Raw genomic sequence first — 57671 nt, forward strand, 5'->3', positions numbered from 1 at the left:
GTTAACAGAGTGCTTGATGATCTGTGGTGGTGAGTCAAGCATGACGAGTTGAGAGACTTGTCTCAGACAGTTGAGGTGGCCAGCCTCTCTGTCAGCCCTCTTCAGGGGCATGTTTTGATCAATGTTAGCTGTTAGATCGCCCCGAGGATTAGCTACCCTCGGGGCGATTTTTTTCGTGCTCGCGTTTCTAATAGTTCTCTTCGCGGTTGTACATGCTCAACATCAGGCGGCGATGGGCTTCGCGCCAGAATGGGCCGTCGATGAACTCTGCTGACCCGGCGCCCCCACAAGTGTGAGGTTTTCGTAGAGTACGTCCTGTCCCCCCAGGTCCGTGGGCGTGATCGAAAGCTTGAATCCGAACTCGGTAGCTAATTCCCGCATCTTGGCCCTGAACTGCGTCGATCCAACAGGCTTGGCAGACCCCGGCCCGACGCAGAAGGACCAATATGTCTGATAAAGCCTCGTTTCCTGCACTGATGTGTGGGCTGAACTCTTCGACCCAGCGGATTCCTGCTGCTGGAGAGCGTTGATCCGCACCTTCCCGCTCTCCGTGAGAAAAAAACGTACTGAGTTGTTAAGGTTCGCTACTTCACGAATGACCTGATTGTGTGAGTCAGGCAGGGTGAACTCGTTGTGCTCCTTCAACCGCCCCATCGACTGCACCGCCCACGCGACGATCGCTTCACGCTCCTCGACCACAATCACATCCCCGAGATCCAGGCGACGCTCAGAAGCCTTCACGGGCCGGTTGAACTGAAGCACGAGCCAGCGACGGTTAAAGCCCTCCGACGTGTCCTCTGTACGCGGATAGTGGTTAGACGCGAACCAGTGGGTACAGATAGGCCGAAATCGGAAGATCTGCCCTCCCTTTAGCTGCCCAGACATCTCCGCGCCGTCGATAATGTCCTTGAAGCGCTGGCCATCGACCAGCTTCTTCTCGCTCAGTTCGCCCGCGACATTGATAATCTTCTCGAACATCTGTGTCGGTAGGAACTTGTCCGACCATTCGTTCGGCGGCACCGCAGCACGTGCGTTATCGGGAACAAGCGACTGCGCGATCTTCAGTAACTGGCTCTTGCCGGACTTCGGCGCACCTTGAAGCAGCACGGCGCGCTGGAAACGCGGGCCGAGACCGAACAACGTAACGGCCAGCGCCTCTTGAATGGCGTCAAGCTTCTGCTGGTAGTCCTCGTCCTCGCCCCAGCTCTTCTTCAGAAACTCGAAGAACATTGGGCAGTTGCCCGAGATCTCGGGCAGGTAACGAAACGGCAACGTGTAAATCATGCCGTAGCCGGGGTCGTGATTCAGCAGCTTCAGGTCTTCCGTGAGGAAACCGTTCGCGAAGTTCACGCCACGCACGTCGAGCGTACGGATACCCTGCGGCAAGATGGTCTTCATCAGGTTGTGAATGCCGCGGATGTCGTTGAACTTCTTGCATGCGGTCAGATGGCCATAATCGGCCGAGATCTTTGACAGCACGTAGTTGTCGTCGAGCTTTTCCCAGTGCGAACCGGCCCACTTCCAGAGGAAGCCGTTGTGCGCCCGCACGGGGAACATCTGTTCGAGGTCCTTGATGACTGCGCGTGCCACTTCCGACTGGTCTTGACCCTTGATCTCACCCATGCGCAGCTCTTTGATGCGCGCCTTGAGCGAGGAAAGCTTCAGACCCATGCCTCCTGACGTCGAAATGAAGTCGAGGATGCGGTCCTCTTCGAGCTTATTGAGGCTCGACGTCGTGGCCACCTTGTGCAACGCCTTGTCGATCGACTGGCTGCGCTGCGGCGAATCCTTCGGAAAACGCTCGAATTCGTCCAGGAGGAACTGCTTGAGGTCGTCGAAACCCCACTCTTCCTGCTCCTTCGTGAATTCGAGGCTGTACGCCTGCTTCTCTTCATCGGTTAGACCATCGTCCCAGCCGCTTGGAAGCACCTTCTGCTTGTCGTAGACATCACGGTGCAGGAACTTGATCATGTTCTTGACGTGCTTGTCGACGTCGATCGGATCTCCGGCAACGTTCTCAACGAAATCGGCCGCATACGCCTGAAGCATGCCGATGGCTTCCTTCAACGAGCGGTCGCCACGCATAACTGCATACGCGAAGAGGCCTGCGCGCTCTGTCAGCGACGTGTCGCGTGAGCCGGCCGACGCAAAGTCGACCACGCGCGTCCATCCTGAGTGTGACAACTCGACGCCGGCTTCCTGCAACGCAGCGCGCAACATCGACTCGATCTGCTGGTCGAGCGCAGGCAGCATATGGACGACCTCGACCAGTTCGCAGTTCGCCTCGTACGGGCGCTTCGTATCCGGATGGATCGACGGAGGCAGCACGGACTGCGTGCGAGCCGACAGCATTTCGCAAATCGTCTCACCCGACGTGTTCTTGATACGGAACGTCTTCAGGCCTGTGTACTTGAACGCGAGCATCATCCCCTTCTTGCCGATACGGCACCACGGCGATGTCGGCAGAAGGCTCTGGATGATCGACGTCAACCGCTGGTCGACCGTGTCGATGTCCATCATGACGATGCCAGACTGTGGGCCGAGCACGATACCGATGTTCGATGTCGGGCACTGCTCGATCCACGCCTGCTGTTGCTCAGGCTCCACTGGATGATCGAAGTAACGCGACCAGTCGTTTGGGATCGGCTTCTTCTCTTCGGGGTAAAGAGGGATGACGGGCAGGCCCTTCGCGTAGTACCTCGGTGCGGTCTGCGCGAAGATCGGTTGTCGTTCAGTTCTCATTCGAAGACTCTTGTGTGGTGGTGGACGCAGCGTCATCGTCGGAGCGACGAGTGGTGACTACGCTGCGCAGGCGTTCCATGACCTCGGTGCGCTGATCCGGCGACATGCACTCTTCCATGATGCTCAGGACGGTGTCTTGGAAGTCGCGGATCTGCTTGATCCCCAACGCGCGCTCACGAGCTGTCACCAGACGTTCGAGGAGGCTGGTCGCCGTGCGGAAGTACGCCATGCGCTCCGTCTGATCGGATTGAGGGATGGTCTTGCCGTAGTTCTTCAGGTCGGTGAAGACTCGATACAGGTCGATGTCGAGACTCGAATCGATCTGGTCCTCGGTGATCTCGAAATCCGCTATGTCGACCTTCTTTTGTTCAGGTTGAACCTGACGATGAATCAGGTTCGAGATCACTTTCTTGAAATCGACACCGTAGGGGCATGCTTCATCGGCGAGGTAGGCCGCGTTCTCCGTGGCCAAGGTAAGGATCATCTTGATCGACCACTCGACATGATCAGTAATGACCGGATAATGAAAGTCGTTGCTCATAGGGTTCTCGCTGAAGAGGAGTGCAAGGATACCGGCCTGCCTCTCCGCGAAGAATGGAAATCACGACGTCTATCTGCTAAATGCTCGCCTCTATCATCTGATACCCGCTCAAGGGACAACAACAGCTCAATTCATCAGATTTTCTTTGTGCTCCGATGACTGGCCGCGTAAGAATAACGCCTGCTTAGATGGCCGAATCATCTCCATGCCAAACCAGTATCTCCAACAGCTCTACGAACGCGCAGCGAACCGCTGGTCGAAAGACCGCGCGTCGATGACGTATGGCGACTGGATCTGCGAGAACACCACGCACAACGACAGAGCCTTCTCGTTCAAGCGTTACCCCTTCCAGAAGCAGATCGCGGACGACATGCACGACAACCTCGACTGCATCAAGCCGTCGCAGGTTGGTCTGACCGAAGTGCAGATCCGCAAGGTGCTCGCGTTCATAGCTCGCAACCGTGGCGTAAACGTCATCTACACGCTGCCCGACGAGACTATGATGGAGCGTATCTCGGTCGGCCGCGTTCGACCGCTCGTCGACGAGGAACACGCATTCAACCTTGAATCCCTCGGTGGCAAGAAGCCGACGCGCACTAAAGAAATCATTCAGGTCGGCAAGAGCTTCCTCTACCTCACCGCTGCCGGCGAAGGGGCCGCGACATCCATCTCCGCAGACATGGTCGTGAACGACGAAGTGGACTTGACCGACCAGTCGATGCTTGCCCTCTTCAACTCGCGACTTCAAGGCTCGGACTGGAAACTGAACCACCGATTTTCGACGCCGACCTTCCAGGACTACGGCATCGACCAGACATTCAAGGTCAGCGACCAGCACGAGTACATGCTCAAGTGTGCTTGCTGCAACCACTGGCAGGTGCCCGACTTCGAGCGCCCGTTCGTCCGAATCCCTGGCCTTCCTGACAGTCTCGACTTCGAGGAAATCGACGAAGCGATGATCGACGCCGGCGCGATCGACCTCGACGCCGCCTCGATCCACTGCGAGCACTGCGGTGCGCCCCTGAACCTTGGTAACCATGAGCGCCGTGCATGGGTGCCAAAGTACCCGCAACGCAAGCATGCGCGCGGCTACCGCGTGCGCGCCTTCTCTACCGAGCGCCTACCGCCCAAGTACATCCTGCGGCAGCTCTTCATCTACAAGCGCAAGGACTTCATCCGAGGCTGGTACAACACCGTGCTTGGGCGCTCCCACACCGGGGGCGACCAACGCCTGAACGACGCGGATATCAACGCAGCCTTCACCGAGTTCCAGCTGGTCCGTCCGTCGAGCAACACGATGCCGGCGTGGCTCGGCATCGACATCGGCCAGACCTGCCACATCGTCGTCGGCGAGGGCTACGACGTGTCGTCGATCCACGTGGTCGAGTTCCTGACCGTGCCAGTCGGCCGCTTGCTGGAGGAGATCGCACGCATCCTGACCGCGTATCGCCTCGTTGCCGGTGGCTGTGACCGTCACCCGTACACACCGACCGCCGAGGCGGTGCGTGACGTGTCACATCGCCGCGTCCTGCCGAACGAGTACCGTGGCTCCAAGGAAATCAATCTCGTCAAGGACCCTGCCGGCGAGATCACGCACATGCAGTCCAACCGGACGCTGCTCCTCGACGAAGTGGCCCGAGCCATCCGGCTGCGCAAGATCAAGTTCTCCGGTTACGGGACGCACCGCTCGGCGATCGTTGAGCACCTGAAAGACATGGTTCGCAATGAAGAACCAGAGAAAGAAGCGGAATGGAAGAAACTGAACGGCAACGATCACTTCTTCCATGCGTTGGGTTTCATGTTGTCTGCCGTGAAGCTGCACACCACCAACGCATCCGCCCTTTTCAACACGGAAACGCGCAGCGTCATCCAGATCGTCGGCGCGACCGTGGGCATGAACGAGACCAGTCAACTCATGCTGGCCAATACCAAACACACCACTGGCAACTTGATCTATGGCAACGACCACCACCCCCAACTCTTCTTCTAAGGGAATCGGCGGGGCGCTCGGCGCGGCGCTCTCCATTATCCTGCCGCGTCGCTCTGCGAAGGGCGGCATGTCGATGCCTGGCACTTATAACCCGAGCGCGCCGACTCAGCTGCTCACGATGCCGACGTATCGTGAGCACTTGACCGACATCTTTAGCTCGCGCACAGCGAACGATTCGCGCACGCTGATCAAGACCCTGCTCGTCCAGGACCCGGACGTGTCGGCTGCAGCCAACGCCTATCTGACCGTGGCCAATACCGACCTGATGGCAGTCGTCTACGACGTGAACGGGATGATCGACCGCGACGGCCAGAAGATCCTCAACGCAGTGATGCAGGGCTACGAGGTCCGAAACGACTACTCCAAGGGCTTTGACTTCAGGCCGTCGTTCAAGGAACTGGCCGAGAACTTCCGGTACATGATCCTCGCGGGCGGATCGTTGCCGTGCGAAATGGTGCTTGACAAGACCTTCGTGCCGACCGAATTTCGCATGCTCGATCCCAAGACCCTCTGGTGGATCGAACCTCAACCGGGTGTCTTCACGCCTGAGCAACGCACGTCGGCGGGTGACACCATCGACCTGACCATTCCGACGTTCTTCTGTAAGTTCTTCCGGCGTGACCCGACGACGATCTACACCTACTCGCCGTTTGTTTCCGCGATCAACACGATCGCCGGCCGGCAGCAGGTGATCAACGACCTGTACCGGATCATGCAGTTGACCGGATACCCGCGTCTCGAAGTGAAGGTGCTGGAAGACGTCATCACGCGCAATGCGCCTCTCGACACGAAAGCCAACCCCGTCAAGTTGCAGCAATACGTCGCAAGTGTGCTAAACGGGATCAGTGGCCAGATCGCGAACATCAGACCGGATCAGGCGTTCATCCATACGGACTCGTCAGAGGTAAAGATGATCAACGACAAGGCGCCGGGGATGGGTATCGACATCTCGTCGATCATAGAGACGCTGAACGCACAGAATCAAGCCGGCCTGCGCACGATGGGGACTATTCTCGGTCGAGGCAACGCTGGCGTGAACACAGCCTCGGTCGAAGCGCGTCTCTTCAGCATGACGGCCGAAGAGATCAACCAGCCGATCGCTGACCTGTTCTCGGACATGTTGACGCTTGCGATCCGCCTGCAAGGATCGCAGTCCCGCGTAGTGTGCAAGTTCCGCCCTGCCGAGATGCGCCCGCTTACCGAACTGGAACCACAGCTCACGATGCGTGCGTCGCGCCTGAAGGCCGACCTGTCGCTGGGCATCATCGACGATGACGAGTACCACCTTGAGATGTACGGACGCATTCGACCCGACTCAGCCCCAATCCTCAGTGGTACGAACTTCATGCCTGGAACGAACGCCCAGGCCATGACCGCTCAAGACAGTCTTGACCAGCCGAACGCTGGTGGTTCTGGAGGAGCGTCTGGAAAGACGAACGGCCCGCACGGCCCTGACGTCAGCAAGGTCAGCCCCAACTCCGACCCGCTCGGCCGGTCGCTTTCTTCAAAAGGCTCAAAGTCTGCCGCGAGTAACGCGGTGAAGCCCTAAAAACTCTTTGACTCTCATTTAGCTGGTCGAAATAATACGGGCTACATTCACCGGGCAGCATTAAAAGCACCAAACTGGCATGGCTAAGAGCGTTCCGATCACACAAAGAATTCAGAATCTGATCACCCGCAATAGCGGGGGTGATCAGGTCGACTTCAGCGCGATCGTCGTGTTCGAGGCCTCGGTCACTAACACGCGCCCGTTGACGAAGCCCGGTTCGATTTTCGACAAAGGCCAGATCCAGGTCGACACGCTCAACCAGATGGCCAGCTACCTCAACAGTGGCGGCTTCGTCCCCCTTCAGACCCTTCACCCGAACGGAGACGAACTCCCCCTCGGTCGTTTTTTCTACGGTGAAGTCCTCCCGTCGACGCTCGGTGACGGATCGAGCGAACTGGTCTGTCTTTTCTACTTGCCGAAAGACGACTCGAATGTCCCTAAGCTCGAAAACGGAATTATCGACGAAGTCAGCGTCGGTTTTGTCGGTCAACAACTGCTCTGTTCGAAATGCAGCTGGGACTGGCGCGGTCCGGAAGCCAGCTTCTCAAACTTCTACGACCGCGTGTGCGGGAATGATCACGTGCTCGGCGAAGACGGCGCGTATCTGAAGATCAACGGGCTGGATCGCTGGACTGAAACATCGCTCGTGTCGAAAGGCGCGGCGAACAACGCGAAGATCTTGGGCCGCACGAAGCAGCGGCTCGGCCAAGAGCAGTACGACCGCTTGGCAGCTTCGGGCGTCGCACCCGAGCATTTGATGCTGATTGCCACCACCACCACATCCCCTCGGAGTCCGAAGACGATGGATAAGGAACTGATCGAAGAACTGGCCAACCTGAAGGCTGGCCAAAAGATCCACGAACACACGATTTCGCTGAAAGACGCAGAAATCACGGCGCTCAAGACGACCAACGAGGCGTTGAGCACCGAGAACAAGACGCTGAAGGAAGGCACCGAGCTGAAGGCTGCGCAAACCTCGCTGGCCGAGTCGCAAGCGAAGGTGACGGAGCTGGAAGCTTCGGCAAAGACTGCTGAAACCGAGGTCGCCGATCTGAAGGCGAAGCTCGCGACCGCAGAAGCGCAGGTTGAAGTCCTGAAGGCGGGCGCTGGCAACGGCGGCCGCTCACAAGGTTCCGACACCGGCACTGGTGCAACGAAGGGGACGACGCTTCACGCGTCGAGCGCGTTCAAGTCCGCGCCGCGTTAAGCGAACCCGCAACACGAGAGGTAATTCATGAGCAACGCTATCGGTAACGGCGTCTCCCTTCGTGGTCTCTACGATGAGGATTCGCAGTATCCGTTCAACTTGGCCGCAGGCATCAAGAAAGGCCAGGACGAAGGCAAGGCCGTCTCGATCGACCCGACCGCGCCGAACACGGTGAAGCTGGCCGGCGACGGCGACCTGCTGGCCGGCCGACTTGAAACGATCGAAAACCGCGTGGCCGAAGGCCTGAACGTGGGCACGGTCTCGCTGGAAGGTGGCCTCGACTTCTTGGTCAAAGCGGGCTACGCCGCGACGCCGGGTGACCGCCTCGTCGGCGGTGGCGGCGGCACGGTTCGCAAGGCAGACCCTGCGAAGGACGCATTCGCTGGCTACTCGCCCTGGTGCGTCGTCGAAGTGCTGGCCAGCGGCAACGTGGTCGCCATCGAGCTGTAAAGAACGGCGGCAGATGACCTCGCCCACCACCGGGGTCATCTGCTGGAAAAGCTGCAAAACCCTCGTCAGTTCCGACCACCACCGGGCTGACGAGGGTTCAAAAACAACTGACAACGGATCAAAACATGGCAGATCTGATCGACATCGAACGCAAGGCCCCTGCGGAGGTACTTGCGAACCTCAAGCCGAGCGACGCGCTCGACACCCAGCGCTCGGTCGACGCTGGCAAGCGCCTCGTCCGCCTCTCCGCCGACGCTGGCCTGAACCTGCGTGACTACCTCACGCTCGCGATCGACCCGCGCAAGGCAGAGGACTCCGCACGCTACGAAGGTCTGAACGGCTACGAAGCCGCCCTCGCCTACCTGAACCTGCCAGTTCGCCAGGATCTGTCGCAAGGCGTCCTGCTGCAAGCCGCTTCGGAAACGTTCCAGACGTATCCCGGCACCCGCGCGATGTTCCCGGAAGTCATGGACGATATCCTGCGCTGGAAGAACCGCCAGGACCAGATCGAGCAAGTCGCCCCGCTCGTCGCGCAGTCGCGCACGATCAACGGCACCGAGATGATCTCGACGTTCGTCGAAGACGATTCGAACGAGCGCACGACGCACACGATCCCGGAACTGGGCCGCATCCCGGTTCGCACGATCCGCACGTCACAACAGACGGTCGGCATCTTCAAACACGGCTCGGGCTATCGTACCTCGTACGAATTCAACCGCCGTGCATCGCTCGACATCATGACGCCGTTTGCAGCCCGCGTCGGCCGCGAACTGGAGATCTCGAAGGTGCGTGCCGCGACGGCCATCCTGATCAACGGCGACGGCGTCAACGGTGCAGCCAGCGCGGTCAAGGTGTCGGATTTCGGTGGCGACGCCAGCAAGGCGTTCTCGTCGAACTACAAGGCGCTCGCGAAGTGGCTCATGGCCCGCGCCAAGGCCGGTTACCCGATCGACACGATCATCGGCAACTACGACATGTTCGTGGAACTGCTGTTCATGTTCCAGCCGGTGACGGGCATCTCGGGCGCGCACGCGACCGACATCGAAGCGCTGGTCGCACAAGGCACGCCGAAGATCAACACGCAGGTGCCGATCCTCAACCAGTCGGTGAACTTCCACCTGTCGTCGGCAGTGCCGGAAGGCAAGCTGGTCGGCTTCACGAAGGCTGAAACGCTGGAAGAGCTGATCGAAGCCGGCTCGAACATCTCGGAAAACGAGCGTTCGATCCTCAACCAGTCGATCACCTACGTTCGTACGGAAAACACCGGCTACAAGCTGGCGTTCCCGGACACGCGCCAAGTCCTCGACGTGACGGCGTAAGCCTCCGGTTGAGAGCCTGAAAGCCCGCCCCTCTCGGGCGGGCTTTTTTATGCCCTTTCATAGATAGATGATGAAGATGAAGAAGATCCTCGCACACACCACTGGCAAGTTCATGTTGCTCGACGGCATGAGCGGCGACGAACTGGACGCGTTCCGCCCTTCGGTCGTTCGTCAAACCCCGTTCATCAACACTCGTGTCGGTCTGAATCAGGTTGAGATCGTCGCGGAACTGAAGCCCGAGGCCACCGACGCCGAATACGTCCGCTTCTTGAAGGAAGCGGACGGCGACTTCGACGTCGCCAACGAATCCTTCCTCGCGGTGTATGGCATCGACGCAGAGCCGACCGAGGCGGGTGAAGACGCCGAAGCCGCACCGGCAACGTCCCGTCGTCGTCGCTCGTAAGGAGACGCGCCATGCAGTGGTTCCAGGCTGGTGAAGACCTCACCTTCGAAGTTGAGCTAATGGCCAGTGGCGTTCAGGCCCAGCCTGACGCCGGCTCCGTGACGTACACCGTGCGTGATCAGAGCGGCGCTGTCCTGGCCGGCCTGGACCACGCTGTGCTCGACGTACCGGGCACGACCGCCCATATCCTGCTACCGGCGAGCGCGAACGGTATCGCCGCGGGAAACGACACCGAGACCCGCTTCGTCTCCCTCGCCTTCAAGACCTCGGGACAGAGCCGTCAGCAGCAGGTGGCCTATGGCCTGCACCCCTTCATCCCGATGAGCGCCGATGCGGACGCTGTACGCGGTCTGATGGGGGTTTCCGTCGACGAGCTACCCGACGAGGCGATCGAGTTGATCCCGGCGTATTACTCGCTGCGCGCCGACTATGGTGCTGACTTCACGAACGCCCTGGTCGTCGGCGACAGCCGCACGCGCTCGGCCGCAAACCGCGCCCTCGCCGCGCGCACTGCGATTGATGCGCTGCCCTCCTTCCAGCTTCGGCTCGTGCAGTCGAAACAGGTTGAGAACTCGAACTTCTCCCGCTGGGACTGGGTCGACCTCGACAAGCTGAAGGAAGACCTCACAACTCAACTCGGCGCGAGCCTTGCGCAACTGAGCGACACACTGGCCCGAACCGTCGCCGTGACGCCGACGATCTTCGTGGTCTCCGCCCCTACTGACCCGGTGACAGGCTAGTCATGACCACTCTACCGCAGCTCACCCGAATCCTCGTGAACGTATCGCGGGGCAACGCCAAGGTGTACGGGATCGTCTCTTCACCGTCCGCGAAGTCCTCGTCGGAGCAGTTCACGACGCCGCAGCGCATGCTTCATGTGCGCCGTGGCTCTGTAGCCAACCCAGGCGACACGGTCAACGACCTCGGCTTCTACTACGTCCTCGGGGATTTCAGCCGAACGGCCAACGATGCGATCTTGCGCATGTTTCATCTCCCGTTCAACGGAGATGTCCAACGAATTTCACACCAGACTGACCCCGTTTCCGGCTTCGCGCGCAACGAAACGATATCGACGATCGGAAAGACGTGGTACGACGTTCGCCCCCTCGGCCAGACCACTGACGTCAGCAACTCCAAGCGTCAGCGCTATCGCATCATCACCGGGTTCCCGTTGCAAGAGGGCGACCTGATCGGGCCGAGCAACTATCGCATCTCGAATGTGAAGTTCGAGCTGGGAGTTACCGTCGCCGAGGCGGAGTAATGGCAGACGTCAAGGCTGTTCAAGACAGCGTGATGCAGTTCGTCCAGAACTTCATCTTCCAAAACGTCACGAACATCCTTGCTGACTACGCCGACAAGGTCTCGCTGAAGATCAAGGACGAGATCACGAAAAAGCTGAACTCGTTCTTCACCGATCTCGTCGGGACAGGTTCGATCGGCTCGTCCGAGCCACCTATGTGGCTCGATCAAGTCGGGGCACACTGGAACGAGCTGACTTACTTCTATCTCCATTACGAGAAGAATGATCACGTCAACTATTTCCAGTACAGCGTCCTCCCGCGCCGGGTGAAGAACAGCCCCGAGTCGCGTCGTATGCGCCGCAAGCACATCGGTGACGCCAAGCAGATGAAGAACTCCCTGCGTAACGAGCTGATGCGTCTGGGCAACCCATCCCAGTATTTTGGCGAAGTCAAGGTGACGATCGACGCGACGCGCATACAGAGTCTCGGCCGCTACCCCGCCGGGACGATGCGCAATGGGGTCAAGGTGGGTGGACGATACTACAGCCGCCCGTCCGACACTGTCCGCATCGTAGTCGACTGGCTCCCGAGGCTTAACAACATGAACGTGTTGATCGCGAACATGGTCGAGCAGTACCTGCCTGAGACAAACAACCTCGCCGCGAAGCTGACAAACAACCGGCGAGGCGCATACCGCCCGCTGGTGAGCGCCTACATCCTCTGGTATCAGCAGAACATGATCTTTCCGATCATCAACCGAGCAGTTGAACCATACCTATGAAAAGCGAAAACCTCTATGGCGATCACCTGTCGAGTCTCCTGAGATTCTGCGCAGACCAAGCGACCAACTTTCAGGCCTCGACGGGCATATCGCTTCAACCCGTCTTCTTCGACTCGTACAACGACTACGACAAGCTACCATCCGGCAACCTGATCGGAGTCGCGCAGTATTCACTCGACTTTGACGAACACCTGACGACGGTATCGGCTGTCGTCGGAGTCGCGACCGAGAACGATACGAACGACTTTAATCTCACGCGAGTGATGAGCGCACTGGTTCAGCGGCTGCTACCGACGAAGTCGATCGACGTGCTCGATGCGTTGAAGGGGGACAAACTGGGGACGATGGTGGTGCAAAACGGCGTTCGTGTCTTGCCCGTAGGTGGTGGGTTGGGACGATCCATGAAGTGGGTGGCGTTCATGGCATCGTCCACGGTTACTGCGGATCTTTCTTCGTAATGCTGCTGATGAGCTTCCGATCGGCGCTCGTAGCATTGTCGATCGCGGTTTCAAGCAGATGGATGATCTCTGCATTCCGCGTTCGACGGTTAACTCTCGCACGCTGCTTGATCTGAACATCGAGCGTGATGGGGATGCGTACCGTAAAGGCCTCGCGCTCTTCCAACTCCATTGCGTGGTTCCTCCATATACCAATAAAAACCTTTGATTCGCGAAGGTATCACACGTAGGATCGCTCCACCAGAATTTTAAACCGGAGAACTAACGATGGCTGGTGAAGCAAAGTCCGAGAAGTTCATGCTGGGGTCGGCCACCGTGATGATCGGCCCCCAAACTGACCTGTTCAACCTCAATCCCGACGAGCACTCGATCGGTCTCGTGAAGAACTTCACAATCAGTGGCCAGCCGGCATACACCGAGCTGACGCAGGGCGTGAAGAACAGCGTTGTGTACTCGGTGATGACCGGCAACCCCGTCACCGCCACGATGGAAGTATTCGAGCACACGTCGAAGAACCTCGCGTACGGCTTGGGTCTCGACGGTTCGGCGCTGACGCCGTCCACGGTCAAGACCACGCTGAACGCAGACGTGCCTGCGAACGCCGCCGGCGCGGACACGCTGCCGGTCGCATCAGCCACCGGCTTCGCGGTCGGCGACTGGATTCAAGCGATCGTGCCTGGTTACAGCGACCGTATGCTCGTCGCCAAGGTCAAGACTATCGATTCGACGGCGAAAACGCTGCAAGTCGTCAGCTCGCAGAAGTTCGACTACCAGTTGCCGAACGGTACGGTAGTCCAGAAGGTCAACGTGGTGGGTATCGGCTCGAAGGCTAACCAGCCGTTCCTTGCCGCGAAGGTGGTCGGCAACCTCGCCGACAACACGCCGGTTGCGCTGCTGATTCCCAAGATCCGCATCACGGGTGGCTTCACGCTGGCGTTCAAGACCGACGCGTTCGGCAACCTGCCGTACAAGTTCCAGCCGTACGATCTGGTCTCGACGGACCCGTTCTACGACGACTTCCTGCCGTTCGGGCAAGCGATGCTGGCGTCGGCAAACTAAGGTTCACGCCGGTACGGAGAAAAACCTTGAAGCACCAATCCCCACGACACATAATCGTGGGGATTTTTCATTCGGAAACCAAAACATGTCGACCACCACCACGCGACAAGCCCCGCCCGCAAAACTCGACGTCACTCTGGCCGGCGAGAAGAAGAGCTTGTTCATGTCTTTTGGCTTGCTCAACGAACTGTGCCGGGGCATTGGCGATGCTCAAGGCGCATTGCAAGTCACGGCAAACTCTCAACTTCGTGATTTCGCCTTGATGGTTGTGCTTTCCGATCGAGACGAAGAAGGCAACGTCGTCAAGCCGATCAACGTCAATCGAATCGAAATGTCCATCGAAGACGGTGAACGTTTGCTCGACTGGGTGGCGCAGCACGCAACTGATTTTTTCGTGCGGACGATGGAGAGAATCGTCACGGGACACAAGGACAAGGAAACCCGGTTGAAGGCCCTGAAAGAGTTGGCCGAAAACCCGGCAAGCTAACCGCATACACGGACTGGTTCCGCGACCTCACTTTCAGCGAGGCAGTGTGCTGGGCATTCGAAACTGTTCCTTCTGCATTGCCAATTATTTTCTGGAAGTACAGTCGCGAGGACATTAAAATCCGCACACGGTTGAAGCTCGGCGAATGCCAAGCAAACCACGTGCAACAGTTCCAGACGTTGGCGATCCTTCTCTCCGAAGCCCTCGGCACAGGGACTGCTTCGAGCACGTCCGAATCCTCCCAAGAAAACGTGCCCAAAGACTTCGCGGACGCCCAACGCCGGTTGGCAGCAGTCTTCGGGAAACGATAAATGGCGGGCGAGAATCAAGTACAACAGGGGCAACTGGACCTATCCCTTGGTCCGAAGATCTTTCAGGATGCGCAGTCCCTCTCGACCCTCCTCACTGAGATCTTCAAGCGCCTCAATGACATCAGCGGGATCGCGAAGCAAATCTCGATCCCCGGCGTTTCTTCCACCGATCCGAGTCAGTCCAACATCCTGGCTGCGATTGGTGGTCTTCAGCGCGACATGCGAACCATGCTCGCGACCGTACGATCGGGCGGACCGCAGGCGCAGATCAACCAAGCTCTCGTGCAAGGCACGCGCTCGCAGGCACTTTTCGGCTCGGACAATCGCGCTCAGCTCGAACAGCTGACCGCGCTCAATGCCGCCGCCGAGCGTCGTGTGCTCCTTGAGCGACAACTTCAAGTCGCCCAGGAAGCGAACCGTGAATACTCGACGTCGCAGATGAGCGCGGCGACGCGGATCTACGAGATCACGGCGCGGATCACTGAAGCCCAGCAGCGCTACAAGCAAGCGATCATCGACAGTGACACCGCGACGCAGGCCTCGGCCAAGCGCGACATGCGCGATGGCCAACAGCGTCTCGACCAGCTGAAGCAGGAAATCGATCTGCGCGAGCGTGGGGCGCGCGTACGCCTCGGCCGCGCCCTAGACAGCGGCAAGAACGTTGATGTCGCGCAGGCCCAACTCGCGATAGTGAACGCTGACAAGGCGGATCTCTCGACGTCACTGCGCACCACGGTCGGTGCTCAGCAACGCGCCGAACGCGACGCGGCGAAAGCCCTGAGCAACGAGCGCAAGCAACTCGAAAAGGACTGGACCGCAGCGCTCACTGAGGAGCGCAGTCGGCAAGCCGCGATCGAGAAGGCATGGAATCAAGCCATTGTCGAAGACCGTCAGCGCACGCAACGTGCCGATGCCACATTCGAGCGGCAACTGCGCTCCGCGCAGGTTGAAGACCACAAGCGAGCACGCGACGCCGAGGCATCGTTCGACAAGACATGGAATTCAGCTCATCTCGAAAACCTCAAGCGCGACAAGGCCACTGAGCGGAAGTTCCTGGCTGACTGGGATGCCGCAATCCTTGAGGACCACCGGCGCTCAAAGACAACGCAGAAGAAGCTCGAAGATGACTGGGATAACGCCATTCGAGAGAATCGTCGCCGCCAGCAGCAGGCAGACGAGGCAGCGGCTCGCGCCGCTGCTCAGTTCGGTCCCGATCGAGCGACGCTTATGCGCCTGCGTGATGCACAAGCCGAGAGCAACCGTCGCAACAGTCCCGATTTTCAGGATCAACAGGACTCAGCTACGCGTGCTCGTCGCTATCGCCAAACATTTGGCGACGGCGGAGCGTCAATCGCGCTGACGCAGACCGCCCTCCTCGCCAATTACAGCGTGACCCGTGGGGTGCAGACTGCGTTCACGTCCGCGTTGCAGAACACGATTCAGTACGAAGAAGCACTGGCCCACCTCAAGACGATCACGTCCGCGACCGATCTTCAGCTCGCCTCTCTCGCGTCAACTATCGAGACTGTCTCGAATGCGACACGTTACAGCGCGACGGATCTGACCAAGGCAGCTGCCGCCTTGTCGGAGACGGGTGTGACTACCAACCAGCTCGGTGTAGCACTCCGCGGCGTGGCTGACCTCGCCACCGCCACGGGCGAAGACTTCAACAAGACGGTTAACACCGTCACCGGTTCGCTCGGCGCGTTCAAGATGTCCGCGAGTGATACGGTTCAGGTAACGAACATGATCGCCCAGGCGGTCAACTCGTCGCGCCTGACAATGGACAAATTGAAAACGTCGATCGAAACCGCAGGCGAGACCGCGAGTGAGGCTGGTGTCTCGTTCAAGGAAATGCTGTCAGCGACCGTGGCCATCACGAATACTGGTACGGCCTCTGGTGCGACGCTCGGCGGTGGACTGCGTCAACTGCTGATCGACCTCGAAAAGCCGAGCCAGAAGTTCAAGGCAACGCTGGATCAACTGGGTCTCACGCAGCAAGACATCAACGTCAAGTCGCAAGGCCTGTACGGTGCGCTGAAGAACCTGAAGGATGCGGGCTTTACCGCAGCCGACGCCATGCAGGCGTTCGAGGCGCGCAGTGCGTCGGCGTTCACAGCACTCTCGGGCAACCTAGCCGAGATGAACGACTTTTCGTCCACATTGAATCACACGGATGCAGCAGCGCGTGCCAACGCTGAGCAGATGGAAACGCTCGGCGCTCAGTACGATCGCTTCAAGAACCAGACGTCGCTTCTGGTCGGTGACGGCTTCAAGCCGTTGCTCGACGGACTGAAGAACATCCTGGATATGACGTCAAGCGCCGAAGCCGCGTTGAAGAGCTACGGTGGGGTCACCGAGACGGTCGGCACGCTGATCGGCACGGGCGCACTCGCGGTGGGCTTGAAGTATGTCGGCGGGCTGCTCGGCGGCATCGCCGGCATGACATTCGGTGGCTTCGAAGCCGCTGCTGGTGTCGCTGCAATGGGCGGCCAGATCGGCCTCGTGATCGGCGCCATCGCAGGACTTACGGCCGGCGTCGTCTACCTTGTCAGTAAGCTGAATGACTCCGGGAAGGCGTTTGAGGAGCAGCGTACAGCTGTCAACGCTGCGAAAGATGCTGTGACATCGTCAAAGCAATCGTACGACAGCATCGGCCGTCAGATCGACACGCTACGCTACAAGATGACGGCGCTCAACGAGCACCCGGAACAGCTCAAGCGTGAAGTCGACGATCTCAGCGTCCAGTTCGAGAAATACGGCGTCACGCTTGACAAAGACGCCATCGGGAAAACCGAAAACCTGATCATTGCATTGCAGCGCTTGCAAGGCGAGCTTGGCAAGCGATATGAGTTGAATACGTCCGTCCTCAGCGCGCAGCTTGACGTCATGGTCGAGCGCGCCAAAGAGTCTACCGGGCAAGAGGCCGGCAAGTTCCAGGCAAATGCCTTTTCTGGCCCACGCGACAAGATCGAACAGTCCAGCGGTGTGACCCTGGTGACCTCTGAACCGTACTACGACGCCGCCGGTGTCGGCGTCGCTCAGGGGCAAGTTCGATTCAACGCCGTGCCTGGTGGGCGTCGATCCGCAGGCTATCTGCCAGTCGACGAGGGCGTGAACAAGGACAACATCCCCGCAATCATCCAGTACCTGAAGGATGCGGGCGCTGACGTGTCTGGCAAGGTCCAGGCGGGCTTGGTGGACGCAGCTGGCATCAACGGACAGCCGCATGATCTGGATGCTCAACGGGCCTTCTCGACGGCCGTGAATAATGCGATTGCGAAAGCAATTCAGGCGCGCAGTGGGCAAAATGCCTCGGATGCCGAGAAGGCGAATTCGTATGGCGAGGAGCAAGCACTGTCCAACTTGCTCGCCAATCTCCAGAAGGTCACGAACGGCCTGCAAACGGCACAAGGCTATCAGCATGATCTGGACCGTGCCAACAAGACCCTCGCCAGCCAGCGCTACGCCGAGACGAACCCGGCCGCGCAGGAGATCGTCAGAGCGGTCTCGGCGGCGGTCACTCGTACAACAGGCGTACTCGGCTCCCCTGAATCGCGCCTTGACTCACTCTGGACGGCTCTGAAAACGCAGGAGAGCGGAAATCGGCAGTTCGACAGCAATGGGCGACCAGTCACGTCGAACAAAGGGGCTATCGGTATCGCCCAGGTGATGCCCGACACAGCCCCCGAAGCTGCACGGCTGGCAGGCCTACCGTGGGACGACAACCGCTACCGAAACGACCCGACGTATAACGAGGCGATCGGCCGTGCGTACCTCAACGCTCAGTTAAAGAAGTATGGCAACAACTCGACACTCGCGCTCGCGGCCTACAACGGTGGCCCCAGCTACGTCGACAGGCTGCTGGCTACTACGAGCGGGGACGGCCGTTCGATGGATTTCCGCAACCCAACCGGCGTCACCGAAACCGAGTTCGTCAACGCGCTCAAGCCCGAGACACGCAACTACGTGCAGCGCATCGGCAGCGGCGCTGGTGCGTTCGGCCGCTACCAGAATCTCTTGAACAACTCGGGTCTTGCGAGCCAAGGCGCGGCCAACAGCCAGCTCATGCGTCAGCTCCAGTCACAGCTAGACGCATCCAGTGACGACATCCAGAAAGCATTTCTGCTCGCGCAGATCGACCAGCTAAAAGTCGCGCAGAACCACATCCAGCGCGAAATCGAGAATGCGCGTGCCGAGGCCGCCCCTTCCCTGAAAGCGACCAATTCCGCGGCTCAGCGCGCGCTTCAAGCTCAGCTGGCCGAAGTTGATACGCAGGCTGGTATCACCCGTGACCCGGAGAAGGCACGGCAGCTCGGCGACGTCGCCGTCGAGTTGATCAAGAATCAGTACAACCGTACGATCGACACGCTGAAGAAGACCAGCCCAACCCTTCAGATCGGCGATCACCGTGACTACGCAGATGACGTGAAGCAACAGCTTCAGTCGTTGCAGGACGAGATGGACGCGAAGGTTCGCTCGCAGATCGACAAGAACACGGAACGCGTGCGCAAGCTCAACGAGCAAATCAAGGCCGCGCAGTTTAAGGAGGACGAAGATCGGGCGCGAATGGCGTTCAACGCTTTCATGACCACGCTCAAGGGCGACGAGAAGACACGAACAAGCAATCAGGCAATCGAGCTGAAACGCAACTCGTACCCGGTCGTTGCCGATCAGGCAGCGTCGACATACATGAGTGATCCACGCTACTCGGCCCAGTTCAGCCAGGTTCAGCGTCAGTCGCTCAGCATCAAGGCAGCGGCCGATCAGGACGTCGTAGACGCGCGCAATCTCGTCACGTATCAAGCGAACATCACCGAATTGCGCGGCGAAATCGAGCAATTGCGGAAACAAGTCAACGCCCGTACGGCAATGCTTGGCGAGGAAGGTGATGGCGCTGGTTCTCCCGCGACCGGCCTGTACTCGCAGCTCGCTGCGGCAAAGGCCGACCCCGCGAAACGGGAGGAACAGGCACGCCTCGAAGCGACGATCGTGCGCCTCACCACGGAACGCACTGCGCAGCAGGGAGAACTCAACGCGCTGCAAGACAAGTCGAACGCACTGGTGGAGAGTCAGGAACGTCTGCAGGAGAAGCTGGCAGCGAAGACCACCACCGGCTCCTTCTCACTGATGCAGGGCATCAACGAGGCGAACAAAAACTTTCTCGACACACACAATGCGACTTCGATGGCAATCGACGGGTATGCCAACATGCTGAACGGGACCGACAACGCGTTGATCCAGTTCTTCGACGACCTGACCACCCACTCTAAAACCGCTGGTCAGGCCGTCAAGGATTTCGGCGTGTCATTCCTGAAGATGGTCATGCAGATCCTCGAACAACAAGCCGCGCTCATGCTTATCAAGGGCTTCCTGAGCATGTTCGGGACAGCTGCGTCCGCTTCCGCAGCGCCCACGGCCACAGGTGGCTTTGATATGCCCGCCACCGGCACCGCACTCGCGGTCCAAGGCGGCTCCGTCAGCAACGGCCTCGTCTCCCGCTCGGCAGGTGTGAAGCGCTTCGTGTCCGGCGGCAGCGTGACGGGCGGGATGCCCGGTCGTGACTCCGTACATGCTCTTTTGAAAGAGGGAGAGTATGTGCTAAACGATGGCGCCGTGTCGACGGTCGGCACCGACTTCCTCGACAACCTCAACGCACACAGCAACCGAGTCGTCTCGAAGAGCACGCCAGCACCGAAGCCCGAACGCGAGAAGCAGCCGCAGCACGTCAATGTATGGGTCGTTGCCCCGGATCAAAAGCCACAGATGGGTCCGAATGACGTCGTCGCCGCGATTAGCAACGACATCGTCACGGGCGGCTCTACGAAGAAACTGATCAAGCAAGTCGCACTAGGTCAAATGTAAATGGCAACGTCACTCACTTTCGACTTTCCGAATCATCTGGTCGAGGAGAAGTACCCCGAGTCTGGAACACGCATCCAGCTCGGGAACTCCTATGTCTTCGCTACGCCGCCGACCGCTCCGGAACAACGTACTTTCATTCTCTCATTCGAGACGATGTGGCGCGGGCTTAATGCGGACGGCACAGTGGACATCGCAACAAATCCGCTCAACAACATGGGGCTACTGAAAGACTTCTACGAAACGTACAGACTCTATAAGACATTCCAGTATAAGCACCCGTGGCTGGGGGCCATGAACGTCCGCTTCAACAAGCCTCTCGAAATGCCGAAGGGTAAGAAGGGAGCCGACGGATGGTCTGAGTCCTTCAGCGTCGAGTTCGTGGAGATGCCGTGAGATCCGATCTTCCCGACACCCACGTTTCCCAGTCCTTCGAGCTGTCGGCCGATGGACTGGTCGACCTGTTCAAGTTGGAACTCAATAGCATCTCAGGTGGCACGGTTCTTTGCATGACGGCTAAAAATCAAGTCGTTTGGCAAGGCATGGTATTCGAGTCCATTCCCATCACCCTCGCCGGCGAAGGCGTTCGCACGGATGGCCAATGGAATCGACCGAAGCTGACGGTTGCCAACCCTGACGGCATCTTCTCGGCATTCATTGCACAGGGCAAGACCGACAGCGCAACGGTCACTCGCTACCGCTGCCATCTTGAGGATGTGAAAAACAATGTTGGCCGCTATCAAATCAACATCTGGCGCATATCGAAGACTCTAAGCATGAGCAATTCGATGGCGACATTCGAACTGCGTACCCCGCTCGACGGACAGATGTTCTATCTGCCGGCACGTGCCTTCTACCCACCGGAGTTCCCGCATGTCTCTCTATGAAAAATACATCGAAGGGTTCGAGGGAATCCCTTATATCGAAGGCCGCGATGATTGCTATGGCCTCGTGCGCAGATGGCTGGACAAGACCTACGGAATGAAGCTGACGAACTACGCTCGTCCGTGTGCCTGGGAGAACGACGGTTTCAATCTACTTGGTGACTACTTCAACCGCGAGGGGTTTGTACTCGTCAATACGCCATTGAATCGCTTGCAGATCGGCGACCTATTGATGATGCACGTCGCCAGCAGGACGGGCATCTCGAACCACATCGGCGTCTACGTCGGCAACCAGTACGTATTGCATCATCTGTATGGCCAGGCGTCGAAAGCCGACCCACTGAACGACCGATGGAAGAACCGCATCCTTGATGTCATCCGGCATCCGGACATCGCGGAGAAGAATCACGAGCAAACGGAGTCTGTCGACTTCATGACCCTGCTGCCACCCCACTTGAGAGAGAAGTATGAACGACGACTTGTTGAAACTCTGGACTCCCCTGACCGAACGGTGCGGCTTCCTCCTAAATGACGGGTCGATTGTCGAGTGCCAAAACGTCCACGAGCAGCCTGAAATAGGCTTTGAAATTACCCCCGCGTCTATCCGACAATATGAGGATCAGATTGCTGCCACATGGCACACGCATCCGCACACGGGGCCTAACCTATCTGCTCAGGACTACCGTGCATTTCAGGCGTGGCCGCGGTGGTTCCACTACATCATTGGCGAGCACGATGTCTGGTGCTACTACGTCAGAAACAACGCGGTGATTTTGCTCGATGAAGATGATCTATCTGCATGGCTCCCTGAAGGAACTGCACCCGGAGCCGATTAACGTCCATTCCACCACGGCTGCTGAAGCGCTGACGGTGCTGAAGCAGTTCCCTGGATTTGACGCTGAGAACCCCGTCGATGTGCGCGTCGACGGCTTCGATTGCCGCGACGCGCTGTTCGTGCAGACCGACAAGACCGAGTTGCATGTCTACCCCGCCCTGCGTGGTGCGGGTGGAAACGGCGGCTTCCTACAGATCCTGATCGGGGCCGTAATGGTCGTGGTCGGTACGGTCCTATGGTGGAACGGCCCGATAGGGGGCACGATGGCCCAGGTGGGCATCGGCATGATGATGGGAGGCGCGATGATGATGCTCGGCGGGGTCATTTCAATGCTTGCCCCACAACCTAAGCTGGGAACGGGTTCAGCGACGAACTCTAGCTTGATAATCCCTGCCAGCCAGAACACCGTGAAAATCGGCACTCGACTACCGCTCCTGTTCGGCCGAGTGAAGCATTTCGGGCACTACCTGTCGTTCAACGTCGATGCAAAGCGGTACGATGATTCCAACATGGTCCTCGGTGGCTACTGCAACCAGAACGGGGACGGTCAAGCACTCCACTGCGTACTCGCATAACAAAAATACATGATGATTGTCGAAGAAGAATGCCCCCTCCAGAGCATCCGCGGTGCGAGCGGCGGTGGCTCCAGCTCGCCCACGCGAACGGACGACAACCTGTTTTCGAGAGACGTCGTCGAGATCGTCCTTGGTCTTTCTCAAGGCCCGATTCGAGGACTGGTCGACGGCATGAAGTCCTTCTCTGTCGGCGGGACGCCGCTCATGTCGCAGGACGGATCGCTGAACTTCAGTTCGTTCAACCTCGGCGTCAAGCTCGGCACCACGCATGACTCCGCAGTCAACTACGTCCTGGGCGGCGAAAGCTCGAACACCCAGGTCGGCACGCGTCTATTTCAAGGGACGTGGGTCAACCGCCAGACTGACCAAGCGCTGAAGGGAGTGATCGACCAACTGCAAGTACGGATGCAGTTCAATGTCCTCTACGTCCAAAACAACGACGGCTCTTTCAACAACACGGCACGCTTCCGAATCCAGTATCGTCCGGCATCCAGCTACGCTGCGTGGTCAGAGGTTCAAGGTGGATTAATCAAGGTGACGGGTAAAACCACGAGCGGCTACATGGTCGACTACTCGTGGGACGTGCCTCGCATCAGCGACAACTGGGTGATTCGGGTACTGAAGGAGAACCCGGACGCCAGTACGACCGAATTTTGTGACCTCACCTGGGAAAGCTTCCAGATGGTCACGAAAGGGAACCGCTCGTACAACCAAGTCGCGCTCCTCCATCTGGTCGCCAAGGCGACGAGCCAGTTCAGCTCGATCCCGGACTTCTCAGGCATCTACGACGGGCTGGAGATCCTGGTTCCTACAAACTACAACGGTGACATGCACTCGTACGACGCGAGCGGCCCGTGGAATGGAACGTTCAAGCTCGCGTGGACGAACAACCCGGCGTGGATTCTGTACAACCTCATCATGAATCCCACATGGGGTCTCGCGAAGTATTACCCCTGGATCACCTGCAACCGATTCGACTTCTACGACGCGGGGCGCTGGTGTGATGAGATGGTCCCCGACGGCATCGGGGGCTGGCAACCGCGCTACACCTTCAACCTCGTCCTGACCGACCAGCAGACTGGCCTCGACATGTTGAAGTATGTCGCCGGCAGCTTTGGCGCGGTCATCTTCGACGACGCCACCGGCATGGTTCACCTGCGTGTCGACAAGTGGGAAGAACCTACCTTGATGTTCACGCCCGAGAACGTGACGCCCGAAGGCTTCAGCTATACGTTCACGGATATGTCGACGCGCTACAACGACTACGAGGTTCAGTTTGTCAACCCTGACATCGACTGGAACGTCGACCATCGGCGCGTCCCGTACGAAGAGCACATCGCGCTCAACGGCAGCATTCCGTACCAGTTTCAGGCGATCGGCTGCACGAACGAGCACGAAGCTGTTCGTCGCGCCACCTATCAGCTGATCACGTCGACCACCGAGTGTGCCACGGTGTCATTCATGACCGCGCGCCTCGGCCGCGTCATCGACCCGTACAAGCCGATCTACGTCGCAGACCCGATCACCGGCTGGTCGTCCGGTGGTCGCATCAAGTCCATCTTCAACAACAAGATCTATCTGCGAGATCCGATCTACTTCACGATCAACCAGAACTACAACCTGCGACTTCAGTCCGTCGATGGATTGTGGAACCTCGTTGTGAACCCTGGCAAGACCGGAGCCGCAACCGAGCTGACGATCGTGAGTGGCGTCACTCCGCCGAACATTCCGGATCGCACCGTCTTCACGATTGAAGACAACGGCGGATTCGGCATCGCGAAGCCATTCCGTCCGATCGCGATCGAGCCAGTTGACAATCAACCTGACACCTACAAGGTTACAGCTGTCGAAGTCAACGTCAACAAGCAGGCCGCAGCGGACAACTGCGTGCCGATCGGCAGCAAGCAATATTCGTTTAAGAACCCGCTGATCCCTCCTCCGCCGACGAACATGGTCATGGCTTCCGGGACGGAGCAACTGATCATCGGTCAGGACGGTTCGATTCAGGCGCGCATCCTCGTGTCTTGGGACCCACCTGCAAACGCGATCGTCAAGCGCTACGACGTGCAGTGGAAGGAAAGTTCACAGTCGACATGGCTCACCGCAAGCACGACGGGTGAAAGCCTATTCCTTGGTCCTTGTAAGAGCGGCGTTGATTACGACATCACCGTGTGGGCAATCAGCACGTTCGACTACCGCAGTTCGCAGCTTTCTGCATGGAACTACCGATGCGTCGGCAAGGATGACCCGCCGAGCAACGTGACGAACTTTAACGTCATACGCCGTCAGAACGACATTCTGCTGAAGTGGGACCCGATCCCCGATCTCGACCGCGCCGGTTACGAGATTCGCCTTGGCACGTCGTGGGAAACTGGAACGGTTCTCGTGACTGACTACGCAGCGACGCAGTTCGCATGGACGACGGATACCGGAGGGGCATACTCGTTCATGATCCGCGGGATCGATACGAGCCATAACTTCTCGCCGATCCCGACGATCCAGACTATCGCGTTATATGGCCCGTCCTCAGTACGTGGCGTCATTGCTGTTCAGTCGTCGAACCGGATCGAGATGAGCTGGAAACCGAACCCGGAAGACAATATTCTCGACTACGAGATCCGTGAGGGTGACTCGTGGGCGACCGCAGTGTTCGTTGCGAAGACGAAATCTACAAGCTTCGGTTTTACGGCCGGCGCAGGTGGTACGCGCAAGTTTTGGCTGAAGTCAATTGCCGCCCCTGGCATCTACTCGGACAAGGCAACCTTCGTCACTACCGACGTCGCTCAACTCGACAACACCAACATCGTGTACGAGTCGGACGAACTGTCGAAAGGCTTCACCGGCATGCGGTACAACATGGTTGTCTACGGCGACTCTTTGCGAATGGACGATGGAAAGGCGAAGGCAGAGTACATCTTCAGCGTGTCGCTCCCGACGAGCTTCCGTGCGCAGAATACGCTCTTCATCGGTCTCGACGCGATCGTCGACTTCACCATGCGGTGGAACGACGCAACCTTCCCGTGGGACGACGCCAGAGCGCAGATGCCGTGGGCCGCAGCGGGTGACATCTCGTCGATCAACTACCGTGCCGAGATTGCCACGCTCACTGCATTACCGCCTGACGTGCTTTATGCGATCAAACTCGACAATACGCTCGGATTCTCCGGCCCCGGTGAGGACGGATCGGTCACCGAGCAGCAGACGGTTAGCTACCGCGCTGGCAAGTATGGCTCGGGGCTTTTCGTGCAGACTGCGCCGCTTCAACCGGTGCCGACTCGCGTGACGTTCGACGCTAATATTCCGAACGTGTTCTCGACTAGCTTTTGGGTCATTCCATACGACGACAACGACGATACCTGGTCCAGCTTCTGCGGACGGAACGGCGCGCAAATCACGATCGGCTATCAAGCGTCCACGATGAGTGTCTATGCGATCGACAACAACGGTAAGAAGATCTCCGTCCCGATCGATCTGGAAGTAGGCGAACGCTACTTCGTCGCTATTTCTCAGGATACAAACAAGCGCACGTTGTACGTCGGCCGAGAAGGCGGATCGGTATTCCGAGGGACCCTCGATGTCCAGGGTATCGGACAAACCATCAACTACAGTTTGTACTGATATGGCACACGTAATTTCCGATATCACCATCTCGAAGAAGGTGCTCGACGACAACGGTTTCCTCGCACTGCTCACGTCAGACAGCCCGACTGGCTATGCGCCATTTCAACCGTTCGTGCAGGGTGACTACGAGTATCAGACTGCCCTCTTTCGCATCTCTATGAACTCAACTTCCGGCGACCGTGGGGTGATCAACAAATTGAGCGTTGTCGTCGACGTTCCCGATATGTTCGACAGCGGCGACAACATCATCGACGGGACGACACCGACGCGAATCTTCTTCACGCGTCCATTCCACGTCGCACCGAAGGTGACCCTGACCGTGCAAAGCGCGAGCGACCCATGCACCGCGAAACTTGTCGCTGGCTCGGTCACGCGCACGTATTTCGACTGCTTCCTTGAAAGGGCTTCCGATAAGGCGAAGATCGACGGCGCTTTGACATGGGCCGCTCACGCATACTGAAATCCCTTGGGTGCTCTGGCCAGCGCTCGTAAAATTCGTCTTGCTAACGGACACCACCACGATGCAGAACTACACACAGATTCCCGACAGCCAGCGGGTCTCCGACTCGCTCGCGCCGCTGCTCAACAACGACCTCACGGCGATCTCGCGTAACTCTGGCGACTCCTTTCCGATCACTGGACTCCAGATCGGTATGCCGTACCTCAGCACGTCGCAGAACAAGCTCTTCCGGCTTACGAGCCTGACGCCGGTCACATGGGTGGTCGAAATCGACTACAACCGCTCGATCGCATATCAGGACAACCTCGATCAGGTTGCGGCTTCCGCAAACAGCCGCGTCCTCAAAAGCGGCGACAATATGACCGGCCCGCTCACGCTCTCGGGAGATCCGTCTCAAGCACTGCACGCCACGCCGAAGCGGTACGTTGACGCTCAGGCGCAGGCTGCAACCACCGCAGCGAACAACCGCGTGTTGCGCTCGGGCGACCAGATGACCGGCCCGCTCACGCTCTCGGGCGACCCGTCACAGCCCTACCACGCCGCGACGAAGAACTACGCCGACTACCTCTACAACTCACTGAACAACGCCAAGCTCGGTCGCAACGGCGACACCGTGTCCGAGCTGTACAACAACGGCTGGTTCCGTTCGAACGGACAGGTCGGCTGGTACAACCAGACGTACGGTGGCGGCATCCACATGACCGACACCAGCTATGTCCGCGTATATGGCGGCAAGGGCTTTGCGACCGACACGCATACGCTCGAACAGGGCACGGGCGGGATCTGGACATCGCGCTATGGCTGGTTGGAGAACTACTTCGCCGGAAAGGGTGCGGAAGACCGTCTCAATTCGGTTGGCACGACCGATGGCGGCGACGGATGGCACCCCGGAGGCTGGCCGTGGATCCCAAACGGCGTGATTGCACCACAGTCCTTCTACCTCCAGCGCTCGGGAAATCAAGTCCAGCTCGTGCGCGTTTGGGGCAACTGCAACTGCAACTGCGCATGCACGTGCTTCCCGGCCGGCACTCGAATCATGATGGCTGACGGGAGCTGGAAGTACGTCGAGCAGATCCAGATTGGCGACATCGTCATGACACCGCTTGGGCCGGAAGCCGTGCTCGACGTCGAGACCCCACTGCTGGGCGATCGGAAGATGATTTCGTTCGAAGATCGTTCATTCTTCTGGACCGATGATCACGCATTCTGGACGCGTCGCGACGGCGTGCAGTCGTTCGGCGTAGTAGACAAACAGTCGTGGTTGCGTGGCGTCGAACTGGGTGTAGTAAAAGGCCTGCCGAACAATGATGACGTTCGCGTTCTGGACGACCGCTGGGATGAATTCGCCCACATCGACGGCTGGCAACGCAAGCGCGTGATGAAACACGACATGAACCGCAATACGAAGGTCTATCTGCCGATCGTCGGTGGATGCCACATGATCATCGCCGAAGGTTATGTTGTCTCGGCCGGCGCGAATGGGTATGACTTCGATTACAACACCTTCGAATGGAAAGGACTCAGCCATGCTGGTGCATAAAGCCCTCATCCCCGACGACTTGACTGAAGACCAGCGCGCTCAAGCTTACGGCATCGCCACGGTCATCCCTACCCCAACTGGCTTCACGATGCAGTCGACGGACCTGAGCCTGTACTGGCAGTTCGACTTGACCAAGGTCGATCATGGCAATGACGTCCTGCATCTCGTCCGTACCCGAAATGGGCAGTACACCATCGTGTGGGGCAGCGACATCCACGAGTCGAAGGACAGCATGTCGTCTGCCCTGCTCCGCAAGAACATCGACTCGTTCATGCCGATCGTGCTCATCGGCATCAACGAGGCGAAGGACGACTACACTGCGGTCTTCTTCTGCTTCACCATCGAGCCAGCCAACCCGACCCCGTACATCGACACGACGGATGAAGGCGGTGACATGGTCCTCAAGCGGCTCATGCCAACGATTGCACCGATCATCGACCGCTGGCATGCGAAGCACAAGCTGCTGAAGAACATCAAGACGAATGACGCACTCGCCGCGCTCGAAGCACAGGTAGACCTGCTCACGGAGTTGCTGTTCACCATCCTGCCGGCCGGCGCGTTTCCATCTGATAAACGGCAGAAACTCCTTGACGCTGGTGTGCTGAAAATGAAGGATGGGGACCTCGCCTTCAACGACATGGTCGCCTTCAAGACGGCGCTCCGCGCGCTTCAGGCGACGTATCTAGCCACCAGATGACCACCTTTCGCCTGAAGACGGTCGACGCCTCTGGCGTCGGCCGCGACTTTTTTTACAACAACCAGCGCAGCACCCTCACCGACGACCGCGGACTCGACGTGGTGACCGAACGTCCGAGCGAGCCACGCGCGCCGGCCGCGCACCCTGGCCACAAAGACCGCGTCATTCGCACGCTGAAGGTCCAGCTGGGCCTCTCGTGCAACTACAGCTGCGACTACTGCTCGCAACGATTCGTACCGCACGCGGACCAGACCAACCCCGGCGACGTCGACGTGTTCATGTCCCGCCTCATGGCGAACTGCTATCTCACCGAGGACGCGACGGTCGAGTTTTGGGGTGGCGAACCGATGGTGTACTGGAAGACGCTCAAACCGCTCGCAGAGAGGCTGCGGATGCGTTACCCCGGCATCACCCTTCGGATGATCACGAACGGCTCCCTGATCGACCACATGAAGGCCGGATGGCTCATTTCGATGGGGTTCACGATCGGCATCTCGCACGACGGACCAGGGCAGAAGGCACGCGGTCAAGACCCCCTCGATAACCCCTTGACGCGCGAAGCGATCCTCATGCTGTACCAGCGGCTGCGTCCACTGAACCGGATCTCTTTCAACGCGATGCTGCATAGGGACAGCACGTCGCGGCGCGCGGTGCGCGACTACTTCATCAAGCTGACGGGCGACACCGACGTGCCGATCGGCGAAGGCATGTTCGTCGACGCGTACGACGAAGGTGGCCGCTCGATGTCGTTTCACGACGCGCACGAGCATGTCCGCTACCGCGCTCGCGCCTTCGACGAGCTGAAGAGCGGTAATGCGCTCAACTTCGACAGCGTCACGCAGAAGATCGTGGACTTCGGCGAGTCTGTGGTCACTCGGCGTGAAGCACGCACGCTCGGTCAGAAGTGCGGCAGCGACCGCGCTGACACGCTGACGATGGATCTGAAAGGCAACGTGCTGACGTGTCAGAACGTGTCGGCAGTAGCGGTAGCGCCGAACGGCCAGCCCCATCTCGCCGGCAACGTGCAAGACATGAACGCAGTTCAGCTCAAGTCCTCGCGCCACTGGTCGACGCGAGAGCACTGCAACGCGTGCCCCGTACTTCAGCTCTGCAAGGGCAGCTGCATGTTTCTCGAAGGAGACTTGTGGGATGTCACCTGCGAGAGTGCATACAGCGACAACGTCGTATTCCTTGCCACGGCGCTCTATGAGCTGACTGGCTGCACCCTTCAGCGTATCGAGCCGTTGACCGGCACGCTGCCTGAGCATCGCCAGATCGTCTTCGGACCTCTGGCCAACAAGCGGACCACCACCCGCAAAATCATTCAGATCAAAACGGAAACGCCATGAACGATCAACAAACCACTCCCCTGATGAACGAAGGCCAGATGATGCACCACGTGCTGACGCTACAGCGCAACGAGCTGGCCGATCGCCTCGCTCACGCAAGCGTCGCAGCTGGTCAAGCTGAGCAACAAGTGCAAGCACTGGCCACGGCGAATGCAACCATGCAATCTGCGCTCGACGAGGCGAACGCTGCACTCGAAGCGACGAAGAGTGCGCTGGTCGCGAGCCAGTCGCGCGCTGACCAGCTTCAGAAGAACCTCGACGACGCCAACCGGAAGCTTGCTGCGCAGCAGCGACCGATTGAAGGCGCGCCCACGTCGGTTGATCCGATACCCGCATAAGCACGCGAATAGGTGCTAAGTGAACCAATTAGGTTCACTTATCATTTCCTGTGCAAAACTCTTTGTGTCTGCGTAAACCCCAACCTTAAAATTCTCGGCACTCACCACCACCACACGAGTCCGAGATGTCTATTACGTCCGACCAGCTTCGGAAGATCTGGACGCACGCACCGATTGACAGATGCGCTACGTACGCACCCCTGCTCTCGGACGCGATGGCGAAGTTCGAGATCGATACGCCGGAAGAGATCGTCGAGTTCCTGGCTCAGATCTCGCACGAGTCAGCCGAGGGGCGCTACACGCTGGAGATCGCCAGCGGACAGGCATACGAGGGACGCAAGGACCTCGGCAACACGCAACCGGGCGACGGCGTCCGCTACAAGGGCCGTGGCCTCATCCAATGCACCGGTCGGACCAACTACCTGCTGATGGGTGTGCTGCTTGATCTTGACCTGATCGCGCACCCGGAGCTGCTTGAGCAACCGCAGTACGCGTGCCTCAGCGCCGCCGCCTTCTGGTGGAACCACAAGCTCGACAACCTCGCGCTGAAGAAAGACTTCATTGCGGTCACGAAGGTCATCAACGGCGGCACGAACGGTCTCGCGGATCGTCAGGCGTATCTCGTGCTCGCACGAAAGGTAATTCCGGGAGCCGCCTAATGACGACGCGCAACGGAGACTTCTTCGCGCGCCTCGGCTTCACGACATGGGCGCTTGCGGTCGTCGTGCTTTCGATGTGCCACGGAAGCTCGATCCCAGCCGCGACGATGCAACACGGCGGCTGGTTCTTCACTCTCCTTCTGCTGGTTGCCGGCGCGCTCCTGCTGGTCGACATCGTGGTCAATGACTTGATGCCGGACCGATACGTTTTCACGTGGGGATTGAAGTGGCGTCATTGGGTCTACCCGATGGCGTCCTTCTCGTTTGCGTCTCATCTGTTCGTTGCTGAGCAGGCTTACAAGAGTGTGCAGATCAGCACACTCGTTCTCTATGGCTCGATGGCTGTGTTTGGCCTGACGCTGAGTTTTCGAAATCTTTTTCACGTACGGGGTCGAGCGTGCAGCGAACGATAAAGGTATGGGCGATGTTTCTCGCCCTCACGTGGTCTCTCGTCACCTACGCGGCTACGCGTAGTGACGTGTCTTTCGGGCGCGATCTGACCAGCATCCCGATCATCGCGTACGTGATCACGGTCATCCTCAGCAGCATCGGTGGAGCAGCGTCGACGCTGCAAAAGCTGTCGAACGCCGAGGATCTGTCGCGCTGGAAGCTGCACGTCGCGCGCGACATGGTCTCCTCGATCGCAGCCGGCCTGCTGATGTTCTTCATCGCCGAATCGTTCCGCTGGGATTCCGCTCAAGAGGCCGCGGCCATCACTGTCGCCGGCTATGGCAGCTCGAAGCTGTTCGACGCGGTCATGACTCGCATTCTGCAAAAGGTGGACACCGCATGAAGCTGACCGCCATTGCCGCGCTCTGCGCCGCTCTCGTGAGCGGCGCTGGCGCGTTCTACTTCACCCGCGACCACTACGTCGCGCTCATAGCCGAGAACGACGATCGACAGCAGAAGGCCCTGCGTGCCGCTCAAGAGCGAGCGGACGCAGCAGCGGCCTTCGCTACCACGACGTCGAACCTGCTGGTCACGCAGATCTCGACCGACTACGAAAGGAAGCTCAACGATGCGAAGTCTCAAGCTGACCGCGATATTGCTGCTGCCCGCGCTGGTGCTCTGCGCCTGCGCGACCGAGCCGCAACCTGTGGCAATCAACCGTCCGAAAGTGCAACTGGCCCCGGTGCCGGCGTATCTGCTGACACCGGAGGAGCCGAACTTTCGCTGCCGGCTACTGAATTTCTTCTCGGCGAAGCCGGTCGAGCTGACGAAATCGTGCTCAGACTCAACGCCTGCGAAGCCGTCGTCCGGAGCGACCGAGACGTTCTCGCTCGTCTGAACGTGGGTGAGCAATGATTGCGGCTTCTCTCCCCCTCGCCCCGACCAATCCGGACGGCCAACCGCTCATCCTGATGATGAGTCCGGTCTATAACAACCTCGGACAGTTGACCCCGATGAAACTGCTTTACGGCCGTGGAGCGCCGGCCAACAACGTCGGCAACGACGGCGACTCGTACATCAACCTGGACAACAGCTTCATGTTCGGCCCGAAGACGGGCGGCGTCTGGCCGAGCGGCTACAGCATCAAGGGCGACAAGGGCGACAAAGGCGATACGGGTGACGTCAACAAGACGCCGATTGCGCGCATGAACGTGACCGGCAACGGTCTTGACCTGGACCTGTCGACCGGAATCGGCTGCTTCAACGCGACGATCAACTCCCCGCAGACGGCAATCACGATCAGCAACCCGGCAACGGATGCGAACTTCGTGCGCTCGTTCTCGCTCGTGCTCAAGCAAGGCACCGGCTCGAACAAGGTCAGCACCTGGCCGGCAATCATCAAATGGAACGGTGGCGTCCCGCCCGTCCTGTCGTACGCGCAAGGCGTGAGCGACGCGTTCATGTTCGAAACCTATGACGGCGGCAAGTCGTACGTAGGCTACTTCGTCGGCAACAACATTCCTGCGTAAATGAACCGGCTCTACCTGTCCCGTCAGTCCCTCAACCAGCTCGCCGCGAATGCGAACTCGATGCTGGACGGCCTCATGCAGTTCGTCGATCGCCACACGAAAGACGACCCGGACACGGGTCAGGACTACATGATCGTCAACAGCAAGAGCGTGCTCTGCAACAACATGCACTATGAGACGGGGAGCGTCTGGTACACCCCGAACGGCACGGCCACGACCGAAGGTCAGGCTCTGTACATCCTTGGCCTCTACTACGCATGGAAAGGCACCGGCAAGCGCTCCTACCTCGACCGCGCCGTGCGCGCGATCGACGCCTACCTGGACCTGTTCTACGCCGGCCAGCCGACGCCGACCACGCCACAGATCTACCGCGCGAACTGGATCATCAACGGCAAGCGCCCATTTCAGGCGTTTGGTCCTCTGGACCCGAACAACCCGGACAGCCCTGGCGGCAAGGGTATCAAGGTGCAGTTCACGAATGGGGTGGGCCAGATCCCGACCGGTGATCCGTACAACGGCCAGCTCGTTACGCGCCTGTATTCGGTCTACAACGGGAAGCTCTCGTACGACTCCGTGCGCTCGGGCGTCAACGCAGGCGGCACGGTCTACCCGTTCGCTTCGTATGTGACTTACGACGGCGTGCGCCACAACGCAGATCAGGACGCGATCGACCCGAACGGCGACACACCGGGAACGATCCGCCTCGTCGACACGACGTTCACCGGCACGGCGCTGGTGAACTACGCGAACATGACCGGCCCGATGATCGGCCGCAACCAGCCGTTCGATGTCTGGCCGATCTGGATGGCGTTGTCTCCCGACCAGTGGGGCAACTCGATCGACTCGGAGCAGTGGTTCGCCGAGGCCTGCTACTTGATGTTCCAGGAGACTGGCAACCCGCGCTACTTCAACGCGTTCAATGCCTCAATCTACACCATCAACGACGCGACCGACCTTCAAGCCGACGGCTTCTATTTTCGGCAGGACACGAAGGCTGCTGACCCTTTCAACGTGGGCATCGCGTACGACTGGGAATACCTCGGCGACGCGAAGGCGACGCTTAACCGCGACAGCAGCGGCTACATCCACGTGTCGAAGACCGCTGAATCGAACGTCAACAAGGAGAGCACGGTCGCGCTCGAACAAATCGCGGTCTACACTCGCATCGACTCCAGCAAGACAGCGATGGTCAACACCATCGGCATCAACACGCCGAAGGCGCGCATCGAGTTCCTGACGCGGATGAAGACCGACCTCCTGAGCGACGGCCGGCAGTATCGCTATGCCCTGCCCTCGAACGGTAGCGTGACGCCGACGCCGATGGTGGTCCCGTTCGGCCAGATGGTCACGGCCACGCAATCGGACGGCCAGCAGCACGCCATGCTCGACGGTTCGAGCTTCGTGCCGTACGGCAACGCCGGCTACACCACCACGTACGAGGGCGGCATCCTCGGCGACCCTGGCCGCGCTGACTGGATCGGCACGGCCAACATCAATGACGGCACTTCTGGTGTCGTCGCCGGTTTCTGGCTCGCAACACCGACCACCCGCGCCCTCACGTCATTGACATACCGCGTGAACAACGGCGAGATCTGGTTGAAGGTCACGGACGCGCTTGGCAACAAGTATCAGCGCGTGCTGCCCTCCGGTGGCTGGACCACGCTGCCGCTGAGCTGGTCCGACTTCACGCTCGTGCCGAATCAGGCGGCAGGCACGCCGGCCGCACCGACGCCGAATGGCGCGATGACGCAGATCGAATTCATCACGAACAACGGCCAAGGTGGTTCGATCTCGACGTACTGCTGGGGCGAGATCCCGCAGAAACTCGTGTCGGTCAACGACTACTCGACCGAGTGGTTCATCCATGTCAAATGCCAGCCGGCAATGGAGATGGCCGTGGGGGACGTGTATGCGTCCAACCCTGCTCCGCTCGCGTTGAAATACACACCTGGAGTGCTTCCCTTCACGACGAAGTATTCGGTCTCGCGCGCACGGAAGGATTACTGGCGGGGAACACCGTACACCGGCTACCAGTATGGGCCGATGTGGGTACTCTCGGGCAAAACCCAGTATTACACCAACTGCATCGCCTTCTACCACGACGCGCAAGAAGCATACGCGAAGAAGATCGGTGTCATGGGTCCGGTTGCGCCGCTCTATGTGTGGCCGCGCTACGACCAGCTCGATCAAGGCCCCATCGACACGTTCGCTTGGGGAACGGACAAACCGTACCCGTGGGCGGGATACAACGCGCGCGCTTTCTTCGCAGGTTGCCGGATGTGGCAGTTGCTCGTGCAGCAAGGCTTCCCTGTCGATACCCGGCTCATCACGTTTTGCGAGCGCTACGCGAAGTATCTGGCTGACTTCCAGGATGCAAACGACAACCTGACACCGACCGAATTTCCACCCGACAAGCCGGCGTTCAACGATGACTACGACCACACTGGCCATATGACGGCGCTGTATATGGCAGGTGCCGTCTGTATGAAGTTTGCCGGTTCGAAGTCCACCTACGTCGATCGCGTGATCAACGGCTGCATGGTCGAATTCACGCGCACGCAGGTGATCGAAGACCCGGCTGGTCCCTACTCCGACATGAGCGGTGCGTATTCAAGCTGGTCGCACGGCCACTACTTCTACGGATTTTGGGCGGGCGAGATCATGCGCGCGCTAGGACTCTTGATGATGTGGAATCTGCGCAATCAGCAAGGTGCAGGCATTCAAATCGAGGAATCCAACATCCTGCTTGAAAACGCATCCGGACATATCGCCGCAGAAGACGGCACCTTGATCAAAACAGAGACCTCCCTATGAGCGACATGAAAATCTCGGAGTTCAACGAACTCCAGAATCCAGTTGATGATGCAATGCTCGCGGGAGCATATGGCGGCAACAACTTCAAGTTGAAGCTTTCGACACTGCGCGCGTGGTTCGGCATCGTGACGCAAAAAGCAGCTGGCTTCATGGGTGCCGACGATAAGACCAAGCTCGACGGCATTGCATCACAAGCAACAAAGAACAGTGCGGACGCGACTCTGCTCAACCGTCAGAACCATACTGGCCAACAAGACGCGAGCACAGTGACAGGCCTCGCAAAAGTGGCAACGAGCGGCAGCTACAAGGACCTGAAAGACGCCCCGTCCAGTGGCATCCCTGTCGCAACGAGCACGCAGCTTGGTGGCGTGAAGCTCGGCCCCGGCCAGACCACGGATGGCGATGGCACTCTGCGGATCTCGCGCTTCGCCGAGCGTGCAGCATTCGATCCGGTGATGAAGGCCGGTACTGTCGCGCTCTCGAACAACAACCTGACCGCTACCATCCCTGGCGGTAAGCAAGTCGTAGCGCTTGGAACGACCGGCATGAAAGCTGGAAAGTGGTACTTCGAAACCACGTTCGTCTCCGGCACGTCCAGCGGGAACGCCGCGGTCGGGGTATGCCCGCGTAACGAAGCGATGGACGCTCAGGTCGGATATAACGACGGCCAGGGGACGATTGGGAAATTCCAGTCGAGCGGCAACGTGTATCGAGACGGCGGCACGAACTCTGGCTCGGGTGCGGCATTCAATGTTGCCGGCGACACGGTTGGCCTAGCGATCGACGCGACATCGCGCACGGCATGGTTCCGCGTCAACGGTGGCGTCTGGAACGGTAGCGCTTCGAACGACCCGGCGACTGGTGTGGGTGGTTACCCCATCGGCGGCACGTTCCCGCTCTTCCCCGCCATCTGTTCCGATGTTGCGTCGGTCTGGACCGTGAATTTCACCGGACCATTTGCAGCAGCTTCCCCGACTGGATTCATCCCGTGGTCGCAAGGCAGCTTGCAGCTCTCACTCGGGGATTGCGCAGACGTCGACCTGACCGGTGCGAAGGCTGGCGACACTCTGAAGCTCTCAACTACCGGTGTCTGGAAGCCATCCTCGGTTGCGTGAGATTCCCTGGCCCCGCCACAAGATCAACCGATTCTCGAAAAGGATGATATAGCGCCCCTCGGTAATATTGAGATAAATTACGCAGCCACGCGAATAAGATTGGGTTTTCTGAGAGGGCCAAACAATGAAAAGAAGAATCGCGTCTGTGGGCGATACTCTATCCAGTGGCGGCACCGTTCTACCAGCGGGCGGGCCGCCTATGACCTTCATGGGCCACCAAGTTGCCCTGATTGGAGGTCAGGCGTTTTGTACAGCATGTAAGAGCAACGGCGTCATTGCTAAGTCCGGGGGACCCTACCGCATACAGTTCATAGCGGAGATTGCCTTGGACGGCGACATTGTGATGTGCAAATGTCCGCGCCCTCCGCGCATTATTGCAGCGCTCAGTGGCGAGTCATGGTGCGACGATGACTTAGGCGGTAGCGGCCAGCAAAGCTCGTCTGGTTTCGCCGCTGCCGGCGTTGCCGCTGCCGGGGCTGTCGCGTCAACTTTGACCAAGGCCTACGACGAGCAAGTGAAGGTGACCGCTGATGGTCCGGAGGGATACCCGTACTACGTCGAAACAACGGATGGTCGGGTGTTCCAGGGAAAACTCGACGCAAGCGGCATGCTACCGCGCATCCATACCGGCCATAACCCCGATGACTACACGGTCTATTGGGGAGACGACGCAATCGCTAAGCAAAACGAGGCTTAACAATGCCGAACAAACCGCTCAAGGTTCGCTCGAACAATACGCGTGATTCAGTCAAACCGGTTCAGCTGAAATCGATCACGTTTCAAGAGCTTTGGAACGCCTATCCAAGCAAGGACCCGTACGACGATAAGACAGGTCAATACGAGAACCAGTGTGCGATCCGCATGAGCGTAACCTTTCACAACATCGGAAGCGATATGAAGTCGTTTTCACAGAAGGTCGTGAAACCCATGCCTGGAAAGAGAGAACTGGGCCGTCTCATGCTAAACAACAAGCCTACGGCAACTCGTGCTTATGAGCTTGCAGAGTGGTTGAAACTGCAACCGTTCTTGGGACTCGGAAAACCAGAGAACATCACTGGCGCGGATTGGCAGAGCAAGGTAAAAGGTCGGACGGGCATCATCTACTTTTTCGGATACTGGCGACAAGAAGGTGATTCCTCGGACAGCACCCTTACAGGCGGGCACATCGACCTGTGGAACAAGGACACGTTGACCCCCAACTGGGCATCGTTTCTGCGGTTCCGCGTTGGCATGTCCTCATTGCCGAACCCGTTGTCATGGTTTCGAGGTCGAACAGACAACGCGTTCTCCGATCTCGCCAATTCGAAAGAAATCCTATTTTGGGAAGTGAAATGAAGCGTACAGGGTTTGCGTTGTTGGGGTTCGTGTGGGGTTTGCTGGTCACATGGGCATCAGGCTACACATTCAGCCATATGCACTGGCCCACGCCTCCCTCACATTCCACGGGCTGCAACGATCTTGAGCATTGCGGCTCTCATGCAGCCTTTTTCTTGGTAACACTGGGACTGCTGATTTGGCCCGCCATCGTATTCTGCGTTCTGAATACGGTTGCATATAAGCGGTGGTCGAATCGGAAATGGGGCACCGTCTTTGCCGTTGTGACGCTTCTCGTCGTGTTGTTCTATTTGGCCACGTACGCTGTACCTGCGTTGGGCCTCTTCGGCTGACGCCGCGGACTATACGATAGTCACCTAGATTGTGTTGCGACGTGCCAGAGCGCTCCATAACATACGCGCTCTGGCCACCACCACACCAGGTCGAAACATGGAAACCACCACGACTCCGAAGAAGCTGTATCGCATCAAGGCGGTCATGGATATGCTCAGCATCTCCCGAACCACCGTCTACCGCCTCGTCGACAAGGGGAAGCTGAAACTGGTCAAGATCGGCGAGCGCTCCAGCGGCATCACCGCCGAAAGCGTCGAAGCGATCATGGCCGGCCCGGACGCCGCCTAACCCTCCCTCTGGCGCTCGGCCCCGAGCGCCGCCCCTCCCGTCTCATCTCCCTCCTTTGTTCCCTCATTGGTCGTTTTGCGCTTGACAACCCGCCTCGCCCAAAATACTGTATGGATAACCAGCTGTACAACCAACCAGTATTCCGGCAGCGGCAGAAGCTCGGCGCTCCCGTCGACAGCACCGGTTGGCGGCTCCAGGTCCAGCGCAGCCTTTCATGGTAGCTAGAGTGGTAGCCAGACCTGATTTATCGACGAAAACACCCCGGAGAGCCTTATGCAACAAGGGTCCCTGTTTAAAGTGGAACATCTGGTCCGTATCGTCAACGAAACCGACCGCCAGGTACTGGCGTGGCTTCGCGCCCAGGTCGGCGATACCCGCGTCGAGCGCGCGGCTCGCCAGCTCGGGCATACGCGCAAGCCCTTTCCGTCCGCGGTATGCCGGTATCTGGGCATGAGCGCGCCGGCCACGCTGCTGCGCCAGGCCGAGCGGCCGCGCGCCGCACGCGATTTCTCGGTCGGCGATCGCTACCTGTCGCTGATCCGTCAGCACCTCGCCACACACTCGGCCAGTCGCTGAAGGCGTGGCGGCCGGCCGCCGCAAGGGTGCGGCGAGCCGGCGCCGCTCGCCAGTGCGCGTACCCGGCGGGCAGGTGTCGCCGCTATGCGGCCGCCGCGGCGTCGCGGATCAGGCGGCCGAGCGTCTCGAACGCCGCCTCGTGCCCGGCATCGAACACGCGCGTGCAGGCGAGCCGGATATAGCCGTCGAAGCGGTCGGAATTCGAGAAGATCGAACCGGGCGCGATCTTGATCCCGTGCGCCAGCGCGGCGTCGAACAGCGCATCGGAGCGCACGCCGTCCGGCAACGCGATCCAGAGCAGCATGCCGCCCGGCGGCTGGTTCAGCCGGGTTCCGGCCGGAAAATGGCGCGCAATCGCATCGATCGTGCCGTCGCGCTGCACGCGCAACTGTTCGCGAAACCTGCGCAGATGGCGATCGAACGCCCCCGAACCGACAAATTCGGCCGCCACGGCCTGCAGCAGCGCGGCATTGTGCCGGCTTTGCGCGAACTTCAGCATCCTCACGCGCGCATGCCAGCGCCCCGCGCTCATCCAGCCGAGCCGCATCCCGGGCGCCAGCACCTTGTTGAACGACGGGCAGTAGATCACCGTGCCGTCCCGGTCCCACGCCTTGACCGGTTTGACCGTCTGCTGCGCCTCCACGAGTTCGCGATAAGGCTCGTCCTCGATCACGGCCACGCCGTGGCGCGAGCACAGCGAGACGAGCGCGGCCTTGCGCGCATCGGGCATCACGCAGCCGAGCGGGTTCTGCAGGTTCGGCACGACGACCACGGCCCGAAGATCCGGATAGGCGGCCAGCGCCACTTCGAGCGCTTCGATCGACAGGCCGGTCGTCGGGCTGGCCGGGATTTCGAGCGCGCGCAGGCCGAGGCTTTCGAGCAACTGGATCAAGCCGAAGAAAGCCGGCGATTCGATCGCGATCGTGTCGCCGGGGCGCGCCACCGCGCGCAGCGCGAGATTCACCGCGTCGACGCCACCGCTCGTCGACAGCACGTCGTCCGGCGTCACCGTCACGCCGTAGGACAACGCGCGCCTGGCCATCGCCTGCCGGAATTCGGGGGAGCCGCCGACGGGCCCTGCATCCGTCAGCAGCGTCGGCTTGCGTCGCAGTAGCCGGATCGCCAGCGCCTGCAGGCGCTCGGCCGGATACAGCGAGGCCAGCGCGGACGCGCCACCGAGATTCAACGCATCGGTCGCCGCGTTCGCGCGATCGATCACGCGGGACACACGCTCGTGCAGGCCCGCAAACGGCGGCTCGACGCTCAGCGGCGGCGCCTCGCTTTCCGGCAATGTGTCGAGCACGGCCGCCGCGCGGCGCCGCACGAAGTAGCCGGAACGCGGCTTCGCCTCGCACCAGCCCGTATCCTCGAGCCGCCGAAACGCCTGGATCGCGGTCGACAGGCTCACGCCGTGCCGTGCCATGAACGCGCGCACCGACGGCATCCGGTCGCCGGGCGACAACGTGCCGGCCGCAATGATGCGGCGGTAGTGCTCGGCGAGCCGCTCGTACAGCGGTTCGCCGTCCATCGGCAACGGCGGCCGGCACGGGTCGGTAAAAGACGTCATGCAGGCGATCGTGCCCGTGCGGCCGAAGGCACGCCAGATACAGATTCCGGGGAAACCCGCCGATACAGCAGCGCAAATTCGTCGCCTGCACCGGAACAGATTCCCGTCCCCTGAATCTGTCGAGCCGGCGGCCGTTTCCCTAACCTGATTGCACGCCGTCGCCTCGCCGTCGCGGGGCCGCACAACCGGGAAGGGGAATCGCCATGCAGACACGACACGTCCGGCTCGACGCCGGACAAAGCCACTTCGCGTGGTTCGACAAGGGCAGCCGGGTGATCGTGCTGGACGGCGCGCTCGCGGTCACGTTGCGTCACGGCGGGCTCGACTGGCTGCCCGATGCGCCGCAGTCCGTTCGCCGCCTGCTCGACGAAGGCGAGTGCCTGACGTTCGAAACGGCCGGCCACGCGATGCTGTCGGCCGGCGGCGCCGGTGCGGTCAGCACGGCGGTCGTCGAGCCGGGCAGCCGGCCCGGCGTGCTCGCGGCGTGGCGCGCGATCCTGGGCCGCCTCTCCGGGCGGGTGCGCGGCGGCCACCGTGCGCACGAACCTTCCTGATCGTACGACTGGCGGCTCTCCGCCGGTCACGTCAGCCTGACGTCGCCTCGTCCGGCGCAACGCCGGTGCGAACCGGTCCGACGGTGCCGTTGCGGATCGTCCGGCTCCACCGCCGCTCCCTCCCCGGTCCGCTCGGCCGTCGCCTCAGCGCGCGCGCCGCCGACGCTCGGCCCACTCGAATATCGCCATCCCCACCAGCATCGCGGCGACGAACCCGATCCCCTTGCTCACTCCGAAGCCGATCGACACGATCGCGGGCCCGGGGCAGAACCCGGCGATGCCCCAGCCGATGCCGAACGCCGCGCTGCCGGCCACCAGCCGCACAGTGATCGCCCGCCGCGCCGGCAACTGCATCGGCAGGCCGAGCCACGACCGCGTCCGGCGTTTCGCCCATGCGAACGCGAGCACGGCCACACCTGTCGCGCCGGCCATCACGAACGCGAGCGACGGATCCCAGCGGCCCGCCAGGTCGAGAAAGCCGAGCACCTTCTGCGGATTGGCCATGCCCGACACGACGAGGCCGACGCCGAACAGCAGCCCCGCCAGAAACGCGAATCCTGCCTGCATCGGTCAGCCCCCCAGCACGTGCCGCCGCACGAATACGGTCACGAAACCCGCAACCATGAAGATCGCCGTCGCGACCACCGAGCGCAACGCGCCGCGCGACATCCCGCACACGCCGTGGCCGCTCGTGCATCCGCCCGCGTACCGCGTGCCGATCCCGACCAGCAGCCCCGCGGCCAGCACGTCGGGCCAGCCGGCATCGACCTGCGGCATCGGCCCGGCCCCGGCGACGCGCATCGCCAGCGGCGCGACGATCAGCCCGGCGACGAACGCGGCGCGCCAGCCGCGCTCGCCGACGGCCGCCGTGAGCAGCCCGCCGACGATGCCGCTGATACCGGCGATGCGGCCGTTGAACGCGACAAGCCAGGCGACAGCCAGCCCGATCAGCACGCCGCCGGCCAGCGACGGCCACGGCGTGAAATGAAGCGCATCAACGTGCATCGCGGGTCTCCTGCGCGGCCGGGCCGCGGAACTGTTCGTACAGTACGCCCATCACCGCGATCGCGGCCGGACTGTCGAGCGAATGGTGGATGTTCTTGCCCTCGCGGCGCGTACGGACCGGCGCGTGGTCGCGCCACACGCCGAGTGGCTGCGACAGCGTCGGCTGGCGGATGTCCAGCCGCGTTTCGATGTCGCCGACACAGCGCTCGCCCCGCGACAGCTCGCGGCGCAACAGCAGCCGGTAGGGATTCGACAGCACCTCGAGGAACACGCAAGCCGATTCGGCGATCGCGCGCATCGTGTCCGGTTCGGGCAGCCCGGCGGGAAGATCGTCGTGCATTGGTGCAGGAATATATTTACGAATTCAATATTTTATCATTTTATATATTGTTGAGTTCGTCCGGTGGCCGTTCGCCACGTTATCCCCCGCCGCCGCTCAGGCCTGCTCGCCCGCGATCGCATCGCCGGCCGCCCCGCGCATCGCATCGGCGCGAACCACGCCCAGTGCCAGCACCGCGAGCGCCGCCATCGCACACGGCACCGCGACCGCGGCAAACGCGGCCGGCAGCGGCATGCCCGCGGCCAGCATCGCGCCGCCCGCCATCGATCCGACGACCGAGCCGCCGCGGCCGATGCCGTTCGCCCAGCTCACGCCGGTGGTCCGGCACTCGGTCGGATAGAACCCGGCCGACAGCGCGTTCGCGCCGACCTGCGAACCCGACACGCAGAAGCCCGCCGCGAACACGGCGAGCGCGGCGCCCCACGGCGAGGCGGCCAGTACGCCGATCGCCGCGACGAACAGGCCGGCCGCCGCATAGCTGCAGGCCAGCACGCGATGCGGATCGAAGCGGTCCATCAGCGCGCCGAGCACGATCGCGCCGAGCGTGCCGCCGACCTGGAACATCGCGGTCACGCGCGCGGCCGTCTGCAACGTCGCGCCGGTCGTGCGCAGCAGCGTCGGCAGCCAGCTCGACAGCAAGTAGATGACGAGCAGGCTCATGAAGAACGTGAGCCACAGCAGCAGCGTGCCGCGCAGCAGGTCGGCGCCGAACAGGCGGCCGAGCGGCGACCCCGCCGGCTTGCCGGCGGGCGCGACGAACGACGCGCGCGAAAGATGCGGATCGGGCGCGATGCGCGCGAGCATCGCCGCGATCCGCTCGCGGGCCGCCCCCGTGCCGACGAGATAGCGCACCGATTCCGGCAGCCGCCACGCGAGCACCGGCAGGAGCAGCAGCGGCGCGGCGCCGCCGACGACGAGCACCGCCCGCCAGCCGTGGTGCTCGATCAGCGACGCGGCCGCGAGCCCGCCGAGCGCGGAGCCGATCGTGAAGCCGCAAAACATCGTCGTCACGAGCAGCGAACGGCGTCGCGCCGGACAGTATTCGGAGGTCAGCGTGATCGCATTCGGCATCGCGCCGCCGAGCCCGAGCCCGGTCACGAAACGCCATGCGATCAGCTCCGTCAGGCCGCCGGCGCTCGCCGACGCGGCGCTCGCGATGCCGAAGCACGCCACGCACGCGAGCAGCAGGCGCTTGCGGCCGAACCGGTCGCCGAACGGCCCGAACGCGAGCGCGCCGGCCATCAGCCCGGCGAGCCCCGCGCCGAACACCGGTGCGAGCCGCGCGGGCGACAGGCCCCATTCCGCGCGGATGACGGGGGCGATGAAACCGATCGACGCGGTATCGAACCCGTCGATCGCGACGATCAGAAAGCACAGCGCGACAATCGCGGCCTGAAACGGCGCAACGCGATGCCGGTCGATCCATTCGCTGACGTCGATGGACAGCGTATCGGCCATGATGGTGTCTCCTCCAGGCAGGCGGTCGCGCGTCATGGCGTTGACCTGCGCGCCGCCGGAATCGGGCCGCCTTGCCGCGTCACGCGGCGGGCGTCAGGCAATCTTCCGCACGCCAGCCATGCAGCCAGTCGAGCGCGTCGTAGAACTGCGTCTGCGTGCGGCCGACCCAGAGCCCGTTGCGGACCTGCCGCTCGACGCCCTTCGCGTGATAGATCCGCCCCATCTCGCGCGCCGAATACAGCACGCGCGCGGTGCGCGGAATCCGCACGCGCTCGTACAGCGCGAACGCGGCCTCGAAATCGCCGTCGGTCCGGGCAACGGCCGCGCCGAGCGTCACCGCGTCCTCGAGCGCCTGGCACGCGCCCTGCGCGATGTATTGCGTCATCGGATGCGCGGCGTCGCCGAGCACCGTCGCGCGGCCCGCGCTCCAGTATTCGACCGGATCGCGGTCGGCGGTCGCCCAGCGCCTCCACGACGTCGGCCGGTCGAGCATCTGTTTCGGCAGCGGATGGATGCCGTCGAAGTACGACAGCACTTCGTCCTTGCTGCCGTCGCGCACGCCCCAGGTCTCCTGCTCGCGGCTGTGGAACGTGACGACGAGGTTGTATTGCCGCCCGCCGCGCAGCGGGTAGTGAACGAGGTGGCAATGCGGGCCGGCCCATACGACGGGCGCGTTGATCCGCAGATCCTGCGGCATGTCGTCGACGTCGACCACCGCGCGATACACGACGTGGCCGGTCACGCGATGCGCGTCGCCGATCAGCGCGTGACGGATCGCGGATTTCACGCCGTCGCAGCCGATCACCGCGTCGGCCCGATAGCGTTCGCCGTGCTGGTCGATCACGGTCACGCCGTTGCCGTCCTGCTCGAAGCCGCACACCTGCGTGCTCGTCCGGAACTCGATCGACGGGTGATCCTTGACGGCCTCGTAGATCGACAGGTGAATGTCCGCGCGATGGATCACCGCATACGGATTGCCGAAGCGCTCGCGATACGCGGCGCCCGTATCGATGCAGGCGACCGCGCACGCATCGAGCGCATCCATCAGTTGCAGCCGGTCGGTGAACACCGCGCGGCTGCGCGCGGCCGCGCCGACGCCCAGCGCATCGAGCGCGTTGAATGCGTTCGCGGCAAGCTGGATCCCCGCGCCGATCTCGCCGATCTGCGCCGCCTGTTCGAGCAGCGTCACGCGAATGCCCTGGCGCGCGAGCGCCAGCGCCGCCGCGAGTCCGCCGATACCGCCGCCGATCACGAGTACGCGCCGACCGTTGCTGTTTGTCTCGCTCATGTCTGTCTCCTGCTTCGTGTTACGCAACGTAATCCGGTTGCCGCTGCGGTTGCGCGGCCTCGAAGGCCGGCGCGCGCCGTGCGTGTTCATACACCGCGAGGCTGCGCGGGTACGCGCTCAGGTCGCAATCCATCCGCAATGCGTTCGCCATCTGCGGCACGAGGCAGACGTCGGCGAGTGTCGGCGTGTCGCCGAAGCACCACGGGCCCGTGTCCGCGCGCACGAGCAGCCGCTCGACACCGGCCATCCCTTCCGCGATCCAGTGCCGGTACCACGCGGCCTTCTGCTGCGGCGTGACGTTCAGCTCGCTGTCGAGATAGCGCAGCACGCGCAGGTTGTTGACGGGATGGATGTCGCAGGCGATCAGCGTCGCCAGCTCCAGCACGCGCGCCCGGCGCCGCGGTTCGAGCGGAATCAGCCGCGGTTCCGGATGGATCTGGTCGAGATAGTCGAGGATCGCGAGCGACTGGCCGAGACGGAATTCGCCGTCGGCCAGCGCCGGCACCAGTGCCGACGGGTTCACCCGCGCGACGTAATCGGCGTCGCGATGCTCGCCCGTGCGGATGTTCACGGGCAGCGCGTCGTACGCCAGCCCTTTCAGCGCGAGCGCGATTCTCACCCGATAGGATGTCGAACTATTGAAGAAGCCATGCAGTTGCACGATGTCACCTTTCACCGAAGTGCGTCAGACCACGCGCACGGTCAGTTCGCCGAGCCGCTCGACGCCGACCTTCATCACGTCGCCCGCGACCACCGCGCCGACGCCTTCGGGCGTGCCCGTGAAAATCACGTCGCCCGGCTCCAGGCGGAAGAACTTCGACAGGTCCGCGACCGTCTCCGCGACCGACCAGATCAGGTGCGACACGTCGCTCTGCTGCTTCCTCGCGCCGTTGACCGTCAGCCACAGGCCGCCCTGCACGAAATGGCCGACATCGCCGGCGGGATGCACGGGCCCGATCGGCGCCGAACGGTCGAACGCCTTGCCGATCTCCCACGGCCGGCCCATCTCGCGCATCTTCATCTGCAGGTCGCGGCGCGTCATGTCGAGGCCGACCGCATAGCCCCACACGTGTTCGAGCGCGCGCTCGAGCGGGATGTCGGCGCCGCCCTTGCCGATCACCGCGACGAGTTCGGCCTCGTAGTGATAGTTCTGCGTCTGCGACGGATACGCGAGGTCGATCGTTTCGCCGTACGCGACCGGCACGATCGAATCGGCCGGCTTGCAGAAGAAGAACGGCGGTTCGCGATCGGGATCGAAGCCCATTTCGCGCGCATGAGCCGCATAGTTGCGGCCGACGCAGTAGACGCGGCGCACCGCGAACCGGGCGTCGCTGCCGGCGACGGAAAGCGCCACGGGGGCTTCAGGCGGGAAAACGAAAGTCATGAACGGCTCCAGCATGGGGATGCATGAAAAGTCGCGCGCCGCCGCGGCGGCGCACGGAACACGGATCGTCGAAAGCGGCCGGCGTCAGTCGCGCGCTTCGCGCAGCAGGTTCAGCGCGGTGAGCACGGGCCGGTCGGAATAGCTGAACAGCACGCTGTCGGACGACGCCGACAGCCGCACGGGCGCCCACGACGGTGCGACGAAGATGTCGTGCGGCGCGAATTCGAACGCGTTTGCGCCGATGTGCGCGGTGCCGCCGCCCTCGACGACGCAGTAGATCGTCGCGTCGGTGCTGCGGTACGGGCGGCCGTCGAAGCCGGCAGGCAGGAACTGCATGAAGGTCGCGATCGTCGGCATCGGCCAGCCGCCCGTCGCGGGGTTGACGTAACGCAGCTTCACGCCGTCCCACGCATCGAGTTCGCCGTTCCGGTACAGCGCGTCGAGCGCTTCGCGGCTGCGCGCATACGGATAGCTGAACACCGGCGACGTCGGGTCGCTCGCGCGATGCCGCACCGGCACCATGTTGTGACCGAAACGCGCGAAGCTGTCGCCTTCGGGGCGATGCACCGGCTGCATGGCTTCCGGATAGTTCTCCGCGAAGCCGGCGTCGAGGCTCCCGACAAGCGGAATGTCGAGCCCGTCGAGCCACACGACCGGCTCGCCGCCCGCCTCCGCCGGCGGATTGCCGTGGTCGTGCCACGCCCACGACGGCGTGATGATGAAATCGCCCGGGTGCATCGTGGTGCGCTCGCCGTTGACGGCCGTCCACGCACCGCGCCCTTCCACGATGAAACGCAGCGCCGATTGCGTATGCCGATGACTCGGCGCAATCTCGCCCGGCAGGATCAGCTGCAGCCCCGCATACAGGCTCGGCGTCATGCTCGACTTGCCGGGCAGCCCGGGGTTCTCCAGCACCAGCACGCGGCGCACGGCCTCTTCCGCGCTGATCACGCTGCCGGCCTGCATCACGAGATCGCGCACCTGCGCATATTTCCAGATCGCCGCCTGCGCGGTCGGCTGCGGGGTTTTCGGCACGAGGTTGTGCAGCGATTCCCACAGCGGCGCCAGGCGCTGCCCGGCGATCCGGGCGTAATAGGCGGCGCGCGACGCGTCCGGACAGGTCGTCATGATGTCTCCTTGAAGTCGGCCGATCGGCGTCGGCGCTGTGTCTCTCGGGTCGGGGGCCGTACCGCTGCCCATGAGTGGATTTATATTCGACGCAGCCATACCCGGTAAAATGGTCAAATCATCTGATCCATATTGTTTTGGATATATCTACTGGCGACGAGGCATGCGATGGACTGGACCCACCGGCTGCGGCTGCGGCATCTGCAGGTACTGTTGAGCCTTGCCGGCACCGGCAACCTGAGCCAGTCGGCGATGGCGCTCGCGACCACGCAGCCCGCGCTGTCGAAATGGCTGAAGGAACTGGAGGAGGATGTCGGGCTGCCGCTGTTCGAGCGGCATGCGCGCGGCCTGCGGCCGACGCACTACGGCGAAGCGCTGATCGAGCACGCGCGCCGCGTCGCGGCACAGCTCGACGTCGCGCGCGACGATATGGCCGCGCTGCGCGAAGGCGGCAGCGGCCTCGTGACGATCGGCACCTCGGGCGTCGCGGCGGCCGACACGGTGCCGCTCGCCGTGTCGCAACTGCTGAAGCGGATGCCGCGCGCGCAAGTGCGGATGACCGAGAGCACGATGAACCTGCTGATGCCGCAGCTCGCGCACAGCGAACTGGACATCGTCGTGGGCCGTTCGGGCTCGACCTCCGTCGATCCGCTGCTGCACGCCGAAGCGCTGTACGTCGATCCGGTCGTGTTCGTCGCGCGGCCCGGCCACGCACTCGCCGGCGCGACGTCGGTGGGCTGGGACGACGTGCTCGCCTACCCGTGGATCGTCTGGCCGTCGGGCACGCCGGTACACAACGCGCTGGAGGCCGCGCTGACGGCCGCCGGCCGCGTGCAGCCGCCGCACTGCGTCGAGTCGAACTCGTCGATCCTGAACCTCACGCTGCTGAACAACACCGACCTGCTAGGCGTCGCATCGCATCGTGCCGCGCGGCGCTTCGCGCAACTGAACGCGATCCGGATCCTGCCGATGGCGCTCGAGGGCCAGGGCGCGGTGTCGATGTACTGGCACCCCGACAGCGCGAATCGCGCGGCCGTGGCCGCGACGATCGAGTGCTTGCGCGCGTGCGCCGCGCCGCAGGTGGGCGGCTGGGAGAAGACGACGACGGAATGACCGGCGCGGCCCGGCGCACACCGGGCCGCGACGGCTCACGCGCCGTCGCGGGATGCCGTGCCGTCCAGCATCAGCGTGCCGACCCGCGCGGGCACGAGCGGCGTGCGCGGCGCGGGCGGCGTCCAGCCGAACAGCGTCTGCGCGGCCGCGCCGCACACGCGGCCCTGGCACGCCCCCATCCCGCAGCGCGACTGCAGCTTTGCCGCCGTCCATCCCGGCGCCTGCGCGACTGCGTCGAAACGCACGTCCTCGCACCGGCATAGCAGCGTATCGGGCCGCGCGAGCCGACGGATCGGCTCGCGGATCGCGAAGCGTTCGCGAACGGCGTCCGCGAAAGCCTGCCAGTGCGCGCGCCGCGCAAGGCGCGCGGCCAGCTGCGCCGTCTGCCCGGTCGCCGCATAGCCGGCGATCTCGCCTTCGACCATCGCCAGCTCGCTGCCGCCGACGCCGGTACACTCGCCGGCCGCGAACACCCCGTCGCGATTCGTGCGCTGGTGCGCGTCGACCGCCACCGCGCCGTTCTCGACCCGGCAGCCGAGGTGGCTCGGCAGCACGGTGTTCGGCACGAGCCCGAAGCCGCATGCGAGCCGGTCGCAGTCAACCTCGAACTCGCGATCGCCGTGACGGATCCGCACGCGTTCGAGCCGCCGGTCGCCGAACGCCTCGACGATGTACGCGTCGGGCCGATAGGCGGCCGTGACGAGCTTCGCGGCCTGCGCGAGCTTCGACGGCCAGCGCCACAGCCCCGCGCCGAAACCGGCCACGTCGCCGCGGCGCGCCTGTTCGAGCACATGCGACACGCGCGCGCCGGCCCGACGGGCCGTCGCCGCGCTCGCCAGCAGCAGCGGCCCGCTGCCCGCAATCACCGTGCGCTGCCCGCGTACGTCGAGGCCGTACTTGATCAGCGCCTGCAGGCCGCCCGCGCCGGTCACGCCCGGCAGCGTCCAGCCCGGAAACGGCAGCAGCAGTTCGCGGGCGCCGCAGCAGAGGATCAGCGTCCGGAAATCGAGCAGTTGCCCGCGCTCGTCGTCCTCGAGCAGCAGCGTGCCCGGCTGCGTTTCGGCGACGATGCGCGTCGCCGCGAGATGCGTGACGTTCGCCTGCCGCAGCACGGCGAGGCGGCCGGCGGCGACCGTGGGCGGCACGGCCGCCGCGCCTTGCCGCCAGATCTGGCCGCCCGCGCGCGGGTTGTCGTCGATGACCGCGACCGTCGCTCCGCCCTGCGCGGCGGCCCGTGCGGCCGAGAGCCCGGCCGGCCCCGCGCCGACGATCGCGACGTCGACGCTCAGTCTTGCCTGTTTCATCGCGTGCGCTCCACCCGCATGCCGTCGCGGCACAGCGTCTGGCAAGCCAGCCGGCGGCGGCCGTCGATCGTCATCCTGCACTCCTGGCAAATACCCATTCCGCAAAACGGCGCGCGCGCCGCACCCGTGCACGACACGCGCGTCGTGTCGTCGCCGCTCGCCGCAACGGCGGCCGCGACGGTCGCGCCATCGGCCACGGTCAGCGCGCGGCCGTCCAGATGAATGATCATGTCAGCGCTCCGGCTACGGGGGACGCGGTCAGGAAGCGTCCCGGCAAATACGGTTCGATATCGATGGGCGGCCGCTCGCCGGCCATCAGCGCGGCGACGAGCCGCGCGCTGCCCGGCGCGGTCGTCACGCCGAGCCCCTCGTGCCCGACCGCGAGCCACACGCCCGGCCGCGCCGGATGCTCGCCGAGCAGCGGCAGGCCGTCGGGGCTCGCGCAACGGAACCCCGTCCACGCGCGGATGCCGTTCAGGTCCGCCAGATCCGGCAGGTAGCCGACCGCGCGGCGCAGCATGCGCGCGAGCACGGTCGGCTCGACCTGCGGATCCTCGGTGTCGAACTGGCGCGACGAACCGATCAGCAACTGGCCGGTAGGCCGCGGCTGCACGTTGAACGCGACCGACGTGCCGTCGCTCGCATGCGCGCTCGCCGCATAGCCGAGCTCGACGAGCTGGTGCGACACGTGGCCCGGATAGCGGTCGGTGATCAGCAGGTGGCCTTTTTTCGGGCGCAGCGGCAACTCGGGCAGCAGCATGCGCGCCGCGACGCCGTTCGCGACGACCACGCGCTCCGCGCGCAGCGTGGCGCCGCTCGCGAGCGTCACGCCCGCGCCGTCGACGGCGATCGCCCGATCGCGCCGCAACGTGATGCGCGGCGCGCGCTGCAACAGCCAGTTCGCGGTGACGGGCGCATAGAGAATCGCATCGCCCGGAATCTTCAGCGCGCCGCCGAGGCCGGCGCGCAGCATCGGCTCCAGTTGCGCGAGCGCCGCCGCGTCGATCAGTTCGCCGGCCACGCCGTGGGCGGCAAGCGTCGACTGCTTCGCACGCGCGAGATCCATTTCGTGCGCATCGGCCGCGAGCCACAGCGTGCCGCACGCGCGGTACGCGCAGTCGGCCGGCATCTCGCCGCTCAACGCACGCCAGAGTTCGATCGAGTAATGGCTCAACGCGAGTTCGGCCGCGTTGTCGTCCATCGCGACGAGGTGGCCCATCCCCGCGCCGGTCGCGCCGCCGCTGGCGTCGTCGACGACGACGACGCGCAGCCCGCGCTGCGCAAGCTCGTGCGCGCACGCCGCGCCGACGATGCCGGCGCCGATCACGACGACGTCGGTCTTCGTTTCGCTCACGACCCGATGCCCCAGCCGAACGGATCGTCTTCCTCGATCAGCAGCGTCGCTTCCGCGCTCAGGTGCGCGCTGCCGCGAATCGTCGGCACGATGCCGCCGTCGGCCCGCTCGTAGCTCGCCTGGAATACGCTGCCGATCACGCTGGCCTGCCGCCACACGGCGCCCGGCTCGAGCTTGCCGTCGGCCGCGAGGCAGGCGAGCTTCGCGCTGGTGCCGGTGCCGCACGGCGAACGGTCGTAGGCGAGGCCCGGGCACAGCACGAAGCTGCGGCTGTCGTGCTCGGGATCGTCGGCGAACAGCTCGATGTGGTCGATCTCGCCGCCGTTCGCGCCGCTGATGCCCGCGCGTTCGAGCCCTTCGCGCACGGCCGACGCATACGCGGTGAGCGCCGCGACGTTGTCGCCGGCGACGCGCTGCCCGTGGTCGCTGATCAGGAAGAACCAGTTGCCGCCCCACGCGATGTCGCCCGTCACGGGGCCGTACCCCGGCACGTCGAGCGCGACGCCCTGTGCGTGGCGATACGCGGGCACGTTGCGCACGCTGACCGACAGGTCGTCGTGCAGCGTCGCCTCGACGGTGCCGACCGGCGTTTCGATCCGGTGCACGCCGGCCTCGATGCGACCCATGTGATGCAGCGTGCGCACGACGCCGATCGTGCCGTGCCCGCACATCCCGAGATAGCCGCTATTGTTGAAGAAGATCACGCCTGCCGCCGCCTCCGGCGACACGGGCTCGCACAGCAGCGCGCCGACCAGCACGTCGCTGCCGCGCGGCTCGAGAATGCAGGCGGTGCGATAGCGGTCGTGCTCGCGTGCGAGCACGTCGCGGCGCTCGGCCATCGTGCCGCTGCCGAGCGAGGGAAAGCCGGACACGACGAGCCGCGTGGGTTCGCCGCCCGTGTGCGAATCGATGATCTGGATGCGCTTCATCATGAGCCGTCCGAAGTGGGGAAAGGAGCATAGCTTCCTCCGTCGTGCGTCCGTCCGCTTGTGGCTTTTCGATGAGGACGACGACGAAATCGGCATAGTGTCGCGCCCCCTCCCCGCGCCGTCCGGCCGCTGTGCCGATTTCGTCATTTTGCTCCGCGATACGACTCAAGCGTGATCGGCGTTTGCACGGCGATACTGGTTGCCACACCGACACCCCTGTCGGCCGACCGATACGAACGTAGGAGATTTCAGTGAGCCGCAAAGCCATTCAGTGGACCGGGGTTTTCCCGGCCGTCAGCACCCAGTTCAAGCCGGATTTTTCCCTCGACATCGACGCCACCCACCGCGTGGTCAGGAACCTGGTGAACGACGGCGTGTCGGGCCTCGTGGTCTGCGGCACGGTCGGCGAGAACACGTCGCTGTCGACGAGCGAGAAGCTCCAGGTGATCGAGGCCGCGCGCGACGCGGCCGGCGGCAAGGTTCCGGTGATCGCCGGCATCGCCGAATTCACGACCGAATTCGCGCGCAACACGGTGCGCGAGGCCCAGCGCGTCGGCGTCGACGGCGTGATGGTGATGCCCGCGCTCGTCTACTCGGCGAAGCCGCACGAAACCGCCGCGCACTTCCGCGCGGTCGCGACGAGCACCGACCTGCCGGTGATGGTCTACAACAACCCGCCGATCTACAAGAACGACGTGACGCCCGACGTGCTGATCGCGCTGCAGGATTGCGAGAACATCGTCTGCTTCAAGGATTCGTCGGGCGATACGCGCCGCTTCATCGACCTGCGCAACGCGGTCGGCGATCGCTTCGTGCTGTTCGCGGGCCTCGACGACGTCGTGGTCGAGAGCATCGCGGTGGGTGCCGAAGGCTGGGTGTCGGGCATGTCGAACGCGTTCCCGAAGGAAGGCGAGACGCTGTTCCGCCTGGCGAAGCAGAAGCGGTTCGACGAAGCGCTCGCGCTGTACCGCTGGTTCATGCCGCTGCTGCACCTCGACGCGCGCCCCGACCTCGTGCAGTGCATCAAGCTGTGCGAGGAACTGGTCGGCCGCGGCAGCGCGATCACGCGTCCGCCGCGCCTCGCGCTGCAGGGCGACACGCTCGCGGAAGTGAAGGCGATCGTCGCGAAGGCGCTCGAAACGCGTCCGGCGCTGCCCGACGTCGGTCTCTGACCGATTCCCCCGGCGGCGGCGCGCGGGTCTTCCCCCTCGCGCGCCGCCGCCTCCGGTCCGGCATGGCCTGCGGGCCCGCTCACACCGGCGCCGGCGCGCGCCGCGCGTGACCGGGCCGCGGCCCGCCCCGGTCGTTCGAACCGGGCGACGCCGGCCGGCAGGCGTGCGCGCCGCTCCGTCGGAGCGCGCGGCCCACGCCTGTGCCGCCCTTCCCCCAGGAGACAAGCCCATGCCAGGCCAAGGCAACGCACACCCGTCCGTCCCGCTTTCCGGTTCCGCGCACCCCGACGCGGGTCACGGCAAGTTCAAGAAACAGCTGTCGCTGACCGACCTCACGTTCATCGGTCTCGGCGCCATTTTCGGTTCGGGGTGGCTGTTCGCCGCGAGCCATGTGTCGACGATCGCCGGGCCGGCCGGCATCTTCTCGTGGCTGCTCGGCGGCTTCGCGGTGCTGCTGCTCGGCATCGTCTATTGCGAACTCGGCGCCGCGCTGCCGCGCGCGGGCGGCGTGGTCCGCTACCCGGTGTTCTCGCACGGCCCGCTGCTCGGCTACCTGATGGGCTTCATCACGCTGATCGCCTTCTCGAGCCTGATCGCGATCGAAGTGGTCGCCGCGCGCCAGTACGCGGCTGCATGGTTTCCGGGCCTGACGGCCGAAGGATCGAGCGACCCGACCACGCTCGGCTGGCTCGTGCAGGCCGCGCTGCTCTGCTTCTTCTTTTATCTGAACTATTCCAGCGTGAAGACGTTCGCGAAGGCGAACAACATCATCAGCATCTTCAAGTTCATCGTGCCGCTGGCGGTGATCGCCGTGCTGTTCTCGTTCTTCAAGCCGGCGAACCTGACCGTGCACGGCTTCGCGCCGTTCGGCATGCCGGGCATCGAGATGGCCGTGTCCGCGGGCGGCATCATCTTCGCGTACCTCGGGCTCACGCCGATCGTGTCGGTCGCGAGCGAGGTGCGCAATCCGCAGCGCACGATCCCGATCGCGCTGATCCTGTCGATCCTGCTGTCGACGCTGATCTACGTGCTGCTGCAACTCGCGTTCATCGGCAGCATCCCGACGGCCATGCTCGCCGCCGGCTGGCACGACGTGAGCAAGGCGTTCTCGCTGCCGTACCGCGACATCGCGCTCGCGCTCGGCGTCGGCTGGCTCGCCGTGATGGTTGTCGCCGACGCGATGATCTCGCCGAGCGGCTGCGGCAACATCTACATGAACGCGACGCCGCGCGTCGTCTACGGCTGGGCGAAGACGGGCACCTTCTTCAAGGTCTTCACGCGCGTCGACGAAGCGTCGGGCATCCCGCGCGCGGGCCTGTGGCTCACGTTCGGCCTCGCGATCTTCTGGACGCTGCCGTTCCCGTCGTGGGAGGCGCTGATCAACATCGTGTCGGCCGCGCTGGTGCTCAGCTACGCGGTGGCGCCCGTGTCGGTCGCCGCGCTGCGCCGCACCGCGCCCGACCTGCCGCGGCCGTTCCGCGCGAGCGCCTTCTGCGTCACCGGCCCGACGTCGTTCGTGATCGCCGCGCTGATCGTCTACTGGTCGGGCTGGAGCACCGTGTCCTGGCTGCTCGGCCTGCAGATCGCGATGTTCGTCGTCTATCTCGCGTGCCGCCGCTGGGTGCCGACCGCGCACCTGAGCCTCGCCGAGCAGGTGCGTTCGTCCGCATGGCTGATCGCGTTCCATGCCGCGATGATCGTGCTGTCGTATTTCGGCGGCTTCGGCGGCACGGGCCGGCTGGCGCATCCGTACGACACGCTCGTCGTCGCGGCCGTCGCGCTCGTCATCTACTACTGGGGCGCCAACACCGGCGTACCCGCCGACAAGCTGCAGCTCGACGACGACGAGGACTGACGCGCCCGCCCCCCTTTCTTACCGTCACGCCGGCCGGGCATCCCGCGTCCGGCCCCTGCTTTTTCCGAGGAAAACCATGCAACTCACAGGCCAGCTCCTGATCGGCCAGTCCGTCGTCACCGGACGGAACGGCACCCTCCATGCACTCGCCGCCGCGACCGGCGAACCGCTCGAACCCGCCTTCGGCGGCGCCAGCCTGAACGACCTGGAGACGGCCTGCGCGCTCGCCGACGACGCGTTCGACACGTATCGCGAAACGGGGCTCGACGCCCGCGCCGCGTTTCTCGACGCGATCGGCCGCCACATCATGGCGCTCGGCGACGACCTGATCGAGCGCTGCGTCGCCGAGACGGGCCTGCCGCGCGCGCGCATCGAAGGCGAACGCGGCCGCACGGTCGGCCAGCTCGCGCTGTTCGCGTCGCTGGTGCGCGACGGCGGTTTTCTCGACGCGCGGATCGATCCGGCCCGCCCCGAGCGCAAGCCGCTGCCGCGCGTGGACCTGCGCCTGCGCAACGTCGCGCTCGGGCCCGTCGCCGTATTCGGCGCGTCGAACTTCCCGCTCGCGTTCTCGGTCGCCGGCGGCGACACGGCGTCGGCGCTCGCGGCCGGCTGCCCGGTGATCGTCAAGGCGCATTCCGCGCATCCCGGCACGTCGGAGCTGGTCGGCCGCGCGATCCGGCAGGCCGCGCAGGAGTGCGGGATGCCGGACGGCGTGTTCTCGCTGCTGTTCGACGCATCGCGCGAGATCGGCCGGATGCTCGTCGCCGATCCGCGCATCAAGGCCGTCGGCTTCACCGGCTCGCGCAGCGGCGGCCTCGCGCTGATGCACGTCGCGGCCGCGCGCGCCGAGCCGATCCCCGTCTATGCGGAAATGAGCTCGATCAATCCCGTGCTGCTGCTTCCCGCCGCGCTCGACGCGCGCCACGACACGATCGCGCCGCAGTTCGTCGCCTCGCTCGCGCTCGGCGCCGGCCAGTTCTGCACGAACCCGGGCCTCGTGCTCGCGATCGACGGCCCCGCGCTGCGCGCGTTCGAGGCCCGGGCGGCCGAGGCCGTGCGGGCGACGGCCGCGCAGACGATGCTGACGCCGCACATCCACGCGAGCTACGCGCAAGGCGTCGCGGCGCTGCGCGATCACGCGTCGGTCGAATCGTTGGCGCAAGGCATCGAAGGCGGCCGCCATCAGGCCCGCGCGGCGCTGTTCGCGACGTCGGCCGACGCGTTCGTCGCCACCCCCGAGCTGCGCGACGAAGTATTCGGCCCCGCATCGCTGATCGTGCGCTGCCCGGACGCCGACACGCTGCATCGCGTGCTGAAGTCGCTCGATGGCCAACTGACGATCGCCGCGCATCTCGCCGACGGCGACGCCGCGCTGTTCGCCGCACTGCGCGCGACGCTCGAACGCAAGGCCGGCCGGATTCTCGTCAACGGCTTCGGCACGGGCGTCGAGGTCGGCCACGCGATGGTGCACGGCGGGCCGTT

The 57671-nt window shown here is 62.6% G+C and carries 56 protein-coding genes (1 of these 56 cut by a window edge); 40 read left to right on the top strand and 16 right to left on the bottom strand.

All coding sequences use genetic code 11. The annotated features are described in order from the left end of the window. Positions 1 to 222: 222 nt before the first annotated feature. Both GQ56_RS0101085 and GQ56_RS0101090 read right to left on the bottom strand, forming a co-directional pair. Complete coding sequence (locus GQ56_RS0101085) at positions 223 to 2742, bottom strand: bifunctional DNA primase/polymerase (RefSeq protein ID WP_031396883.1); 2520 nt, start codon at positions 2740 to 2742, stop codon at positions 223 to 225. Next, complete coding sequence (locus GQ56_RS0101090; protein WP_031396884.1) at positions 2732 to 3283, bottom strand: hypothetical protein; 552 nt, start codon at positions 3281 to 3283, stop codon at positions 2732 to 2734. Before GQ56_RS0101090 ends, GQ56_RS0101085 begins: the two co-directional genes overlap by 11 nt. 205 nt (positions 3284 to 3488) lie before the next feature. Between GQ56_RS0101090 and GQ56_RS0101095 the strand changes: the two genes are divergently transcribed. From GQ56_RS0101095 to GQ56_RS0101140, 10 genes are all read left to right on the top strand, one after another. Beyond that, positions 3489 to 5273 (top strand): phage terminase large subunit family protein, encoded by a 1785-nt coding sequence (locus GQ56_RS0101095; RefSeq protein ID WP_031396885.1) that lies wholly within the window; start codon positions 3489 to 3491, stop codon positions 5271 to 5273. After that, positions 5239 to 6822 (top strand): hypothetical protein, encoded by a 1584-nt coding sequence (locus GQ56_RS0101100; protein ID WP_152601597.1) that lies wholly within the window; start codon positions 5239 to 5241, stop codon positions 6820 to 6822. The genes GQ56_RS0101095 and GQ56_RS0101100 overlap by 35 nt, the downstream gene beginning before the upstream one ends. A 79-nt stretch (positions 6823 to 6901) precedes the next feature. Continuing rightward, positions 6902 to 8029, top strand: a complete 1128-nt coding sequence (locus GQ56_RS0101105) for a hypothetical protein (protein ID WP_031396887.1) — start codon at positions 6902 to 6904, stop codon at positions 8027 to 8029. Positions 8030 to 8056: 27 nt separating this feature from the next. Further along, positions 8057 to 8479 (top strand): hypothetical protein, encoded by a 423-nt coding sequence (locus GQ56_RS0101110; RefSeq protein ID WP_152601598.1) that lies wholly within the window; start codon positions 8057 to 8059, stop codon positions 8477 to 8479. Between the two features lie 125 nt (positions 8480 to 8604). Beyond that, complete coding sequence (locus tag GQ56_RS0101115; RefSeq protein ID WP_031396889.1) at positions 8605 to 9798, top strand: hypothetical protein; 1194 nt, start codon at positions 8605 to 8607, stop codon at positions 9796 to 9798. A gap of 76 nt (positions 9799 to 9874) precedes the next feature. Further along, positions 9875 to 10201 (top strand): hypothetical protein, encoded by a 327-nt coding sequence (locus GQ56_RS0101120; protein WP_152601599.1) that lies wholly within the window; start codon positions 9875 to 9877, stop codon positions 10199 to 10201. An 11-nt stretch (positions 10202 to 10212) separates the two neighbouring features. Continuing rightward, on the top strand, positions 10213 to 10941 hold the full coding sequence (locus tag GQ56_RS0101125) for a hypothetical protein (RefSeq protein WP_031396891.1): 729 nt from the start codon (positions 10213 to 10215) through the stop codon (positions 10939 to 10941). Between the two features lie 2 nt (positions 10942 to 10943). Beyond that, positions 10944 to 11462 (top strand): hypothetical protein, encoded by a 519-nt coding sequence (locus GQ56_RS0101130; protein ID WP_031396892.1) that lies wholly within the window; start codon positions 10944 to 10946, stop codon positions 11460 to 11462. Further along, positions 11462 to 12223, top strand: a complete 762-nt coding sequence (locus GQ56_RS0101135; RefSeq protein WP_031396893.1) for a hypothetical protein — start codon at positions 11462 to 11464, stop codon at positions 12221 to 12223. The genes GQ56_RS0101130 and GQ56_RS0101135 overlap by 1 nt, the downstream gene beginning before the upstream one ends. Beyond that, the gene (locus tag GQ56_RS0101140; RefSeq protein ID WP_031396894.1) at positions 12220 to 12681 is read left to right on the top strand and encodes a hypothetical protein; all 462 of its coding nucleotides are present in this window, start codon (positions 12220 to 12222) and stop codon (positions 12679 to 12681) included. Before GQ56_RS0101135 ends, GQ56_RS0101140 begins: the two co-directional genes overlap by 4 nt. Here GQ56_RS0101140 and GQ56_RS0101145 read toward each other — a convergent pair. Continuing rightward, a complete protein-coding gene (locus GQ56_RS0101145; protein WP_031396895.1) occupies positions 12659 to 12853 on the bottom strand; it encodes an Arc family DNA-binding protein in 195 nt (64 codons plus the stop codon). The genes GQ56_RS0101140 and GQ56_RS0101145 overlap by 23 nt on opposite strands. 95 nt (positions 12854 to 12948) lie before the next feature. Here GQ56_RS0101145 and GQ56_RS0101150 point away from each other — a divergent pair, with 95 nt between their 5' ends. The 25 genes from GQ56_RS0101150 (at position 12949) to GQ56_RS0101265 (ending at position 39738) form a co-directional block, all read left to right on the top strand. Next, on the top strand, positions 12949 to 13740 hold the full coding sequence (locus GQ56_RS0101150) for a hypothetical protein (protein ID WP_152601600.1): 792 nt from the start codon (positions 12949 to 12951) through the stop codon (positions 13738 to 13740). Between the two features lie 85 nt (positions 13741 to 13825). Next, complete coding sequence (locus tag GQ56_RS0101155; RefSeq protein ID WP_031396897.1) at positions 13826 to 14227, top strand: hypothetical protein; 402 nt, start codon at positions 13826 to 13828, stop codon at positions 14225 to 14227. 311 nt (positions 14228 to 14538) lie between these two features. After that, positions 14539 to 20403: a phage tail tape measure protein gene (locus GQ56_RS39955; RefSeq protein ID WP_052007098.1), complete on the top strand. Its 5865-nt coding sequence runs from the start codon at positions 14539 to 14541 to the stop codon at positions 20401 to 20403. After that, a complete protein-coding gene (locus GQ56_RS0101170; protein WP_031396900.1) occupies positions 20404 to 20796 on the top strand; it encodes a hypothetical protein in 393 nt (130 codons plus the stop codon). Continuing rightward, positions 20793 to 21287, top strand: a complete 495-nt coding sequence (locus GQ56_RS0101175) for a phage minor tail protein L (protein ID WP_031396901.1) — start codon at positions 20793 to 20795, stop codon at positions 21285 to 21287. The genes GQ56_RS0101170 and GQ56_RS0101175 overlap by 4 nt, the downstream gene beginning before the upstream one ends. Further along, the gene (locus GQ56_RS39960) at positions 21274 to 21816 is read left to right on the top strand and encodes an NlpC/P60 family protein (protein ID WP_052007100.1); all 543 of its coding nucleotides are present in this window, start codon (positions 21274 to 21276) and stop codon (positions 21814 to 21816) included. The genes GQ56_RS0101175 and GQ56_RS39960 overlap by 14 nt, the downstream gene beginning before the upstream one ends. Further along, positions 21752 to 22120: a Mov34/MPN/PAD-1 family protein gene (locus GQ56_RS47155; RefSeq protein ID WP_075122831.1), complete on the top strand. Its 369-nt coding sequence runs from the start codon at positions 21752 to 21754 to the stop codon at positions 22118 to 22120. Before GQ56_RS39960 ends, GQ56_RS47155 begins: the two co-directional genes overlap by 65 nt. Beyond that, entirely contained in the window at positions 22065 to 22694 is a 630-nt protein-coding gene (locus tag GQ56_RS0101185) for a tail assembly protein (protein ID WP_031396903.1), read from the top strand. Before GQ56_RS47155 ends, GQ56_RS0101185 begins: the two co-directional genes overlap by 56 nt. Positions 22695 to 22703: 9 nt before the next feature. Next, positions 22704 to 26312 (top strand): host specificity protein J, encoded by a 3609-nt coding sequence (locus GQ56_RS0101190; protein WP_081894795.1) that lies wholly within the window; start codon positions 22704 to 22706, stop codon positions 26310 to 26312. After that, complete coding sequence (locus GQ56_RS0101195) at positions 26269 to 26775, top strand: hypothetical protein (protein ID WP_152601601.1); 507 nt, start codon at positions 26269 to 26271, stop codon at positions 26773 to 26775. The genes GQ56_RS0101190 and GQ56_RS0101195 overlap by 44 nt, the downstream gene beginning before the upstream one ends. Positions 26776 to 26836: 61 nt before the next feature. After that, complete coding sequence (gene pilV / locus GQ56_RS39965) at positions 26837 to 28315, top strand: shufflon system plasmid conjugative transfer pilus tip adhesin PilV (protein WP_031396906.1); 1479 nt, start codon at positions 26837 to 26839, stop codon at positions 28313 to 28315. Beyond that, positions 28302 to 29012, top strand: coding sequence for a hypothetical protein (locus GQ56_RS0101205; protein ID WP_031396907.1), 711 nt, complete (start codon positions 28302 to 28304; stop codon positions 29010 to 29012). Before pilV ends, GQ56_RS0101205 begins: the two co-directional genes overlap by 14 nt. Continuing rightward, the gene (locus GQ56_RS0101210; RefSeq protein ID WP_052007102.1) at positions 29009 to 30361 is read left to right on the top strand and encodes an SPASM domain-containing protein; all 1353 of its coding nucleotides are present in this window, start codon (positions 29009 to 29011) and stop codon (positions 30359 to 30361) included. Before GQ56_RS0101205 ends, GQ56_RS0101210 begins: the two co-directional genes overlap by 4 nt. Next, positions 30358 to 30699 (top strand): hypothetical protein, encoded by a 342-nt coding sequence (locus GQ56_RS0101215; RefSeq protein ID WP_017880827.1) that lies wholly within the window; start codon positions 30358 to 30360, stop codon positions 30697 to 30699. The genes GQ56_RS0101210 and GQ56_RS0101215 overlap by 4 nt, the downstream gene beginning before the upstream one ends. A gap of 125 nt (positions 30700 to 30824) precedes the next feature. Next, complete coding sequence (locus GQ56_RS0101220) at positions 30825 to 31358, top strand: glycoside hydrolase family 19 protein (RefSeq protein ID WP_017880826.1); 534 nt, start codon at positions 30825 to 30827, stop codon at positions 31356 to 31358. After that, a complete protein-coding gene (locus tag GQ56_RS0101225; protein WP_031396909.1) occupies positions 31358 to 31771 on the top strand; it encodes a hypothetical protein in 414 nt (137 codons plus the stop codon). Before GQ56_RS0101220 ends, GQ56_RS0101225 begins: the two co-directional genes overlap by 1 nt. A gap of 11 nt (positions 31772 to 31782) precedes the next feature. Beyond that, positions 31783 to 32151 (top strand): phage holin family protein, encoded by a 369-nt coding sequence (locus GQ56_RS0101230; protein WP_152601602.1) that lies wholly within the window; start codon positions 31783 to 31785, stop codon positions 32149 to 32151. Continuing rightward, the gene (locus GQ56_RS0101235) at positions 32148 to 32663 is read left to right on the top strand and encodes a lysis system i-spanin subunit Rz (RefSeq protein ID WP_031396911.1); all 516 of its coding nucleotides are present in this window, start codon (positions 32148 to 32150) and stop codon (positions 32661 to 32663) included. The genes GQ56_RS0101230 and GQ56_RS0101235 overlap by 4 nt, the downstream gene beginning before the upstream one ends. 98 nt (positions 32664 to 32761) lie before the next feature. Beyond that, positions 32762 to 33277: a hypothetical protein gene (locus GQ56_RS39970; protein WP_017880822.1), complete on the top strand. Its 516-nt coding sequence runs from the start codon at positions 32762 to 32764 to the stop codon at positions 33275 to 33277. Further along, entirely contained in the window at positions 33278 to 36091 is a 2814-nt protein-coding gene (locus GQ56_RS0101245; protein WP_052007106.1) for a hypothetical protein, read from the top strand. Then, a complete protein-coding gene (locus GQ56_RS39975) occupies positions 36088 to 37206 on the top strand; it encodes an SPRY domain-containing protein (RefSeq protein ID WP_031396914.1) in 1119 nt (372 codons plus the stop codon). Before GQ56_RS0101245 ends, GQ56_RS39975 begins: the two co-directional genes overlap by 4 nt. A gap of 124 nt (positions 37207 to 37330) precedes the next feature. Continuing rightward, positions 37331 to 37903, top strand: a complete 573-nt coding sequence (locus GQ56_RS0101255; protein ID WP_031396915.1) for a PAAR domain-containing protein — start codon at positions 37331 to 37333, stop codon at positions 37901 to 37903. Between the two features lie 2 nt (positions 37904 to 37905). Continuing rightward, on the top strand, positions 37906 to 38541 hold the full coding sequence (locus GQ56_RS40485; protein WP_075122833.1) for a type VI secretion system amidase effector protein Tae4: 636 nt from the start codon (positions 37906 to 37908) through the stop codon (positions 38539 to 38541). A gap of 429 nt (positions 38542 to 38970) precedes the next feature. Then, positions 38971 to 39162, top strand: a complete 192-nt coding sequence (locus GQ56_RS0101260; protein ID WP_031396916.1) for a helix-turn-helix transcriptional regulator — start codon at positions 38971 to 38973, stop codon at positions 39160 to 39162. Between the two features lie 297 nt (positions 39163 to 39459). Continuing rightward, positions 39460 to 39738 carry a hypothetical protein gene (locus tag GQ56_RS0101265; protein WP_031396917.1) on the top strand — a complete coding sequence of 93 codons (279 nt, stop codon included), beginning with the start codon at positions 39460 to 39462 and terminating at the stop codon, positions 39736 to 39738. An 82-nt stretch (positions 39739 to 39820) separates the two neighbouring features. On the opposite strand, the gene GQ56_RS0101270 is transcribed toward GQ56_RS0101265, so the two are convergent. Then, a complete protein-coding gene (locus GQ56_RS0101270) occupies positions 39821 to 41305 on the bottom strand; it encodes an aminotransferase-like domain-containing protein (protein ID WP_031396918.1) in 1485 nt (494 codons plus the stop codon). A 203-nt stretch (positions 41306 to 41508) separates the two neighbouring features. Between GQ56_RS0101270 and GQ56_RS0101275 the strand changes: the two genes are divergently transcribed. Beyond that, positions 41509 to 41859 (top strand): hypothetical protein, encoded by a 351-nt coding sequence (locus GQ56_RS0101275; protein WP_031396919.1) that lies wholly within the window; start codon positions 41509 to 41511, stop codon positions 41857 to 41859. Positions 41860 to 42003: 144 nt separating this feature from the next. Here the strand turns inward: GQ56_RS0101275 and GQ56_RS0101280 are convergent, their stop codons facing one another. The 8 genes from GQ56_RS0101280 to gtdA form a co-directional block, all read right to left on the bottom strand. Further along, on the bottom strand, positions 42004 to 42426 hold the full coding sequence (locus tag GQ56_RS0101280) for a DUF6691 family protein (RefSeq protein WP_031396920.1): 423 nt from the start codon (positions 42424 to 42426) through the stop codon (positions 42004 to 42006). A gap of 3 nt (positions 42427 to 42429) precedes the next feature. Beyond that, the gene (locus tag GQ56_RS0101285; RefSeq protein ID WP_031396921.1) at positions 42430 to 42864 is read right to left on the bottom strand and encodes a YeeE/YedE family protein; all 435 of its coding nucleotides are present in this window, start codon (positions 42862 to 42864) and stop codon (positions 42430 to 42432) included. Further along, entirely contained in the window at positions 42854 to 43204 is a 351-nt protein-coding gene (locus GQ56_RS0101290) for an ArsR/SmtB family transcription factor (RefSeq protein ID WP_031396922.1), read from the bottom strand. Before GQ56_RS0101290 ends, GQ56_RS0101285 begins: the two co-directional genes overlap by 11 nt. A 96-nt stretch (positions 43205 to 43300) precedes the next feature. Then, positions 43301 to 44662, bottom strand: coding sequence for an MFS transporter (locus GQ56_RS0101295; protein ID WP_031396923.1), 1362 nt, complete (start codon positions 44660 to 44662; stop codon positions 43301 to 43303). 79 nt (positions 44663 to 44741) lie between these two features. Beyond that, complete coding sequence (locus tag GQ56_RS0101300) at positions 44742 to 45950, bottom strand: 3-hydroxybenzoate 6-monooxygenase (protein WP_031396924.1); 1209 nt, start codon at positions 45948 to 45950, stop codon at positions 44742 to 44744. Positions 45951 to 45969: 19 nt separating this feature from the next. Next, positions 45970 to 46611 carry a maleylacetoacetate isomerase gene (maiA, locus tag GQ56_RS0101305; RefSeq protein WP_031396925.1) on the bottom strand — a complete coding sequence of 214 codons (642 nt, stop codon included), beginning with the start codon at positions 46609 to 46611 and terminating at the stop codon, positions 45970 to 45972. Positions 46612 to 46635: 24 nt separating this feature from the next. Continuing rightward, the gene (locus GQ56_RS0101310) at positions 46636 to 47334 is read right to left on the bottom strand and encodes a fumarylacetoacetate hydrolase family protein (RefSeq protein ID WP_031396926.1); all 699 of its coding nucleotides are present in this window, start codon (positions 47332 to 47334) and stop codon (positions 46636 to 46638) included. A gap of 84 nt (positions 47335 to 47418) precedes the next feature. Then, entirely contained in the window at positions 47419 to 48462 is a 1044-nt protein-coding gene (gene gtdA, locus GQ56_RS0101315; RefSeq protein ID WP_031396927.1) for a gentisate 1,2-dioxygenase, read from the bottom strand. A gap of 168 nt (positions 48463 to 48630) precedes the next feature. On the opposite strand from gtdA, the gene GQ56_RS0101320 reads away from it, so the two are divergent. Further along, the gene (locus tag GQ56_RS0101320; protein WP_031396928.1) at positions 48631 to 49575 is read left to right on the top strand and encodes a LysR substrate-binding domain-containing protein; all 945 of its coding nucleotides are present in this window, start codon (positions 48631 to 48633) and stop codon (positions 49573 to 49575) included. 35 nt (positions 49576 to 49610) lie between these two features. Here GQ56_RS0101320 and GQ56_RS0101325 read toward each other — a convergent pair whose 3' ends face one another. Genes GQ56_RS0101325 through GQ56_RS0101340 form a run of 4 tightly spaced genes read right to left on the bottom strand, consistent with a single transcriptional unit; the run spans position 49611 to position 53162 of the window. Then, entirely contained in the window at positions 49611 to 50879 is a 1269-nt protein-coding gene (locus GQ56_RS0101325) for an NAD(P)/FAD-dependent oxidoreductase (protein WP_031396929.1), read from the bottom strand. After that, a complete protein-coding gene (locus GQ56_RS0101330) occupies positions 50876 to 51109 on the bottom strand; it encodes a 2Fe-2S iron-sulfur cluster-binding protein (RefSeq protein WP_011658575.1) in 234 nt (77 codons plus the stop codon). The genes GQ56_RS0101325 and GQ56_RS0101330 overlap by 4 nt, the downstream gene beginning before the upstream one ends. Then, complete coding sequence (locus tag GQ56_RS0101335) at positions 51106 to 52233, bottom strand: NAD(P)/FAD-dependent oxidoreductase (protein ID WP_031396930.1); 1128 nt, start codon at positions 52231 to 52233, stop codon at positions 51106 to 51108. The genes GQ56_RS0101330 and GQ56_RS0101335 overlap by 4 nt, the downstream gene beginning before the upstream one ends. Next, complete coding sequence (locus tag GQ56_RS0101340) at positions 52230 to 53162, bottom strand: 4-hydroxyproline epimerase (RefSeq protein ID WP_031396931.1); 933 nt, start codon at positions 53160 to 53162, stop codon at positions 52230 to 52232. Before GQ56_RS0101340 ends, GQ56_RS0101335 begins: the two co-directional genes overlap by 4 nt. Before the next feature lie 251 nt (positions 53163 to 53413). On the opposite strand from GQ56_RS0101340, the gene GQ56_RS0101350 reads away from it, so the two are divergent. The 3 genes from GQ56_RS0101350 to GQ56_RS0101360 all read left to right on the top strand — a co-directional run. Then, the gene (locus GQ56_RS0101350; RefSeq protein ID WP_031396932.1) at positions 53414 to 54334 is read left to right on the top strand and encodes a dihydrodipicolinate synthase family protein; all 921 of its coding nucleotides are present in this window, start codon (positions 53414 to 53416) and stop codon (positions 54332 to 54334) included. Positions 54335 to 54563: 229 nt separating this feature from the next. Further along, positions 54564 to 56189, top strand: a complete 1626-nt coding sequence (locus tag GQ56_RS0101355) for an APC family permease (protein ID WP_031396933.1) — start codon at positions 54564 to 54566, stop codon at positions 56187 to 56189. Between the two features lie 76 nt (positions 56190 to 56265). Continuing rightward, positions 56266 to 57671: the 5' portion of an aldehyde dehydrogenase (NADP(+)) gene (locus tag GQ56_RS0101360; protein WP_031396934.1), read on the top strand. Its footprint extends 187 nt past the window's final position; only the first 1406 of its 1593 coding nucleotides appear in the window; it begins with the start codon at positions 56266 to 56268; its stop codon lies off the right edge, out of view.

It is taken from the genome of Burkholderia paludis (assembly GCF_000732615.1).
GTDB lineage: Bacteria > Pseudomonadota > Gammaproteobacteria > Burkholderiales > Burkholderiaceae > Burkholderia > Burkholderia paludis.

Coding starts and splice junctions, on each gene's coding strand:
- GQ56_RS0101320 (WP_031396928.1), top strand. CDS start 48,631: ATGGACTGGACCCACCGGCTGCGGCTGCGGCATCTGCAGGTACTGTTG.
- GQ56_RS0101225 (WP_031396909.1), top strand. CDS start 31,358: ATGACGACGCGCAACGGAGACTTCTTCGCGCGCCTCGGCTTCACGACA.
- GQ56_RS0101235 (WP_031396911.1), top strand. CDS start 32,148: ATGAAGCTGACCGCCATTGCCGCGCTCTGCGCCGCTCTCGTGAGCGGC.
- GQ56_RS40485 (WP_075122833.1), top strand. CDS start 37,906: ATGCCGAACAAACCGCTCAAGGTTCGCTCGAACAATACGCGTGATTCA.
- GQ56_RS0101155 (WP_031396897.1), top strand. CDS start 13,826: ATGTCGACCACCACCACGCGACAAGCCCCGCCCGCAAAACTCGACGTC.
- GQ56_RS0101190 (WP_081894795.1), top strand. CDS start 22,704: ATGATGATTGTCGAAGAAGAATGCCCCCTCCAGAGCATCCGCGGTGCG.
- GQ56_RS0101085 (WP_031396883.1), bottom strand. CDS start 2,742: ATGAGAACTGAACGACAACCGATCTTCGCGCAGACCGCACCGAGGTAC.
- GQ56_RS0101150 (WP_152601600.1), top strand. CDS start 12,949: ATGGCTGGTGAAGCAAAGTCCGAGAAGTTCATGCTGGGGTCGGCCACC.
- GQ56_RS0101220 (WP_017880826.1), top strand. CDS start 30,825: ATGTCTATTACGTCCGACCAGCTTCGGAAGATCTGGACGCACGCACCG.
- GQ56_RS0101290 (WP_031396922.1), bottom strand. CDS start 43,204: ATGCACGACGATCTTCCCGCCGGGCTGCCCGAACCGGACACGATGCGC.
- GQ56_RS0101140 (WP_031396894.1), top strand. CDS start 12,220: ATGAAAAGCGAAAACCTCTATGGCGATCACCTGTCGAGTCTCCTGAGA.
- GQ56_RS0101135 (WP_031396893.1), top strand. CDS start 11,462: ATGGCAGACGTCAAGGCTGTTCAAGACAGCGTGATGCAGTTCGTCCAG.
- GQ56_RS0101110 (WP_152601598.1), top strand. CDS start 8,057: ATGAGCAACGCTATCGGTAACGGCGTCTCCCTTCGTGGTCTCTACGAT.
- GQ56_RS0101325 (WP_031396929.1), bottom strand. CDS start 50,879: ATGAAACAGGCAAGACTGAGCGTCGACGTCGCGATCGTCGGCGCGGGG.
- GQ56_RS0101095 (WP_031396885.1), top strand. CDS start 3,489: ATGCCAAACCAGTATCTCCAACAGCTCTACGAACGCGCAGCGAACCGC.
- GQ56_RS47155 (WP_075122831.1), top strand. CDS start 21,752: ATGAACGACGACTTGTTGAAACTCTGGACTCCCCTGACCGAACGGTGC.
- GQ56_RS0101255 (WP_031396915.1), top strand. CDS start 37,331: ATGAAAAGAAGAATCGCGTCTGTGGGCGATACTCTATCCAGTGGCGGC.
- GQ56_RS0101340 (WP_031396931.1), bottom strand. CDS start 53,162: ATGAAGCGCATCCAGATCATCGATTCGCACACGGGCGGCGAACCCACG.
- GQ56_RS0101090 (WP_031396884.1), bottom strand. CDS start 3,283: ATGAGCAACGACTTTCATTATCCGGTCATTACTGATCATGTCGAGTGG.
- GQ56_RS0101300 (WP_031396924.1), bottom strand. CDS start 45,950: ATGAGCGAGACAAACAGCAACGGTCGGCGCGTACTCGTGATCGGCGGC.
- GQ56_RS0101310 (WP_031396926.1), bottom strand. CDS start 47,334: ATGACTTTCGTTTTCCCGCCTGAAGCCCCCGTGGCGCTTTCCGTCGCC.
- GQ56_RS0101280 (WP_031396920.1), bottom strand. CDS start 42,426: ATGCAGGCAGGATTCGCGTTTCTGGCGGGGCTGCTGTTCGGCGTCGGC.
- GQ56_RS39955 (WP_052007098.1), top strand. CDS start 14,539: ATGGCGGGCGAGAATCAAGTACAACAGGGGCAACTGGACCTATCCCTT.
- GQ56_RS0101245 (WP_052007106.1), top strand. CDS start 33,278: ATGAACCGGCTCTACCTGTCCCGTCAGTCCCTCAACCAGCTCGCCGCG.
- GQ56_RS0101295 (WP_031396923.1), bottom strand. CDS start 44,662: ATGGCCGATACGCTGTCCATCGACGTCAGCGAATGGATCGACCGGCAT.
- GQ56_RS0101355 (WP_031396933.1), top strand. CDS start 54,564: ATGCCAGGCCAAGGCAACGCACACCCGTCCGTCCCGCTTTCCGGTTCC.
- GQ56_RS0101285 (WP_031396921.1), bottom strand. CDS start 42,864: ATGCACGTTGATGCGCTTCATTTCACGCCGTGGCCGTCGCTGGCCGGC.
- GQ56_RS0101195 (WP_152601601.1), top strand. CDS start 26,269: ATGTCCAGGGTATCGGACAAACCATCAACTACAGTTTGTACTGATATG.
- GQ56_RS39960 (WP_052007100.1), top strand. CDS start 21,274: ATGTCTCTCTATGAAAAATACATCGAAGGGTTCGAGGGAATCCCTTAT.
- GQ56_RS39970 (WP_017880822.1), top strand. CDS start 32,762: ATGAAACTGCTTTACGGCCGTGGAGCGCCGGCCAACAACGTCGGCAAC.
- GQ56_RS0101145 (WP_031396895.1), bottom strand. CDS start 12,853: ATGGAGTTGGAAGAGCGCGAGGCCTTTACGGTACGCATCCCCATCACG.
- GQ56_RS0101275 (WP_031396919.1), top strand. CDS start 41,509: ATGCAGACACGACACGTCCGGCTCGACGCCGGACAAAGCCACTTCGCG.
- GQ56_RS0101120 (WP_152601599.1), top strand. CDS start 9,875: ATGAAGAAGATCCTCGCACACACCACTGGCAAGTTCATGTTGCTCGAC.
- gtdA (WP_031396927.1), bottom strand. CDS start 48,462: ATGACGACCTGTCCGGACGCGTCGCGCGCCGCCTATTACGCCCGGATC.
- GQ56_RS0101125 (WP_031396891.1), top strand. CDS start 10,213: ATGCAGTGGTTCCAGGCTGGTGAAGACCTCACCTTCGAAGTTGAGCTA.
- GQ56_RS0101210 (WP_052007102.1), top strand. CDS start 29,009: ATGACCACCTTTCGCCTGAAGACGGTCGACGCCTCTGGCGTCGGCCGC.
- GQ56_RS39975 (WP_031396914.1), top strand. CDS start 36,088: ATGAGCGACATGAAAATCTCGGAGTTCAACGAACTCCAGAATCCAGTT.
- GQ56_RS0101100 (WP_152601597.1), top strand. CDS start 5,239: ATGGCAACGACCACCACCCCCAACTCTTCTTCTAAGGGAATCGGCGGG.
- GQ56_RS0101105 (WP_031396887.1), top strand. CDS start 6,902: ATGGCTAAGAGCGTTCCGATCACACAAAGAATTCAGAATCTGATCACC.
- GQ56_RS0101215 (WP_017880827.1), top strand. CDS start 30,358: ATGAACGATCAACAAACCACTCCCCTGATGAACGAAGGCCAGATGATG.
- pilV (WP_031396906.1), top strand. CDS start 26,837: ATGCAGAACTACACACAGATTCCCGACAGCCAGCGGGTCTCCGACTCG.
- GQ56_RS0101170 (WP_031396900.1), top strand. CDS start 20,404: ATGGCAACGTCACTCACTTTCGACTTTCCGAATCATCTGGTCGAGGAG.
- GQ56_RS0101270 (WP_031396918.1), bottom strand. CDS start 41,305: ATGACGTCTTTTACCGACCCGTGCCGGCCGCCGTTGCCGATGGACGGC.
- GQ56_RS0101230 (WP_152601602.1), top strand. CDS start 31,783: ATGTTTCTCGCCCTCACGTGGTCTCTCGTCACCTACGCGGCTACGCGT.
- GQ56_RS0101260 (WP_031396916.1), top strand. CDS start 38,971: ATGGAAACCACCACGACTCCGAAGAAGCTGTATCGCATCAAGGCGGTC.
- GQ56_RS0101185 (WP_031396903.1), top strand. CDS start 22,065: ATGAAGATGATCTATCTGCATGGCTCCCTGAAGGAACTGCACCCGGAG.
- GQ56_RS0101115 (WP_031396889.1), top strand. CDS start 8,605: ATGGCAGATCTGATCGACATCGAACGCAAGGCCCCTGCGGAGGTACTT.
- GQ56_RS0101330 (WP_011658575.1), bottom strand. CDS start 51,109: ATGATCATTCATCTGGACGGCCGCGCGCTGACCGTGGCCGATGGCGCG.
- GQ56_RS0101130 (WP_031396892.1), top strand. CDS start 10,944: ATGACCACTCTACCGCAGCTCACCCGAATCCTCGTGAACGTATCGCGG.
- GQ56_RS0101205 (WP_031396907.1), top strand. CDS start 28,302: ATGCTGGTGCATAAAGCCCTCATCCCCGACGACTTGACTGAAGACCAG.